At 56.3% G+C, this 55,719-nt stretch carries 61 protein-coding genes and 1 tRNA gene (2 of these 62 running past the window's edge); 28 read left to right on the top strand and 34 right to left on the bottom strand.

The window, feature by feature from the left end:
• The 8 genes from ACOSDM_RS16930 to htpX all read right to left on the bottom strand — a co-directional run.
• Positions 1-597 carry the 5' portion of a TIGR03862 family flavoprotein gene (locus ACOSDM_RS16930; RefSeq protein ID WP_420725737.1) on the bottom strand. Its footprint begins 612 nt before the window's first position, so only the first 597 of its 1,209 coding nucleotides appear in the window; the start codon lies at positions 595-597; its stop codon lies beyond the left edge, outside the window.
• Positions 594-1,220 (bottom strand): L-threonylcarbamoyladenylate synthase, encoded by a 627-nt coding sequence (locus ACOSDM_RS16925; RefSeq protein WP_420725736.1) that lies wholly within the window; start codon positions 1,218-1,220, stop codon positions 594-596. The genes ACOSDM_RS16930 and ACOSDM_RS16925 overlap by 4 nt, the downstream gene beginning before the upstream one ends.
• A gap of 2 nt (positions 1,221-1,222) precedes the next feature.
• On the bottom strand, positions 1,223-2,269 hold the full coding sequence (tsaD, locus tag ACOSDM_RS16920; RefSeq protein WP_420725735.1) for a tRNA (adenosine(37)-N6)-threonylcarbamoyltransferase complex transferase subunit TsaD: 1,047 nt from the start codon (positions 2,267-2,269) through the stop codon (positions 1,223-1,225).
• Positions 2,270-2,289: 20 nt separating this feature from the next.
• Complete coding sequence (locus ACOSDM_RS16915) at positions 2,290-2,907, bottom strand: hypothetical protein (RefSeq protein ID WP_420725734.1); 618 nt, start codon at positions 2,905-2,907, stop codon at positions 2,290-2,292.
• 16 nt (positions 2,908-2,923) lie between these two features.
• The gene (tsaE, locus tag ACOSDM_RS16910; protein ID WP_420725733.1) at positions 2,924-3,379 is read right to left on the bottom strand and encodes a tRNA (adenosine(37)-N6)-threonylcarbamoyltransferase complex ATPase subunit type 1 TsaE; all 456 of its coding nucleotides are present in this window, start codon (positions 3,377-3,379) and stop codon (positions 2,924-2,926) included.
• Between the two features lie 144 nt (positions 3,380-3,523).
• The gene (locus ACOSDM_RS16905; RefSeq protein ID WP_420725732.1) at positions 3,524-4,456 is read right to left on the bottom strand and encodes an electron transfer flavoprotein subunit alpha/FixB family protein; all 933 of its coding nucleotides are present in this window, start codon (positions 4,454-4,456) and stop codon (positions 3,524-3,526) included.
• A 23-nt stretch (positions 4,457-4,479) separates the two neighbouring features.
• On the bottom strand, positions 4,480-5,232 hold the full coding sequence (locus ACOSDM_RS16900; RefSeq protein ID WP_420725731.1) for an electron transfer flavoprotein subunit beta/FixA family protein: 753 nt from the start codon (positions 5,230-5,232) through the stop codon (positions 4,480-4,482).
• A 190-nt stretch (positions 5,233-5,422) separates the two neighbouring features.
• Positions 5,423-6,370 (bottom strand): zinc metalloprotease HtpX, encoded by a 948-nt coding sequence (gene htpX / locus ACOSDM_RS16895; RefSeq protein ID WP_420725730.1) that lies wholly within the window; start codon positions 6,368-6,370, stop codon positions 5,423-5,425.
• A gap of 128 nt (positions 6,371-6,498) precedes the next feature.
• On the opposite strand from htpX, the gene ACOSDM_RS16890 reads away from it, so the two are divergent.
• Positions 6,499-6,771 (top strand): DUF1674 domain-containing protein, encoded by a 273-nt coding sequence (locus ACOSDM_RS16890; protein ID WP_420725729.1) that lies wholly within the window; start codon positions 6,499-6,501, stop codon positions 6,769-6,771.
• Between the two features lie 7 nt (positions 6,772-6,778).
• On the opposite strand, the gene ACOSDM_RS16885 is transcribed toward ACOSDM_RS16890, so the two are convergent.
• Together ACOSDM_RS16885 and ACOSDM_RS16880 are read right to left on the bottom strand one after the other, a co-directional pair.
• Positions 6,779-7,432, bottom strand: a complete 654-nt coding sequence (locus tag ACOSDM_RS16885; RefSeq protein ID WP_420725728.1) for a pyridoxamine 5'-phosphate oxidase family protein — start codon at positions 7,430-7,432, stop codon at positions 6,779-6,781.
• Between the two features lie 12 nt (positions 7,433-7,444).
• Positions 7,445-7,894, bottom strand: a complete 450-nt coding sequence (locus ACOSDM_RS16880; RefSeq protein WP_420725727.1) for a GNAT family N-acetyltransferase — start codon at positions 7,892-7,894, stop codon at positions 7,445-7,447.
• Positions 7,895-8,010: 116 nt separating this feature from the next.
• On the opposite strand from ACOSDM_RS16880, the gene ACOSDM_RS16875 reads away from it, so the two are divergent.
• Both ACOSDM_RS16875 and ACOSDM_RS16870 read left to right on the top strand, forming a co-directional pair.
• Positions 8,011-9,504 carry a PLP-dependent aminotransferase family protein gene (locus tag ACOSDM_RS16875; protein ID WP_420725726.1) on the top strand — a complete coding sequence of 498 codons (1,494 nt, stop codon included), beginning with the start codon at positions 8,011-8,013 and terminating at the stop codon, positions 9,502-9,504.
• Positions 9,501-10,115 (top strand): exonuclease domain-containing protein, encoded by a 615-nt coding sequence (locus tag ACOSDM_RS16870; RefSeq protein ID WP_420725725.1) that lies wholly within the window; start codon positions 9,501-9,503, stop codon positions 10,113-10,115. Before ACOSDM_RS16875 ends, ACOSDM_RS16870 begins: the two co-directional genes overlap by 4 nt.
• Before the next feature lie 331 nt (positions 10,116-10,446).
• Here ACOSDM_RS16870 and ACOSDM_RS16865 read toward each other — a convergent pair whose 3' ends face one another.
• From ACOSDM_RS16865 to petA, 3 genes are read right to left on the bottom strand one after another with little or no spacing between them, the layout of a single operon-like run.
• Entirely contained in the window at positions 10,447-11,349 is a 903-nt protein-coding gene (locus tag ACOSDM_RS16865) for a cytochrome c1 (protein WP_420725724.1), read from the bottom strand.
• Positions 11,349-12,665: a cytochrome b gene (locus tag ACOSDM_RS16860; RefSeq protein WP_420725723.1), complete on the bottom strand. Its 1,317-nt coding sequence runs from the start codon at positions 12,663-12,665 to the stop codon at positions 11,349-11,351. Before ACOSDM_RS16860 ends, ACOSDM_RS16865 begins: the two co-directional genes overlap by 1 nt.
• 14 nt (positions 12,666-12,679) lie before the next feature.
• A complete protein-coding gene (gene petA, locus ACOSDM_RS16855) occupies positions 12,680-13,231 on the bottom strand; it encodes a ubiquinol-cytochrome c reductase iron-sulfur subunit (protein ID WP_420725722.1) in 552 nt (183 codons plus the stop codon).
• A 302-nt stretch (positions 13,232-13,533) separates the two neighbouring features.
• Here petA and ACOSDM_RS16850 point away from each other — a divergent pair, with 302 nt between their 5' ends.
• Positions 13,534-13,989: a tRNA (cytidine(34)-2'-O)-methyltransferase gene (locus tag ACOSDM_RS16850; RefSeq protein ID WP_420725721.1), complete on the top strand. Its 456-nt coding sequence runs from the start codon at positions 13,534-13,536 to the stop codon at positions 13,987-13,989.
• Positions 13,990-14,064: 75 nt separating this feature from the next.
• Positions 14,065-14,943, top strand: a complete 879-nt coding sequence (hemF, locus tag ACOSDM_RS16845) for an oxygen-dependent coproporphyrinogen oxidase (RefSeq protein WP_420725720.1) — start codon at positions 14,065-14,067, stop codon at positions 14,941-14,943.
• 25 nt (positions 14,944-14,968) lie between these two features.
• Here hemF and ACOSDM_RS16840 read toward each other — a convergent pair whose 3' ends face one another.
• Genes ACOSDM_RS16840 through ACOSDM_RS16830 form a run of 3 tightly spaced genes read right to left on the bottom strand, consistent with a single transcriptional unit; the run spans position 14,969 to position 17,258 of the window.
• On the bottom strand, positions 14,969-15,871 hold the full coding sequence (locus ACOSDM_RS16840; RefSeq protein ID WP_420725719.1) for a hypothetical protein: 903 nt from the start codon (positions 15,869-15,871) through the stop codon (positions 14,969-14,971).
• 8 nt (positions 15,872-15,879) lie between these two features.
• Positions 15,880-16,776 carry a fructosamine kinase family protein gene (locus tag ACOSDM_RS16835; RefSeq protein ID WP_420725718.1) on the bottom strand — a complete coding sequence of 299 codons (897 nt, stop codon included), beginning with the start codon at positions 16,774-16,776 and terminating at the stop codon, positions 15,880-15,882.
• On the bottom strand, positions 16,773-17,258 hold the full coding sequence (locus tag ACOSDM_RS16830; RefSeq protein ID WP_420725717.1) for a low molecular weight protein-tyrosine-phosphatase: 486 nt from the start codon (positions 17,256-17,258) through the stop codon (positions 16,773-16,775). The genes ACOSDM_RS16835 and ACOSDM_RS16830 overlap by 4 nt, the downstream gene beginning before the upstream one ends.
• 49 nt (positions 17,259-17,307) lie before the next feature.
• Here ACOSDM_RS16830 and ACOSDM_RS16825 point away from each other — a divergent pair, with 49 nt between their 5' ends.
• The 6 genes from ACOSDM_RS16825 (at position 17,308) to ACOSDM_RS16800 (ending at position 22,520) form a co-directional block, all read left to right on the top strand.
• Entirely contained in the window at positions 17,308-18,036 is a 729-nt protein-coding gene (locus tag ACOSDM_RS16825; protein WP_420725716.1) for an NAD-dependent deacylase, read from the top strand.
• Entirely contained in the window at positions 18,033-18,620 is a 588-nt protein-coding gene (locus ACOSDM_RS16820; RefSeq protein WP_420725715.1) for a uracil-DNA glycosylase family protein, read from the top strand. The genes ACOSDM_RS16825 and ACOSDM_RS16820 overlap by 4 nt, the downstream gene beginning before the upstream one ends.
• Positions 18,621-18,770: 150 nt before the next feature.
• Complete coding sequence (locus ACOSDM_RS16815; protein WP_420725714.1) at positions 18,771-19,973, top strand: aspartate aminotransferase family protein; 1,203 nt, start codon at positions 18,771-18,773, stop codon at positions 19,971-19,973.
• Positions 19,960-20,871, top strand: coding sequence for an ornithine carbamoyltransferase (gene argF / locus ACOSDM_RS16810; protein WP_420725809.1), 912 nt, complete (start codon positions 19,960-19,962; stop codon positions 20,869-20,871). The genes ACOSDM_RS16815 and argF overlap by 14 nt, the downstream gene beginning before the upstream one ends.
• A 39-nt stretch (positions 20,872-20,910) precedes the next feature.
• Positions 20,911-21,855, top strand: a complete 945-nt coding sequence (locus tag ACOSDM_RS16805) for an Hsp33 family molecular chaperone HslO (protein WP_420725713.1) — start codon at positions 20,911-20,913, stop codon at positions 21,853-21,855.
• A gap of 86 nt (positions 21,856-21,941) precedes the next feature.
• Positions 21,942-22,520, top strand: coding sequence for a hypothetical protein (locus ACOSDM_RS16800; RefSeq protein ID WP_420725712.1), 579 nt, complete (start codon positions 21,942-21,944; stop codon positions 22,518-22,520).
• A gap of 21 nt (positions 22,521-22,541) precedes the next feature.
• Here the strand turns inward: ACOSDM_RS16800 and aguB are convergent, their stop codons facing one another.
• Positions 22,542-23,420 (bottom strand): N-carbamoylputrescine amidase, encoded by an 879-nt coding sequence (aguB, locus tag ACOSDM_RS16795; protein WP_420725711.1) that lies wholly within the window; start codon positions 23,418-23,420, stop codon positions 22,542-22,544.
• Entirely contained in the window at positions 23,417-24,445 is a 1,029-nt protein-coding gene (locus ACOSDM_RS16790; RefSeq protein ID WP_420725710.1) for a histone deacetylase family protein, read from the bottom strand. The genes aguB and ACOSDM_RS16790 overlap by 4 nt, the downstream gene beginning before the upstream one ends.
• A gap of 115 nt (positions 24,446-24,560) precedes the next feature.
• On the opposite strand from ACOSDM_RS16790, the gene ACOSDM_RS16785 reads away from it, so the two are divergent.
• The 11 genes from ACOSDM_RS16785 to ACOSDM_RS16735 all read left to right on the top strand — a co-directional run bounded on the left by ACOSDM_RS16785 (position 24,561) and on the right by ACOSDM_RS16735 (position 33,732).
• Complete coding sequence (locus ACOSDM_RS16785) at positions 24,561-25,373, top strand: LuxR C-terminal-related transcriptional regulator (RefSeq protein WP_420725709.1); 813 nt, start codon at positions 24,561-24,563, stop codon at positions 25,371-25,373.
• 196 nt (positions 25,374-25,569) lie between these two features.
• The gene (locus ACOSDM_RS16780; RefSeq protein WP_420725708.1) at positions 25,570-26,697 is read left to right on the top strand and encodes an ABC transporter ATP-binding protein; all 1,128 of its coding nucleotides are present in this window, start codon (positions 25,570-25,572) and stop codon (positions 26,695-26,697) included.
• A complete protein-coding gene (locus ACOSDM_RS16775) occupies positions 26,697-27,659 on the top strand; it encodes an ABC transporter permease (protein ID WP_420725707.1) in 963 nt (320 codons plus the stop codon). Before ACOSDM_RS16780 ends, ACOSDM_RS16775 begins: the two co-directional genes overlap by 1 nt.
• Positions 27,652-28,479 (top strand): ABC transporter permease, encoded by an 828-nt coding sequence (locus ACOSDM_RS16770; RefSeq protein WP_420725706.1) that lies wholly within the window; start codon positions 27,652-27,654, stop codon positions 28,477-28,479. The genes ACOSDM_RS16775 and ACOSDM_RS16770 overlap by 8 nt, the downstream gene beginning before the upstream one ends.
• A gap of 50 nt (positions 28,480-28,529) precedes the next feature.
• Positions 28,530-29,564 carry an extracellular solute-binding protein gene (locus ACOSDM_RS16765; RefSeq protein WP_420725705.1) on the top strand — a complete coding sequence of 345 codons (1,035 nt, stop codon included), beginning with the start codon at positions 28,530-28,532 and terminating at the stop codon, positions 29,562-29,564.
• Between the two features lie 80 nt (positions 29,565-29,644).
• Positions 29,645-30,880 carry a serine hydrolase domain-containing protein gene (locus ACOSDM_RS16760; RefSeq protein ID WP_420725704.1) on the top strand — a complete coding sequence of 412 codons (1,236 nt, stop codon included), beginning with the start codon at positions 29,645-29,647 and terminating at the stop codon, positions 30,878-30,880.
• 29 nt (positions 30,881-30,909) lie between these two features.
• A complete protein-coding gene (locus tag ACOSDM_RS16755) occupies positions 30,910-31,854 on the top strand; it encodes a nitrilase-related carbon-nitrogen hydrolase (RefSeq protein WP_420725703.1) in 945 nt (314 codons plus the stop codon).
• An 85-nt stretch (positions 31,855-31,939) separates the two neighbouring features.
• Positions 31,940-32,146, top strand: a complete 207-nt coding sequence (locus tag ACOSDM_RS16750; RefSeq protein WP_420725702.1) for a twin transmembrane helix small protein — start codon at positions 31,940-31,942, stop codon at positions 32,144-32,146.
• Positions 32,147-32,152: 6 nt separating this feature from the next.
• On the top strand, positions 32,153-32,716 hold the full coding sequence (locus ACOSDM_RS16745) for a cob(I)yrinic acid a,c-diamide adenosyltransferase (protein ID WP_420725701.1): 564 nt from the start codon (positions 32,153-32,155) through the stop codon (positions 32,714-32,716).
• A 12-nt stretch (positions 32,717-32,728) separates the two neighbouring features.
• Positions 32,729-33,007 (top strand): hypothetical protein, encoded by a 279-nt coding sequence (locus tag ACOSDM_RS16740; protein WP_420725700.1) that lies wholly within the window; start codon positions 32,729-32,731, stop codon positions 33,005-33,007.
• The gene (locus tag ACOSDM_RS16735; RefSeq protein WP_420725699.1) at positions 32,992-33,732 is read left to right on the top strand and encodes a hypothetical protein; all 741 of its coding nucleotides are present in this window, start codon (positions 32,992-32,994) and stop codon (positions 33,730-33,732) included. Before ACOSDM_RS16740 ends, ACOSDM_RS16735 begins: the two co-directional genes overlap by 16 nt.
• Here ACOSDM_RS16735 and ACOSDM_RS16730 read toward each other — a convergent pair.
• The 5 genes from ACOSDM_RS16730 to ACOSDM_RS16710 all read right to left on the bottom strand — a co-directional run bounded on the left by ACOSDM_RS16730 (position 33,727) and on the right by ACOSDM_RS16710 (position 38,088).
• Positions 33,727-33,861: a hypothetical protein gene (locus tag ACOSDM_RS16730; RefSeq protein ID WP_420725698.1), complete on the bottom strand. Its 135-nt coding sequence runs from the start codon at positions 33,859-33,861 to the stop codon at positions 33,727-33,729. The two genes, ACOSDM_RS16735 and ACOSDM_RS16730, sit on opposite strands and share 6 nt — an antisense overlap.
• Positions 33,858-34,310: a TspO/MBR family protein gene (locus tag ACOSDM_RS16725; protein ID WP_420725808.1), complete on the bottom strand. Its 453-nt coding sequence runs from the start codon at positions 34,308-34,310 to the stop codon at positions 33,858-33,860. Before ACOSDM_RS16725 ends, ACOSDM_RS16730 begins: the two co-directional genes overlap by 4 nt.
• A gap of 45 nt (positions 34,311-34,355) precedes the next feature.
• Complete coding sequence (locus ACOSDM_RS16720; RefSeq protein WP_420725697.1) at positions 34,356-35,477, bottom strand: phytoene/squalene synthase family protein; 1,122 nt, start codon at positions 35,475-35,477, stop codon at positions 34,356-34,358.
• A complete protein-coding gene (locus tag ACOSDM_RS16715) occupies positions 35,458-36,999 on the bottom strand; it encodes a phytoene desaturase (protein WP_420725696.1) in 1,542 nt (513 codons plus the stop codon). The genes ACOSDM_RS16720 and ACOSDM_RS16715 overlap by 20 nt, the downstream gene beginning before the upstream one ends.
• Before the next feature lie 75 nt (positions 37,000-37,074).
• Entirely contained in the window at positions 37,075-38,088 is a 1,014-nt protein-coding gene (locus tag ACOSDM_RS16710; protein ID WP_420725695.1) for a zinc-dependent alcohol dehydrogenase family protein, read from the bottom strand.
• Positions 38,089-38,191: 103 nt separating this feature from the next.
• Here ACOSDM_RS16710 and ACOSDM_RS16705 point away from each other — a divergent pair, with 103 nt between their 5' ends.
• Positions 38,192-39,787, top strand: coding sequence for a GMC family oxidoreductase (locus ACOSDM_RS16705; RefSeq protein ID WP_420725694.1), 1,596 nt, complete (start codon positions 38,192-38,194; stop codon positions 39,785-39,787).
• Here the strand turns inward: ACOSDM_RS16705 and ACOSDM_RS16700 are convergent.
• From ACOSDM_RS16700 to crtA, 3 genes are read right to left on the bottom strand one after another with little or no spacing between them, the layout of a single operon-like run.
• Positions 39,784-40,185 carry an ACT domain-containing protein gene (locus ACOSDM_RS16700; RefSeq protein WP_420725693.1) on the bottom strand — a complete coding sequence of 134 codons (402 nt, stop codon included), beginning with the start codon at positions 40,183-40,185 and terminating at the stop codon, positions 39,784-39,786. The genes ACOSDM_RS16705 and ACOSDM_RS16700 overlap by 4 nt on opposite strands.
• A complete protein-coding gene (locus ACOSDM_RS16695) occupies positions 40,182-41,567 on the bottom strand; it encodes a cytochrome P450 (protein ID WP_420725692.1) in 1,386 nt (461 codons plus the stop codon). The genes ACOSDM_RS16700 and ACOSDM_RS16695 overlap by 4 nt, the downstream gene beginning before the upstream one ends.
• Positions 41,560-42,342: a spheroidene monooxygenase gene (gene crtA / locus ACOSDM_RS16690; protein ID WP_420725691.1), complete on the bottom strand. Its 783-nt coding sequence runs from the start codon at positions 42,340-42,342 to the stop codon at positions 41,560-41,562. Before crtA ends, ACOSDM_RS16695 begins: the two co-directional genes overlap by 8 nt.
• Before the next feature lie 118 nt (positions 42,343-42,460).
• Here crtA and bchI point away from each other — a divergent pair, with 118 nt between their 5' ends.
• Genes bchI through bchO form a run of 3 tightly spaced genes read left to right on the top strand, consistent with a single transcriptional unit; the run spans position 42,461 to position 46,213 of the window.
• Positions 42,461-43,483 carry a magnesium chelatase ATPase subunit I gene (gene bchI / locus ACOSDM_RS16685; RefSeq protein ID WP_420725690.1) on the top strand — a complete coding sequence of 341 codons (1,023 nt, stop codon included), beginning with the start codon at positions 42,461-42,463 and terminating at the stop codon, positions 43,481-43,483.
• Positions 43,480-45,321 carry a magnesium chelatase subunit D gene (locus ACOSDM_RS16680; protein WP_420725689.1) on the top strand — a complete coding sequence of 614 codons (1,842 nt, stop codon included), beginning with the start codon at positions 43,480-43,482 and terminating at the stop codon, positions 45,319-45,321. Before bchI ends, ACOSDM_RS16680 begins: the two co-directional genes overlap by 4 nt.
• Positions 45,314-46,213: an alpha/beta fold hydrolase BchO gene (gene bchO, locus ACOSDM_RS16675; RefSeq protein WP_420725688.1), complete on the top strand. Its 900-nt coding sequence runs from the start codon at positions 45,314-45,316 to the stop codon at positions 46,211-46,213. The genes ACOSDM_RS16680 and bchO overlap by 8 nt, the downstream gene beginning before the upstream one ends.
• Here the strand turns inward: bchO and ACOSDM_RS16670 are convergent.
• The gene (locus ACOSDM_RS16670; RefSeq protein ID WP_420725807.1) at positions 46,186-47,316 is read right to left on the bottom strand and encodes an NAD(P)/FAD-dependent oxidoreductase; all 1,131 of its coding nucleotides are present in this window, start codon (positions 47,314-47,316) and stop codon (positions 46,186-46,188) included. The two genes, bchO and ACOSDM_RS16670, sit on opposite strands and share 28 nt — an antisense overlap.
• A gap of 304 nt (positions 47,317-47,620) precedes the next feature.
• Here ACOSDM_RS16670 and ACOSDM_RS16665 point away from each other — a divergent pair, with 304 nt between their 5' ends.
• Entirely contained in the window at positions 47,621-47,851 is a 231-nt protein-coding gene (locus tag ACOSDM_RS16665) for a helix-turn-helix domain-containing protein (RefSeq protein ID WP_420725687.1), read from the top strand.
• The gene (locus ACOSDM_RS16660) at positions 47,848-49,158 is read left to right on the top strand and encodes a HipA domain-containing protein (protein WP_420725686.1); all 1,311 of its coding nucleotides are present in this window, start codon (positions 47,848-47,850) and stop codon (positions 49,156-49,158) included. Before ACOSDM_RS16665 ends, ACOSDM_RS16660 begins: the two co-directional genes overlap by 4 nt.
• A 173-nt stretch (positions 49,159-49,331) precedes the next feature.
• Here the strand turns inward: ACOSDM_RS16660 and ACOSDM_RS16655 are convergent.
• The 7 genes from ACOSDM_RS16655 to ACOSDM_RS16625 all read right to left on the bottom strand — a co-directional run.
• Positions 49,332-49,407: transfer RNA gene (locus ACOSDM_RS16655), tRNA-Lys, on the bottom strand.
• Between the two features lie 69 nt (positions 49,408-49,476).
• Positions 49,477-50,634, bottom strand: a complete 1,158-nt coding sequence (gene rodA / locus ACOSDM_RS16650) for a rod shape-determining protein RodA (protein WP_420725685.1) — start codon at positions 50,632-50,634, stop codon at positions 49,477-49,479.
• Positions 50,634-52,625: a penicillin-binding protein 2 gene (gene mrdA, locus ACOSDM_RS16645; RefSeq protein WP_420725684.1), complete on the bottom strand. Its 1,992-nt coding sequence runs from the start codon at positions 52,623-52,625 to the stop codon at positions 50,634-50,636. The genes rodA and mrdA overlap by 1 nt, the downstream gene beginning before the upstream one ends.
• A 13-nt stretch (positions 52,626-52,638) precedes the next feature.
• Entirely contained in the window at positions 52,639-53,163 is a 525-nt protein-coding gene (gene mreD, locus ACOSDM_RS16640) for a rod shape-determining protein MreD (RefSeq protein ID WP_420725683.1), read from the bottom strand.
• 121 nt (positions 53,164-53,284) lie between these two features.
• Positions 53,285-54,169 (bottom strand): rod shape-determining protein MreC, encoded by an 885-nt coding sequence (gene mreC / locus ACOSDM_RS16635; protein ID WP_420725682.1) that lies wholly within the window; start codon positions 54,167-54,169, stop codon positions 53,285-53,287.
• 74 nt (positions 54,170-54,243) lie between these two features.
• Complete coding sequence (locus ACOSDM_RS16630) at positions 54,244-55,287, bottom strand: rod shape-determining protein (protein WP_420725681.1); 1,044 nt, start codon at positions 55,285-55,287, stop codon at positions 54,244-54,246.
• A gap of 229 nt (positions 55,288-55,516) precedes the next feature.
• Positions 55,517-55,719: the end of a GNAT family N-acetyltransferase gene (locus tag ACOSDM_RS16625; protein WP_420725680.1), read on the bottom strand. It continues 343 nt past the right edge of the window; only the last 203 of its 546 coding nucleotides appear in the window; its start codon lies off the right edge, out of view; its stop codon occupies positions 55,517-55,519.

The following is a 55,719-nucleotide window of genomic DNA, read 5'->3' as shown; positions in this document are numbered from 1 at the left end:
AACATCAAAGCCAGAGTTTGACGGCCGGAAGGGCGCAACTTCGATTCCCATTTCCACCAACCAGGGGCGCCAGGCCCCATCGCTGCCCAATTGCGGCCAACTGGCCCCACCCAGCGCCAGAATGACGGCCTGTGATTCCTTAGTGATATACCCGTCAGGTGATTGAAACCTCAATGCGCCTGTTGCTGTCCACCCCAACCAGCGATGCCGTGTATGGGTTTTCAAGCCCGCAGCCCGCAGGCGCGACAGCCAGGCGCGCAGCAATGGCGCGGCTTTCATTTCCTTCGGAAATACACGACCGGACGATCCCACGAAGGTTTCCACCCCCAAACCCTGCGCCCAATCCCGCAAGGCCTGATTGTCAAAGGCCGTCAGGGCCGGAGTCAGAACAGCCGCTTTATCGCCAAGCCGCCCTAAGAATTGAGGCATCGATTCACTGTGCGTCAGGTTCAGGCCGCTTTTTCCCGCCATCAGGAATTTTCGACCCAGGGACGGCATCGCGTCATACAGATCCACGCCAATACCGTTGTTCAGAAGTATTTCGGCGGCCATTAAACCGGCTGGGCCGCCGCCAATGACAACGGCGGACTTGCTCATACTGCCAGGACCTCTGCTTCCGAGATTGGCCCAGGACGCAGCACTTTGGCTTCTGATCCGCTGGCATCAATGATCGTGCTGGGCATAGCGTATCGGGTCTTTTCCTCCAATACGCTAAACAACAGGTCCGGACCGATTTCCGCCGCCAAGGCCAGCGCAGCCTCTCCCGTAACAGCCTCTGATCCGCCACTTAGATTTGCACTGGTCGCCGTAAACGGACGTTCAAACGCAGCCGCCAACGCCAGACAAAAGGGATGATCCGGCACCCGGAATCCCAAAAGGTCCGATGTTGGCGCCAGTGATAAATATCTGTTCCCCTTGCGCCGTGCCAATAGGGTCACGGGTCCCGGCAATAGAGTCTCCGCCAGCCGAGACACCAAAGGAGATGCCTCAACTTCCAGAAGCGCGTGATCCGCAGAGGCGAAACAGACCGAAAGGGATTTTGCCTGTGATCGACGTTTTGCGGCGAATAAAGCATCGATTGCTGCGGGGTTCAGGGCATCAACGCCCAGGGCAAAGGTCGTGTCTGTTGGATACAGCAGGATCTTTCCCGCAGACAGGGCGTCAACGCTGCTTTCAACTGCATCCGTGATGGATAGCTCATTCAACCAGACGACACCCATGGTTAATATCGCTCCCGATACTCGCCCAATACGGCGCTGGGCGTTGCATCCCAATACCCTGTCTCTGCCCGATCCGCCCGCAGCAACAGCCCCGCCGCATAGGCAACCATGGCTGCGTTATCCCCGCAATAGGTTCGCGGGGCGGGCACAAAGCTGACGCCGATATCCGCGCACATTTCCGCCAGGGCATCACGCAATTCAGAATTCGCTGCAACACCGCCAGCGGCGGTTAACCGCTTGCGGCCCGTTTCAATCAGGGCCTGACGGGATTTCGCCACCAGAACATCAACAATAGCGCCCTGAAAGCTGGCGGCAAGGTCTGCCTGTTGGGCTTTTACCTCTTCCGGTTTCATTTTCTGGACCATAAAGCGCACTGCCGTTTTCAGACCGCTAAAGCTGAAATTCAGGCCTTTTTCATGGATCATCGGTCTGGGAAAGGCGAAGGCGTCGCGCCTGCCGGTCTTGCTCAGGGCATCAATGAGAGGGCCGCCCGGAAACCCCAGTCCCAATTCAATGGCAACCTTGTCAAACGCCTCCCCCGCACAATCATCCACCGTGCGCCCGATGATGCGATATTTTCCAAACGCTTCGATATCAACCAACAGGTTATGGCCCCCCGCGACCGCCAGGCACAGGCTGGGCTCTATCAGTGTATCGCTGCCGATTTCCGGCGACATCAAATGCGCCTCGACATGATGGACGGAAATCAGGGGTTTCCCCAGTCCAGCCGCCACCCCATTGGCGAAGGCGACACCGACAGAAACAGAGCGGATCAGCCCATGCTTGTTATTCACGGCGACATAGTCGATATCGTCCGGCGCGACCCCCGCCTCTTCCAGCACTTCCAGATACAGTCGGTCGATGAAGGCCAATTGTTGACGCGCCGCCAATTCCGGCACGATGCCGCCATATTTCTGATGCATCAGGCTTTCGGTCACGACCTTATGCGTAACGATTTCCGGCCCACGCGCTATTGCAATGGCGCAATCATCACAGGCGGTCTCTACGCCCAGGATGATCGGTTGCGACTTGGTGGATACATGGCTCATGAAACTATTCCCTCACCGCCTTATTGTTTCGGGGGATAGGATGGCATGAAGGGTGTTTTCAATCCGTCCGCGCCAACCGCGCCATCCGCCGTCGTCGCGATATCAAAGGCCCGCAGCATCAAGTCTGCCTGGAATGGTTCGTCCAACAGGGGTGCGTCCCGCCCCACATCAAAAAGCACATGGGTTTTGCGATCAAACTTGCCTTCAGTTACCTGCTGCAAGGTCCAACTGCCAATCTCAATCGGCTCGACTGCGGCAATACGCGCACCATTCCGATAGGTGGCATGCCAGGGTTCGCGCTCAGCCGCCCAGATCACCACCCGGCCCGATGCCCCCGGATCACGACCGGCCCAAACCAGATCATGGGTCGGAATCATCGTCACCGGACACTGGGTTGCCAGGGCCAGTCCCTTTGCCGTCGCAATGGTGATGCGTGCCCCGGTCCAGGATCCCGGCCCTACCAGAACCCCCAGCGCATCCACACCTCCCATGACATGTAATGCACGGGCGGTATGCCTTGCCATAAAGCTGGATGTCGTGCGGGCGGCGTTTTCCGCCTCCAGAAAGACGACCTGTTGATCCTGGATGGCGGCAACATAGACGCGGGACGAAATGGCAGAGATTAGAATTTTTCGCATAAGAATTCAGACACTTTTACAGATCAAAGGCGAACGGCTGGGCCGCACTGAGGGTGATGATGCGGTCCTCTTCACCGGAACCAAAGGCGATGGCAATGGTTAGGGCATCTTGCGGCATGACATCGGAAATCCGCTCTGGCCATTCGATGGCCTTTATCGTTTCAGCTTCGTTCAGATATCCCAGCAACCATTCGACATCTTCTGCACCGGGAACCGCAATGCGATATAAATCGATATGCACCAGTCGACACGGATCACCATGTTCATGCACCAGATCATAGGTCGGGCTGATCACATGGTCCTGTTCCGCCACCCCCAGTCCTTCGGCCAGCCCCTTGACGAAATGAGTCTTACCCGCACCCATTTCCCCCTGCAGACACATTACCGTACCCGCCGGAACAACCTGACCAAGCGCCCGCCCCAACGCCAGCGTTTCTGCGACGCCGTGGCAGTGTTTGACGATGCGATGCATGGGACAAGCCTTCTGATCTGATTGCACATTAGGGTAAATGCGCCGTTGCTGTAGCGTTTCAAGGTGAAAATTGTCAAGCACGCCAAAGAAAACGCCCCCTGCAGAGGGTCTGCAAGGGGCGCTTTGCACCATAGTGAACAGGGCTTAACCGAGTTCTTTTTCCAGGGCAGGCACGGCGTCGAACAGGTCCGCGACCAAGCCATAATCGGCAACCTGGAAGATCGGGGCTTCGTCATCCTTGTTGATCGCAACGATCACTTTGGAATCCTTCATACCCGCCAGATGCTGGATGGCACCAGAGATACCAACGGCGATATACAGGTCCGGTGCCACGACCTTACCGGTCTGACCGACCTGATAATCGTTTGGCACAAAGCCCGCATCAACAGCGGCACGGGACGCACCAACAGCGGCCCCCAGCTTGTCTGCGACCTTTTCCAGCATACCGAAGTTTTCGCCATTCTGCATGCCGCGCCCGCCAGAGATAACAATCTTGGCAGAGGTCAGTTCAGGACGGTCGCTGCTGACCACGGACTGACCGACGAAGCTGGACAGATCCTGTGCACCGGTGCCCGACACAGTTTCGATGCTGGCGGACCCGCCTTCTGCTTCTACTGGTTCAAACGATGTCATGCGGACGGTTATGATATCGGTCGCTTCCGCAGATTTGACCGTTGCGATGGCATTCCCGGCATAAATCGGGCGTTCAAAAGTCTTATCACCCAGGACTGCCGAAACTTCGGACAATTGCTGAATGTCCATCAGGGCAGCAACGCGGGGCATCACATTTTTACCGAACGTATTGGCCGGGGCGAAAACCGCGCTGTACCCATCGGCCAATTTCACAATCGCCGGGGCAACCGCTTCGGCCATCTGGTTTTCATATTCGGCGCTGTCAACCAACAGGACCTTGGTAACGCCTGCAATCTTTGCAGCGGCATCGGCAGCGGCCTGACAGCCTGACCCGATCACGGCGACATGAATGTCCCCGCCCGCAGCCTTGGCCGCAGCAATGGTGTTTAAGGTATGCGGTTTGATTTCCGCACCATCATGTTCGGCGATGACCAGATTGCTCATCTTCATTCTCCTTAAGGTGCGGGTTAGCTGATGACTTTTGCTTCGTTGCGCAGCTTCGAGACCAGTTCGGCCACATCAGCAACCTTCACACCAGCCTGGCGCGGGGGCGGTTCGACAACTTTGACCGTGGTCAGACGCGGGGTCGGGTCGACACCGAAATCCGCTGGGGTCTTCATGTCGATCGGCTTTTTCTTCGCCTTCATGATATTGGGCAGCGAGGCATAGCGCGGCTCGTTCAAGCGCAGATCGACCGAGCAGACGGTCGGAAGTCTGACCTTGATGGTTTCCAGACCGCCATCGACTTCACGGGTCGCGGTCGCTTCGCCATCGCCGATTTCCAGCTTGGACACGAAGGTTGCCTGGGACCAGCCCAACAGGGCTGAGAGCATCTGTGCGGTCTGATTGGCGTCATCATCAATCGCCTGCTTGCCGCACAACACAATGCCCGGGCCTTCCGCATCCACGATGGCCTTCAACAGCTTGGCAACGGCCAGCGGCTGCACTTCGCCATCATGCTGAACCAGGATGCCGCGATCTGCGCCCATGGCAAGCGCCGTGCGAATTGTCTCTTGGCTCTGTTGCGGGCCGATGGAGACAGCGATGATTTCATCAGCCTGACCGGCTTCTTTCATTCGCACAGCCTGTTCGACAGCAATCTCGTCGAACGGGTTCATCGACATTTTCACATTCGCCGTTTCGACACCCGTCTGGTCCGCTTTCACACGAATTTTGACGTTATAATCGACGACGCGTTTGACCGGCACCAAGACCTTCATACCCGCGTGCTCCTTTTTTGCAAATTACAGAGGGCTTCCCCCACAAAACTTAGCGGGAATGTGTAGGTCGCTCCATCCGGGTGGTCAAGCTTGGATGGGGCTAAAATCACCTGCTTTGCGACATCCATGTGGGATTTTCAGCAAAATGGATGCTTACAGTGACATGCCTGGCGGCACCATTATGCTGTTCTTACCGACCCCAGGGCCCGCGCTTTTCCGTCACGGGAATGCGGGATTTCCGCGTCGGCTGAACCCGGGGAGCGGAAGCGCGCTGGGATGGGGAGCCAACACCCATTTCCCGCGCCAATTCCTGCAGGGCGGCGATGCGGTTTTCCGTCGCGGGGTGGGTCGTAAACAGCCCATCCATGCGACGTGCATGCAAGGGATTGATGATAAACATATGTGCCGTGGCCGGATTGCGTTCCGCCGCCTCGTTGTCAATACGCGCCGCGCCGGTGTGTAATTTACCAAGCGCTGAGGCCAGCCAAAGCGGGTTGCCGCAGATTTCACCCCCCATGCGGTCCGCAGAATATTCGCGCGTCCGGGAGATTGCCATCTGGACCATGGCTGCTGCAATTGGCCCGACCAACATCACGATCAGCGCACCCAATCCACCCAGCGGGCTGTTGCGATTGCCGCCAAACAGGCTGCCAAACATGGCCATACTGCCCAGGGCGGAAACAGCACCGGCGATGGTTGCCGTCACCGTCATGGTCAGCGTGTCGCGATTCTTCACATGGGCCAGTTCGTGGGCCATGACGCCCGCCAGTTCTTCGGGGGACAGCAGGCGGATCAGACCACTGGTTGCCGCAACGGCCGCATTGTCCGGATTGCGCCCGGTCGCAAATGCATTGGGTTGTTCCGTATCGATAATATAGACCTTTGGCATGGGCAGGTCCGCACGCTGTGCCAGTTCCGCGACCGTATTATAGAGCTGGGGGGCAGAATGCTGATCGACCTGTTTCGCATTATGCATGCGCAGCACGATCTTATCAGCGTTCCAGAAGGCGATCATGTTGCTGATCCCGGCAAAGGCCAGCGCGAACAGCATCACGCCCTGCCCGCCGATCAGATAGCCGCACACACCCAGAAGGGCCGTCATCGCGGCCATCAACAGCGCCGTGCGCATCGTATTCATTGGTGTCTTTTCCTATCCTACAAAGTGTGGAAACCCTCTAAAGATGGGATGTTGTGGCGTCAGATCAAGATAGGTCGCGGGGCCGCAATCCCCTTGCCCTGCGCCGTTTTTCGCCTATATCTGGGGGTATGAGCAAACTATCCGGCCTATTCAAAACCTCAAAACCATCGGCGGCAAAGAAACCCGCCCCGGTGGACCTGCCAGAAGGCGTCACACAGGACGACCTGAAAGGCGTCGACGAACGTCGCCTGGCCGAATTGAAGGCGGAGGCCGCGGGCGAACGCTGGCGCAAAGAGGCCGAAGCCAAGGGCGACGTCGAAAAAGAAGTCGGCGGCCCAAAAGGCCTGGAACCCACCCGCTATGGCGATTGGGAAAAAGCTGGACGCTGTTTTGATTTCTAACTGGCACTTATTTCAGATAATCCGGCAGAGATATTCCCGACAATAATCGCGGATCATCTACTGGCGCATCCCAGATTTCTTGGCGCGGTAAAACCCCTGCCCAGACCCGTTCTGTTGCATAATCTTCCTCTGGATCGTCCGGTGGGCCGGTTCGGACCTTGGCGGCGGCATCGTCGATTGGCATTTCAACCACGATTGTCGCCTTCAACTCCTGATCTGTGCTGGCGCGCAAGTCAGCCCAGCGACCCGGAAACAATCCCTCCATCATGACCCGCAAGGCCTCTTCCTTCGCGTCCCTGTCCGTCATCGCCTTGGCGGTGCCGTACAGCATGGCGGTGCGGAAATTGGCGGTGTGTTCAAACGAAGTTCGGGCCAGCACGAACCCGTCGAAATGGGTGATTGTCACACAGGCCGGAAGCCCTTTCTTCGTTGGCTTCAACATCCGGCTGGCGGATGAACCGTGCCAATACAGAACATCGCCCACCCGCCAATGCAGCGTCGGTGTCACATAGGGCTGGCCGTCAATGCTGTAGCCGACATGGCACAGCGGCGTTGCGTCCACGATGGCATAGACGGTTTCCTTGTCATATCGCGCCTTTTCATGGGATCGGCGAATTCTGGACCGATCCGTTGGAATAAAAGCGTCCGAACTGTCCGTCATTTAGGGTCTTCCTCACTCAACAGTCATTTCATACAGATTCATCAGTGACTTTGCGCCGATCTGATCATACAGCGCCCGGGCACGGTAATTGTGATCCTGGGTCAGCCACCGCATCACTGTCCAGCCCCGATCCCGACAGATTTGTTTCAGATGCTCAAACATGATCAATCCGACACCCCCGCCCCGTGCGTCGGGAGCGATGAAAAGGTCATCCAGGAACCCCATCATCATGCCGTGCAGAGGCCTTGGCATTTCGCGATAATGGGCCAGCCCGATCAGGCGACCCTGCCGCTCTATCACCAGTCCCTCAACAACATGGTTGGGGTCCAGAATCCAATCAAACACGATGCGGCGCTTTTCCACACTGCTGGCGACTTTGTAAAATTCCGCGTAGCCGAGATACAGCGGGTCCCAGCCCTTATAGTCGTCAGCGGTGATCGGGCGGATGATCAGGTCGGTCATTGAGTAAATCCTTATCAGACTTCGAAACTGTCGCCTGTATGATCGATAAATGGCTTGCGAGTAAGGGCCGAATTGGAAGATTGTATGGGTCCACTTAACAATTCGGGCATCCGGCAATGGCGCGGCGTGTTTCAGATGGCACCGTCCTACCCCTATCATTGGACCGTCACGCGGCGGAGCCTATGCATCGTCAGCTCTATGACCAGATGCGGGCGCTGATCCTGGATGGGCGCCTGAAGGCCGGATCGCGCCTACCGTCCAGCCGGACCTTATCGCGCGAACTGGCGATTTCCCGAAACACAGTGACCGGTGCCTTCGACCAGCTTTTTGCCGAAGGGTATCTGGTGGGAAAGGTTGGGGCTGGATCCTTCGTTTCCGACGAACTGCCCGAAGACGCGCTATCCCTGCGCAAGGTGGATCAGAATCCAGGGGCGCGAAAGCCCCGCCGGCAGGGACTGTCCCAGCGGGGGGCGAGGCTGGCTGCGCTTCGCGGCGGGCGCAGCAATCGCGGTACACCTGCCTTTGCCATCGGCCTGCCGGATCTGGACAGCTTCCCGTTCGACGTCTGGTCCCGGTTGATGACCAAGGCCTGGCGACGGCCACCGCGTGCCCTGTTGGCCCAGGCGGAACCTGCGGGCTATCTGCCCCTGCGCCAAGCCATTGTGGATTATCTGGCAACCGCCAGAGGGGTGCGGTGCGAGGCGGAACAGGTGATCATCGTCGCTGGCGTTCAACAGGCAATCGGCCTGGCCTGTCATGTTCTGTTGGATGAAGGCGACGTCGCCCTGATGGAAGAACCTGGCTATCCAGGCGTGCGCGGGGCCTTGCTGGGGGCGGGGATCCGGCCCGCGACGGCACCGGTCGATCTGGAAGGCATCGATATCGATGCGGGCGAAGCCAAGGTTCCAGGCGCGCGCCTTGTCTGTGTCGCACCCTCCCATCAATATCCGTTAGGCGTCACCATGACCCTGGCGCGGCGGTTGAAGCTGTTGGACTGGGCGCAACGCACCGATGGCTGGGTGCTGGAAGACGACTATGACAGCGAATATCGCTATTCAGGTCGTCCGCTTTCTGCATTGCAGGGGCTGGATCGTGATGGACGCGTTGTTTATGCAGGCTCCTTCTCCAAGGTCATGTTTCCATCCTTGCGCATCGGCTACCTGGTGGTGCCGGCCGATTTGGCGGAACCCTTTCGGTTGGCCCGTGCCGCGCTGGACGATCATCCCTCCACCATCGCCCAGCCCGCCCTGGCCGCCTTTATCGAGGAAGGGCATTTCGCCGCCCATTTGCGGCGCATGCGGCGGCTGTATGCGGAACGCCGGGCCGCCCTGGATGCGATGCTGAAAGACCGCTTGGGGGACAGGATTATCATTGCCCCGTCAGAGGCGGGAATGCATCTGCTGGCGCGGTTCACACCCGATGTTGCCCCCGGTATCAGCGACCGTGAAATTCAGAGCCGCGCTGCCGAACTGGGGGTGGCTGTATCGGCGTTAAGCGCCTACTATGCCGACGAAACCACAGACCGGGGTCTACTGTTGGGATTTTCCGCAGTACCAATCGATGCGATGCCGGAAGCTGTTAACCGATTGATGCGTGCATTGGACCTATGAACGATACCACGACATACCCGCAAGACCCGTTCCATCCCGACAAAAAGGGGGGCGAGTTCGTCCTGTTCGACCTTGAATTCACAGCCTGGGAGGGAAGCCTGGAGCGGGGCTGGTCCGAACCCTGGGAGGCACGGGAAATCATACAGATCGGCGCCGTGCGGGTGAAGGACGATGCCAAACTGACGGAAGTCGGGCGTCTGGTCATGTTGGTGACGCCGGTCAAAAACCCCCAGCTATCAGACTATATCATCGCCCTGACGGGAATTGATCAGGATGCCATTGATACCGAAGGCTTCGATTTTGAAGAAGCTTTGGATGTGTTCATGGATTTCTGTGAGGGAGCCCGCGCCATCCTGTCCTATTCGGGCGACCCCGATGTTCTGGCAGAGAACTGCAAACTGCACGGTGTCAAACCGCCGAAATGGGCACGCTTTGCTGAGATTTCAGAGATTCTGGGGCGGCGTGCAGGCCCTGAATTTGCGACCAGCCATTCCAATCAATTACCCAAGCTGGTCGGCCTGGAACCGGACGGCAAAGCCCATGACGCAATGGATGATTCGCTGGCAATCCTGTCGACGCTTAGGGTCTTAAGAAGCCGCAGCGTTCTGTAATCCATGCCCTAGTGTGGTGCGCGGTTATTTGGGAACGACCAGGACGCTGTTTGCGGTGCTTCGGTTAGGAGCGTTTCGCGAAGCGATGCGGGGCATCGCGAGCGGAAGGCGACGCGGCCCGGAGCGCCGCAAACAGCGCCTTTGGTCCCTTTATCGACCTGTCGGACGGCGTCGAGAGCTCTTGACGATGAACCACATCGCCTGCGCGCCCTCTCCTAGCCGACAGGCCGATAAAGGGATCCTGGTGATTCCAAATGTCCGCGCACCACACTAATAAGAAAAGCCCGCGCCATGGCGCGGGCTTTCCCATCATTCATGATGAAACGCGATTTCAGTGTTTCACATTCCGCCAGACATTGCGTTTCACCGCAATCATCAGGCCCGTGAAGACCGCCAGGAACAACAGCACTTTGATGCCGGTTTCTTTGCGGGTTTCGAAAGCCGGCTCTGACGCCCAGGTCAGGAACACGGCGACATCATGGGCCATCTGTTCCTTGGTGGCGGGAGTGCCGTCTTCATATTCAATCGAGTCTTCATACAGCGGCTGGGGCATCTTGAGATAGCACCCGGCGAACCATTTGTTGAAATAGGTTCCAGGCGGGCCTTGATGCTCTTCGAGACGGGTTTTGTAGGCCTCGTCTGATTCACCCGCATTTTGCGGCATGCACAGCATTTTATCTTCCAAGGTAGGCTCTTCTACATAACCAGAACCAACCAAGTGAGAGACATAATCCGTGCCACTGGCATAGCCTTTGATTTGCAGCATCGCCAGGAAGTTCTGCCCAATGCCGCCATAACCTTGGGCGCGGCTTTTCACGATCAGCGACAGATCTGGCGGCACGACGCCCCCATTGCTGGCTGCCGCAATTTTCTCGTTGCCGAACGGGCTGATGAAAGCATCTGACGGTTCTGCGGGACGATCAAACATGTCGCCATCATCATTGGGCCCATCCGTGACCTGAAAAGTCGCCGCAAAGGATTTGATCTGGTCTTCGGAATATCCCAAATCCACCAGATCACGATAGTGAACCAAATCCATACCGTGACAGGCGGCACAGACCTGCTTGTAGACTTGCAATCCCCGCTGCAATTCCGCCCGTTCAAAAGAGCCGAAGAAGCCGGTGAAGCTATAATCCGTTGTTGGCGGATGTGCGCCGGTTGCGGCCGATGCCTGGCCGCTGACACCCAGTGTCAACAGCGCTGCGGCAGCAAGTGATAATCCGAATTTACGCATCAGGACTTCTCCATCTTCGCGGCAGAGGCACCTGCAAACTGGGCACCGCTTCCGGCTTTCAGAACAGGTTCAGAGATGCTGGCAGGCAGCGGCTTGGGGCGTTCAATCCATCCGATCAACGGGGTGAGGATCAGGAAGTGGAAGAAATAATACATTGTCGCGCCCTGAGCGATCGTCACATAGGGCTCTTCCGCCGGCTTACCGCCGACCCAGCCCAGAATGATGAAATCGATCAGGAACAGGATCACCGCCCATTTGTAAATCGGCCGATAGCGGCAGCTGCGCACCTTGGAAGTATCCAACCAAGGCAGAACAGCGACGATGATCAGCGAGCCAAACATGGCCAACACACCAGCCAGTTTCGCGGCAGCCCACCAGCCAAAGAAGATCTCATAGATCCACCACCCGTCCACAAACGACCGCAGGATGGCGTAATAGGGCAGGAAGTACCATTCCGGCACGATATGCGGCGGCGTGACCAGCGGGTTCGCCTCGATATAGTTATCGGGGTGCCCCATATAGTTTGGTGCGAAGAACACAAAGAAGGCAAAGACCAGCAGGAATACTGCCAGGCCCAGCGAGTCCTTGGCGGTGAAGTACGGATGGAAAGGCACCGTATCCTGGGGACCGCGCACCTCAACCCCATCCGGGTTGTTTGATTTCACGATATGCAGCGCGACAACGTGCAGCGCGACCACCGCGATGATGATAAAGGGCAGCAGATAGTGCAGCGCAAAGAAGCGGTTCAGTGTGGGATTGTCGACGGAGAAGCCGCCCCACAACCACTGCACAATCGACTCCCCAATCAACGGGAAGGCGGAAAACAGGTTGGTGATCACCGTCGCACCCCAGAAGCTCATCTGGCCCCAGGGAAGCACATAGCCCATGAAGGCAGTCGCCATCATCAGAACCAGGATCACAACACCCAAAATCCAGAGCAATTCCCGCGGATTCTTGTAAGATCCGTAATACATACCGCGGAAAATGTGGATATAGACGACGATGAAGAACATCGACGCGCCATTCATGTGGATATAGCGCAACAGCCAGCCTGAATTCACGTCGCGCATAATGCGTTCAACGGAATTAAAGGCCAGGTCGACATTGGGCGTGTATTGCATGGCCAGCATGATCCCGGTCAGGATCATCACCATCAGTACGACCATGGCAAGCGCACCGAAATTCCAGAAATAGTTCAGGTTCTTCGGCATCGGGAACACGCCATATTCGGCATGTACATAAGAAAACACGGGAAGGCGGGAATCGACCCACCGGATCACCGGGTTCTTGAAATTAGGGGCGGGATGATTGCTCATTTCAGAAGCCTCCGTTACCCGATTTTCACAGTGGAATCGGTGAGGAATGTATATGTCGGGACCACCAGATTCTTCGGCGCCGGCCCTTTGCGGATGCGGCCAGACGAATCATAATGCGACCCGTGACAAGGACAGAACCAGCCATCATATTCACCGCGAGGCTCCCCATCAGCGGTGCCAAGCGGAATACAGCCCAGATGCGTACAGACACCGACAACAATCAGCCATTGCACTTCTTTAACACGCTCCGCATCCGTTTCCGGATCAATCAGCGTGCTGATATCAACATCTTTGGCTTCTTCAATTTCCTTTTCGGTGCGGTGGCGGATGAACACAGGCTTGCCGCGCCATACAACCTTGATAGCGGAGCCTACATCAATCTGGCTCAGATCCACCTCAATAGAGGCCAATGCCAAGACATCTTTTGATGGGTTCATGCTGTTGATGACCGGCCAGGCAAAGGATGCCGCACCGACTGCGCCAACACCGATGGCCAGATAATTCAAAAAGTCCCGCCGTCCCGAATCTTCTTCGTGATCCGAATCCGGCTGCGTTGCTTCCGCCATTTCGATTCCCCTCGAAACCCTTAAGAGCCTTTGGGCGTCAAAAAAAACCTCGACGCCCAGTGTCAACCATAGAACCTTCACCAGGAATATCGAGCCTGTTTGCGACAACCTGCCGCAACACTAACCATAGAGGATTTCACGAAATTGGAAATCCACCTTGATTTTGCTGGCTCGAACCCCCAGCCATGGCTTCGTATACTGTATTGTTTCCCGGATTGAAAGTGTCGCATGGTCACAATTGACAGGCTCAGGCAAATGCAGTCCCTATTGAGCCCCGTCACATTATCCAGGTGCCAGAGTCCATGCCCTTGCGCGTCGCCTTGTTCCAACCCGATATTCCCCAGAATGCCGGGGCGATTTTAAGACTATGCGCCTGTTTCGGCGTGCCGTTGGAGGTGATAGAGCCATGTGGCTTTGTCTGGACGGACGCTAAACTGCGCCGTGCGGGAATGGACTATATTGCCAGTGCCCATCTGACACGCCACGCCAATTGGGATGCCTTTCGTGCGGCCCGACCGGAACGCCTGGTACTGGCCACGACGAAAGGGGCGGTATCAGCCTACCAATTCGAATATCACACCAACGACATATTGCTGTTTGGGTCAGAAGGGGCCGGGGTTCCCATAGATGTTCATAATGCCGCTGGTGCGCGCCTGCGCATTCCGATGCGACCAGAGGCAAGATCCCTGAATGTTGCAATGTCTGCCGGCATGATGGTGGCCGAAGCCTTGCGCGCAACCGATGGACTTCCCCAATAGGGCGCGACATTGTATGTAAAGTAATATTGACACAAAACACCCTGCTTAAATCAGGACATAATGGGAGAGCTGCGCATGACTGAGGCATTAGAGAGCCGGAAAACCAAGGCAACGGATTGGTTCCGCAGTCTTCGGGATCAAATCTGCGCCGCGTTCGAACAGATTGAAACGGAATTGCCCTCTGACCTGCCCCATGCCGACCTGCCTGCGAAAACCTTTGAACGCAAGGCATGGCAACGGCCTGATGAATCAGACTCCCAGGGCGGCGGTGGTGTCATGTCCGTGATGCGGAACGGCCGTGTCTTTGAAAAGGTGGGGGTCAATATTTCTGAAGTGCATGGCACTTTTTCCGAACAATTCCGCACCGAAATCCCAGGTGCTTTAGAAAGCAATGGGAAATTCTGGGCTGGCGGCATTTCCCTGGTGGCGCATATGCGCTCCCCCAAAGTGCCTGCGATCCATATGAATACGCGCATGATTGTCACGTCGAAAAACTGGTTCGGCGGTGGCACGGATTTGAACCCCATGGTCGAAATCCCACAGGATACAGCGGATTTTCATGCGGCCCTGAAAGCCACATGCGATGCCCATTCCTGTGCGAATTACCCGCGATACAAGGAATGGTGTGACGAATATTTCTATATCAAGCACCGGAATCAGGCGCGCGGTGTCGGCGGGATCTTCTTTGATTACCTGGATTCCGGCAACTGGGATGGTGATTTTGCCTTCGTACAGGATGTCGGAAAATGTTTTCTGGATATCTATCCGGCCCTGGTGCGCCGGCATTTGGGTGAACCCTGGACGGATGCGGATCGCGCCTGGCAGTTGGAAAAACGTGGCCTGTATGCCGAATTCAATCTGGTCTATGATCGCGGAACGCGATTCGGCCTGATGACAGGCGGCAATCCTGATGCGGTTTTGATGTCCCTGCCCCCTTTGGCGACCTGGCCGTAAACATCCTGCATTTCAGATCAAGAACCTACATCTGCGGAACTGCGGCGGGTAGCTGCGCGGCCAGATAATCCAATATCCGACGCTGCTGAAAATACCGGAAACAGTCTTTAAAGACCGTTGCATGGGGAACCTTGTTCTCGCAATCCATGCCATAGAGGGATCGACCAGATAGGGTGACATAGGTGACACCCGGAATCGCGCGCAACCACCCCATCACCTGGGGCGGCTCGAACCGATCCTGTTCGAACCCAAATACCAGCGCATTCAGTCGGGATGCCTGGGCGATATAGGCGGCCTGGCGGTCCCGCTCCTGCTGCCAGACGTCTTTGCGGCGTCCGGTATGCCCCGCGAATGCCGGGGCGAATGCGACCAGACCGGCGACTGGTGTCTGATCCCGTCGTTGCACCAGCAGACCGGCCCACCCCCCTGCCGATTGCCCCATGACAAAGGTGCGTTCGGGCGGAAACCCGATGCGTGCAATATAGGCCAGCAAGGCCTGAAGTTCATCAGCGCGGCGGATCACCTTGGGCACGCCATCGCCATCGGGCTGATTAAACCCCCCAATCTTGGTCGGGGTGCAAAAAGCATACAGCAGAATTTCATACCCCCCAATCCGCTGTCCCACCAAATCCGTCGCCGTCTTTGGAATATTGATGCCCGGCCTGCTGGTGTTACACGGATCAGGCTTGGATTCCGCGGTCGATCCATTGACATAAATAATCAGCACATATCGATCCGGATCCCGGAAGGCGAAGGGGTGTCCTGGCGTTATGCCAGCAGGTTGATGCACCATAAAACGGCTGCCTTCGCCCATCGGGGGCACAGTCGGATACAGGATCAAGGCAATGGCGATCATCAGGGCAGCAAACGCACTGCCCCCAATAGCGATAAGCCGGATCGATGGTTTTTTGAATTTAAATAAGGTCAAGCGCCTGCTTACCCCCCGTAATGCCGGACAATCTGATGGACGCGTGTGCCATAGCCGCCACCGAAAAACATAGCATGGGCCAGCAATGGCTCCAATTGATACAGCATTTGGCGCTCTTCAAAAAACAGGGGGTCGATGGGTCGATGCGCATGATATCGTTCAAAAAACGCAGCCCCGACGCCGCTGAACAAGGGCAGAAAGGCCAATTCAATCTCTGCATCGGCATAATAAGTGGCTGGATCGATCAGGGCTGCTAAACGCTGTTGTCGAAACAGGATGTTTCCAATCCAAAGATCGCCATGGATCAGGCTGGGCGGCCGGTTCATCGGTATCCATCGATCCAGCTGGGTGCAAAGCTTTTCAAGCCCCGCGAAGCAGCCATCGGGCAGACGCCCCGCCTGTTGTGCCAAATGCCCGAAAAACATCAATCGCTGATCGCGCAGGAATGACAGCCAATCCTCGCTCCAGGCATTGGGGCGTTGCACTGGACCAACTGGCGTTGGCCTGTCGAAGCCAAAACGCGCTGCCGTATGGATATGCAATGCCGCAAGGACATCGGCCAGCGCAGTCTGCCCCGTATTCGACAGGGCCTCCTGATCGCAGTCCACGAAGGTTAGAATCAGTAAATCCGGCGCCACATGAACGACATCTGGAACCGGGACCACACCCGTTTGGCGCAACCGGTCCAGCATAAAAGCCTCATCCTTCAGCGTCGCCTTGGGCAAAGTTCCGAAGGTAGGATGCGGCGATTGCCGTCGCGGCACCATATGCTTGACGACCAAATCCCGCCCATCATCGGTTGCAATACGGGTGGCCTGGGCTATGTTTCCGCCACTCAGGGGCTGACTGTGCCGGATTCTGGACCCCAGTGCGGCTTCCGCCCTGCGTCGTACATCAGGAGTCACGCAGTGCCTTGCAGGTGGCTTACCCAGCCACGGCATCCCATTTCAATCAGATCCAGCGCGTATTCATAATCAGTGATATCCCCATAGTAGGGATCGGGAACATCCACGCGACCAGCCTGGGGCGCCCGTTCCAGAAACATCTTTATCTTATGGTGCGCCGTGTTTGGACAGGCTTTCATCAAAATGGCGTGATGCCCCTCATCCATGGCCAAAATCAAATCGAATTCCTGATAATCTGTAGCCTGCAATGGTCTGGCCTTGACGCCGTTGAAATCATAGCCCCGCGCCTGACCCGCAACGACGGCTAGACGGCTGGGGGACTCACCAGTATGCCAGTCGGCAGTGCCGGCGCTGTCGACTGATATTCTATCGCCCAGGCCCGCATCCTCAGCCATATGGCGCAACACGACTTCCGCGCTGGGGGAACGACAGATATTTCCGGTACAAACCATAAGAACGCGATGGGGCTTTGTTTTTGTCATCGAATCGCCTCTCGTAAGACATACGAACCTTGGATATCATGACGTCACGATGACAGAAAGCAACAGCGCCTTTCCTATTGTGATACTGACCGGAGCTGGCATCTCGAAAGAATCCGGCCTGTCGACCTTTCGCGATGCAGACGGCATCTGGGCGACGGTTCGGATAGAAGATGTCGCCACGCCCGAAGCCTTTAAGACCGATCCGAACCGCGTGCATGAATTCTACAACGACCGACGACGCGGCCTGTTGGACCCCGCCATCAAACCGAATGCGGCCCATGAGGCCCTGGCAAGGCTGGAGCGGGAATGGCCCGCAGAGGTCTTGGTGGTCACCCAGAATATCGACGACCTGCATGAACGCGCCGGCAGCCGGAATCTGATCCATATGCATGGCGAATTACTGAAGGCCCGCTGCAGCAGCTGCAATGCCGTTTCTTTTTGGGATATGAATTTAACGGTCCAGACCAGTTGCGTTTCCTGTGGTCGCAAGGGCGGGATGCGCCCCCATGTCGTCTGGTTTGGCGAAATGCCTTTCATGATGGATACAATCGCGGAGGCGCTGGGGCGATGTGGCCTGTTTCTGTCCATCGGCACGTCTGGCAATGTCTATCCAGCGGCTGGATTTGTGCAAACCGTCCGCCAGGCCGGGACGGCGCAAACGGTCGAAATCAGCCTGGAACCATCGGAAGGGGCAAGCCTGTTTGATGATGGCGTCTATGGCCCCGCCACTGAAATGGTGCCCCAGGTCGTCGACCAGATATTGCGCTATACCGCATGAGCCTGAATACCCTGTTGAAAGAGGTACGCGCCTGTACCCTATGTGCCGACCATCTGCCATTAGGGCCGCGACCGGTTGTGCGTATGACACCATCCGCGCGGCTGATGATCATTGGACAGGCGCCGGGCACGAAGGTTCATGAAACCGGGATTCCCTGGAATGATCCATCGGGGGAGCGTCTGCGAGACTGGATGCAGATCAACCCGGACCATTTCTATGATGACCAAAAGGTCGCCATTATGCCGATGGGCTTTTGCTATCCGGGGCGCAATCCAAAGGGGGGCGATATGCCGCCCCGCCCGGAATGCGCGCCAACATGGCATGATCGGCTGCGCGCGCATCTGCCAAACCTGACCCTGACCCTGCTGGTTGGCAGCTATGCCCAACGGCGCTATCTGGGGTCAGGCCAGACCATGACACAGGCGGTTCGCAACTTTCAGCATCACCTGCAAGCAGGTATTCTGCCCTTACCCCACCCATCCTGGCGCACCGTCGCCTGGCAACGCAAAAACCCGTGGTTTGATACAGATGTGCTGCCCCTGTTGCGCGAAAAGGTTGCACAAACGCTGCACCTGGTTTCTTGAGCCCCCAACTTTACGGCCTGTAGCGGTTTTTCAGTAAGGTTTAATCTCTATCTCATTGACAGAAACTCCCTTGCCCGGCACTTTCCCGCCTTTGCTTCGTCGGGTATAGGTCCGCCGAAGTGTCCCTTAGCAGAAAGAGAGAACGAGGAGATGTCTGACTCGACCCAATCCGCAGTGATGAACACCTATGCCCGGTCGCCGATTGCGATGGAGCGTGGGGAGGGCGTCTATCTGTGGGATACGACGGGGCGACGATACCTCGATTTCTATGCCGGGATTGCCGTCAACAGTTTGGGCCATGCCCATCCGCATCTGGTGAAGGTCTTGCAGGATCAGGCGGCCAAGCTGTGGCATACATCGAACTTATACACGATTCCGGAAGGGGAGCGTTTGGCCAAGCGGCTGACGGAATCCTCCTTCGCCGATCGCGTCTTTTTCACCAATTCCGGCGTTGAAGCACTGGAAGGGCTGATCAAGCTGGCCCGCCGCTATCACTCTGTTTCGGGCCATCCGGAACGGTATCGCGTGATCACCGTGGATGGTGCGTTCCATGGGCGTTCTCTGGCGACGATTGCTGCGGCCAACAACAAGAAATATCTGGATGGGTTTGGGCCCAAAGTCGACGGATTCGATAATGTTCCGTTTGGAAATATGAACATGCTGCGCGATTCCATCACACCCGAAACTGGCGCGATCCTGCTGGAGCCGGTTCAGGGTGAAGGCGGCATTCGCCCGGCAACGCTGGATTATCTGAAACAATTGCGCCAGACAGCGGACGAATACGGTCTGTTGTTGATTCTGGACGAAGTGCAGTCCGGCAATGGTCGAACCGGCAAAATGTGGGCCCATGAATGGGCTGATATCAAACCCGACGCAATCGCTACAGCAAAAGGCATTGGCGGCGGCTTCCCGATGGGGGCCATTCTGTCGACAGAAGCAGCAGCCCAGGGTCTGACACCCGGAACCCATGGCACGACATTTGGCGGCAATCCGCTGGCAATGGCAGTTGGCAATGCGGTGATGGATGTCATCCAGGCCCCCGGATTCCTGGAGGGCGTTGAAAAGACGGGCCAATATTTCTGGTCCCGCCTGGAAGACCTGGTTGCCCGTCACCCCACAGTCTTTGCAGCCGCACGCGGTGCAGGTCTGATGCAGGGCCTGGTCTGTCAACCAGATGTCAGCAACCTGAAAGTCATCGACGCCTTACGGGATGCGGGACTGCTGACCGTTGGGGCTGGGGAAAATGTCATCCGCCTGCTGCCCCCGCTGATCGTGACTGAAGCACAGATTGATGAGGCTATTGCCCTGATCGATACAGTCGCCGGGGCCTGGAGTAATGATGATGCAGCCTAAACATTTTCTGGATCTGGACCACTTTGACGAAGCAACCTTGCGGGTCATGCTGGATGGCGGAAACGCCGTGCGCAATCCAGCCCCGTCCGCTGCCAAACCTTTGGCGGGGAAGGTCCTGGCCTGTATCTTTGAAAAGCCCTCGACCCGCACGCGGATCAGCTTTGACGTGGGCATGAAGCAATTGGGCGGCGATGTTGTCGTCATGACCCCAGCGGAAACGCAATTGGGCCGGGGGGAGACGATTGCCGATACCGCCCGCGTCCTGTCCCGCTATGTCGATGCCATCATGATCCGCACAACCGCCGAAGAAAAGCTGCTGGAACTGGCGGAATACGCGACGGTTCCAGTTATTAATGGCCTGACAGACCGCACCCATCCCTGTCAGTTGATGGCCGATGTCATGACCTATGAACAGCATCGCGGTCCGATCACGGGCAAGACTGTCGCCTGGGCGGGTGACGGCAATAATATGGCCACCAGTTGGATTCATGCCGCCGCCCGGTTCCGGTTCAAACTGCGCATCGCCTGCCCGGAGGAGCTTCAACCGCCCCGCGATGTGGTAGATTGGGCCATCGAACAAGGATGCGAGCTGGAAATCCTGCATAATGCCGATCATGCCGTCGCCGGTGCCGATTGTGTTGTGACGGATGTCTGGGTCTCCATGGGCGATACCGACGCACCTGTGCGCCACAATCAGCTTAAACCCTTTCAGGTGGACGAGGCCCTGATGGCCAAGGCCGCCCCCGATGCGATTTTCATGCATTGCCTGCCCGCCCACCGTGGTGAAGAGGCGACAGAGGGCGTCATTGACGGCCCGCAATCGGTGATCTGGGATGAAGCTGAAAATCGCCTGCATGCCCAAAAGGGCATCTTGCTGTGGTGCCTGAACAAGATCTGAGCACCAAACTCTTAAGCATAAGAAAGAAGGTAAGCCATCATGGCCGATCCTATACACATGACTGATCCAAACAGCCTGGATACCGGCGGGCCGACGGACGATTGTATCCAGCCCTATATGATCGATAAAACCGGGCTGCATGGGCGCATGGTCAAGCTGGGCCCATCGGTCGATGCGATCCTGTCGCGCCACGGCTATCCCGATGCCGTGCAGTATATGCTGGCGGAAATGCTGGCCTTATGTGCCGGTCTGGCCGCCGCCTTAAAGTTTGATGGCGTTTTTACCTTACAAACCAAGGGTGATGGACCGGTACCGATGATGGTCGCGGATGTGACCAGCGACGGAAAAATGCGGGGCTATGCCCAGATCAAGGGCGAGGTACCGCCCCTGCATGAAGCCATTGCCGCCCCGATCCCAAAATTGCTGGGGGCTGGCTATATGGCCTTTACCGTGGATCAGGGCGCTGACATGGAACGCTATCAGGGGATTGTTGCGCTGGAAGGGGCGACGGTTGCCGAATGCGTGCAACGCTATTTTGAACAATCCGACCAGTTCGCTTCGGCAGTGAACCTGTCTGCAGGGCGACGCCCGGATGGAACCATTGGGGCCGCCGCCTTACTGGTTCAGCGCCTGCCGGAAGAAGGGGGCGATAAAAGCATCGGCTATGCCGATCAGGATGCATGGCAACGCGCCATGGTGCTGTTGAAATCTGCCAAACCAGAGGAAATGATGGATCCGGACCTGATCCCCAACGAATTGCTGTTCCGCCTGTTCCATGAAGACGGGGTGCGGGTATTTCCTGCCCGTGCGATCACGGAAGAATGTCGCTGTTCACGCGAAAAGATCGAGAATGTGCTGAAATCCTTGGAACCGGGATCGATGGAAGACTTAAAAACAGACGATGGAACCTATGAGGTGACGTGTGAATTCTGTTCCCGCACCGAAGTCTTCACCGATGCGGATCTGGGACATACATCTGCCTAACTGTCGCCGCATTGATCCGGGATGATTGCGGCAATCATCAGAATCATGAGACCAAGACGGAACGCGGCAAACATAAGGAAATGGCAATGATACGGCGTGGCTTTTTGATTTTAATGGCAGGACTGTTGGCGGCATGCACAACGCCAGTTTCAGTACCGCGCTATGCGGACATCACCTTTGCCCATCTTCCAAAGATCAAGCTGGATGTCGCCAAAATCACAGTGGTTGAGGCCTATCAGAACCAAACCACGGCCCCGAATGTCGACGGCGAATTCCCCGTGCCCCCCATGCAAATGGCCGCACAATGGGCCAAAGACCGCCTAGAGCCTGTCGGCACTAGTGGTGAATTGATCTTCACCATCAAGGATGCCAGCGTTGTTGAAGTCCCCCTGAAAACGTCGACCGGGTTGACCGGTCTGGTGACGGTCGATCAGGCTCAGCGATATGACGCACATCTGGTCGTTGAGATGAGCGCCCAAAACCCGGATGCGGGGACAACGGCGGCTTCTGCCACAACAGTGGAACGCAAACGCTCTGTTGCCGAAGACATTACCCTGAACGAACGGGAAGGTGTCTGGTACAAGATGACGGAAGAAATGGCGGTCGACCTGAACAAACAGCTAGAAGGTGGCCTGAACCAGTTTTTTGGGGCATTCCTGCGCTAGACCATCATGCTAGCTATTGCTCTAGCGCGTTCCTGTTAGGGATTGTAACGGGCCATAAAGGTCTGTGCGCCGATCCCGGAACACACCCCAGGATGCCCGCATGGAGCGGATCGCATCCAAATCAAACGTTGCCGTGATGACACCCTGGTTTTCGCCGTCAGCTTCAGCGACCAGACCGCCCGTCTCATCGGCGATAAATGACCCGCCATAGAATGTCATATCCGCCGTCTCATGCTGTTCCGAACCAATCCGGTTGCTGGCCAGCAATGGCATGATATTGGCCGCAGCATGTCCCTGCATGGTCCGTTGCCAATGCGGTTTGGAACTATAATCGGGCGCAGAGGGTTCACTGCCAATCGCCGTTGGATACAGCAGCACCTCCGCCCCTTGCAGGGCCATGATCCGGGCGCATTCCGGGAACCACTGATCCCAGCAAATGCCGACCCCGATCCGCCCAACGGCGGTGTCCCACACTTTGAAACCGGTATCGCCAGGACTGAAATAGAATTTTTCCTGATAGCCCGGATTATTCGGGATATGGCTCTTGCGATACAGGCCCAGCACAATTCCATCCGCATCCGCAATTGCGATGGAATTGAAGAAAGTGTTGTGCCAACGCTCAAAAAAGCTGATGGGCAGCACCACCCCCAATTCCTTTGCCAAGGCCGAAAAACGCGCGATCAGGGGATTCCCCTCCATCGGCTGGGCCAATTCCAGATACTTGGCTTTCTGATCTGGACAAAAATACGGGGTTTCGAACAATTCCTGCAACAGGACCAGCCCCGCCCCTTTCGCAGCAGCCTGACGCACCAGCGCCTCTGCCTTGTTCAGGTTATCCTCAATATCCCAACTGCAGGCGAATTGAGTTGCGGCAACGGTCAGACTGCGGGTCTCACTCATCGGTCTTCATACCCCATCAAAACATTCACGGCGTTGATGCCGATTTCTTCGACGGCATAGCCGCCTTCCATGACAAACAGAGTTGGACGGTTCAGTCCGGCGATCATCCGGCCATAGGTTTTGTAATCATCGCTTTCCAGTTTAAAGAACGAAATCGGATCGTCCTTGAACGTATCCACGCCCAGCGAAATCACCACCGCATCCGGGCCATAATCGTGAATGCGTTTGATTGATGTCGCCAGGGCATCCCCCCAGGCATCAAAGGCCGTACCAGGCGGCAAGGGATAGTTTTCCGTGAACCCTTCCCCTGCAGAAGCGCCTTTCTCATCGGCATAACCCAGGAAATACGGGAAGGCATCCTCCGGCCTGCCATGCAGCGACTGAAAGAATACATCATCCCGACCATAGAAAATATCCTGCGTGCCATTTCCATGATGGAAATCCACATCCAGGATGGCAACGCGCGACGCACCCTGATCCAGGAAGGCCTGGGCGGCGACGGCGGCATTATTGATGAAACAATAGCCGCCGAACATATCCGCAGCAGCATGATGTCCCGGCGGGCGGCACAGGGCGAAGGCGGATTGTGCCCCTTTGGCAATCGCAGCCTGAGCCGTCAGGGCAACATTGGCACTGGCCTGCGCCGCCTCCCAGGTGCCATTGCTGATCGCGGTTTCAGACGCCAGGCAATAGTAACCGATCTTGCCATCGATGAAGCTTGGCGGCTTCACGCGCATACGCCGCGCCGGCCAAGAGGTCGCGATGGCTTCCCCTTCAAAGCCTGCTGCCTGCCATTCATCCCAGCATCCAGCCAGAAATGCCAGAAATTCCCCATCGTGAATGCGGCGAACCGGGTCCAGCCCAAAGTCATCCGGTTCTTGTACCGGCCCCAGATTCACCTGCTGCACACGGGTTAAGATTCGATCAACCCGGGCAGGGCATTCAAACGGAGGCACCAGCAATCCACCATGCAATTCTGTCTTTGCATCCCGCAATTTATGCTTATCGGTTTGAATAGTCAGCATTTCCGACAGACTCCCCTTCTCAGATCGGTATATTTTAGCGTAGCATGAGGCAATTACGCGTTGCGCGTAAATATCCCTTTAGGGATGGGATGATTAAAACAGGGAACGATATTGCGTGTATCATTTGGCTAGGCCAAAGACAGATACCGTGGAGGAAGCGCTGGCGGCGGCGATTTCATCCGTAGGGACGGCTGACTTCATACCAACGGGACTGGACTATCTGCGATACATCGCGCCGTTCAGAGGGTGCCTTCTGACGCTGTTGAACGGCACGCGGCGGCCTGTCCATTTGTATGACAATGTGCGCGTAGAGCGCCGCGCAGAGGTCGTGGATCGTTATCTGGACGGGGCCTATCTGTTGGATCCATTCTATGTCGCCTATCGGGACCATGCCCCGTGTGACGCGCTGCGGCTGAATGACGTTGCGCCCGATCGATTCCAGCAGTCGACCTATTTCAAACAATATTACCATTCGATTCGATTGCGCGACGAAATGGCGATCCTGATCGACCTGCCCGCGGGCAAACATTTGTTCTATTCCATCGGTCGATTGATAGACGAACCCAGATTTACCGCACGCGAAATCACCGAATTCCGGCGCGTTCTACCAATTTTCAGCGCATTAAACAGGCGCCATTTCGTGCATGAGACCTATAACTCTGGACCCTCTGAAGAAGGGGTGCCTGCCGAAGAGATTGATGCCGCTCTGGCCCGCTTTGGAACCGATCACCTGACCGAACGGGAACGGGAAATCGCCAGTTTGATTCTGAAAGGCCATTCATCAAAATCAATTGCGCGAATAATCTCGATCAGCCCAGGCACGGTTAAAATCCATCGCAAGAACATGTACAGGAAATTGCAGATATCGTCACAAAGCGAACTGTTTTCTTTGTTTTTAAGTGCCTTATCCGGCATCGAGAGGGTCTGAACATGGGCCGGTCAGCCTGCGACAGACTGCACATTCCCCCAGGATACTACCCCTAGGGGGATATTTACGGGACCGCATGGGGCGGCGTACCGTTTTAACGCTAGAGATGACTATCGCATATCTTGTTTAAACAAACATGACACGTCAGATCATGTGACAGATAGCAATAGAACAATTCTCAACAGGGGACTTTAAAATGAGCGAGACAAGCACTCTTTCCGACGCATCGAAACCGTCTGGGGAAAAGTCGGAGCGGCCTATGGTCACGGCGGAGAACGTGACCAAAAGCTTCGGCAGTGGCAGCTATGCTGTCACCGCCTTGGACAATGTATCAGTAACGATCCGCGAGAACGAGTTTTTCACCCTGTTGGGTCCATCGGGTTGTGGAAAAACAACCCTGTTGCGCCTGATCGCTGGTTTTGAATTGCCCACCAAGGGGTCTATTTTGCTGGATGGTCAGGAAATCGGCCACCTGCCGCCCTATAAGCGACCGGTCAATACCGTGTTTCAGAACTATGCCCTGTTTCCCCATATGACGGTGGCACAGAATATCGCCTTCGGCCTGGAAATGCTGAATAAGCCCAAGGCCGAAATCGACGACGCTGTGAAGAAGATGCTGGCCCTGGTGCAAATGGGCAAACTGGCCGACCGACGTACCGACCAACTGTCGGGTGGACAACAACAGCGCGTCGCGCTGGCCCGTGCGCTGGCCCCACACCCTAAGGTATTGCTGCTGGATGAACCCCTGTCCGCGCTGGATTTGAAGCTGCGCAAGGAAATGCAGATCGAATTGAAACGCCTGCAAAGCGAAACCGGGATCACCTTCGTTTTTGTCACCCATGACCAGGAAGAAGCCCTGACCATGTCGGACCGGATCGCGGTCATGGATACCGGTCATATTCTGCAGGTCGGCGGTCCAAAGGATATCTATAATCATCCGGCACGCCGTTTCGTGGCGGATTTCATTGGCGACATCAACATCATGAACGCCGAAATGCTCAGCGTATCGGATGGACATGGTACGATCCGACTGAGCAAAGGCAATGAGGTGAAGGCCCGCCTTTCATCGGACACGCTAAAGCCCGGTTCGGTCAGTGTCGCCATACGGCCGGAAAATGTCCGCCTGTGTGACAAAAGTGATTCAAACTGCACCGTTTCCGGTACGATTTCCAACGTCGTCTACTTCGGGTCGGGCACAAATACCCACATCACCCTGGAAGATGGGACCGACGTTATCGCGCGCAGCAGTTCCGGTGGCGGTAATCCCGGCGAGGCGATCGGCCTGATCTTTCCCGACGAACACTTACAGGTATTGATCGACTGATGGACGCGCCGGGATCAAACGCTTCGACACTGGATAACGCAGCGCAGCGTTTGGCCCATGCCAAAGCGGCCCATGAAGACCGCGCCCGCAAGACTCGCCGGTTCCTGTTGTCGCCCGCAGTCCTGGTCATCGGCATCGTCGGGCTGTTTCCCCTGACGATCACAATTCTGTATTCCGTTCTATCGCCCGACACCTATGGCGGTGTTGTCTGGAAACTGTCTGGCGAGGGGTATCTGCAATTCCTGTTCGAACGGGATATTTTCGACGATACGCTGACTTTCTCAACCTCCTATCTACAGATTTACGGTCGGTCGATCGCATTGGCCTTCTTCACCACGATCGGCGCGCTTTTGCTGGGATTTCCCACAGCCTATTTCATCGCCAGCAAGCCCCGGGAACAGCGCACGATCTGGCTGTTCCTGATAACCTTGCCGTTCTGGGTCAATCTGCTGATCCGCACCTACGCCATGTTGCTGATTTTGCGGGATGAGGGGATCATCAATATCAGCCTGATCAAAATCGGGCTGATCGATGATCCGATAAACATCCTCTATACCAGCACCGCCGTCTTCATTGGCTTGGTTTACAGCTATCTGCCTTTCATGGTGTTGCCGCTTTATGCATCCCTGGAAAAGCTGGACTTTAAATTGGTTGAAGCCGGATATGATCTGTATGCCACGCGTTTTCAGGTGTTGCGCAATATCATTCTGCCGCTGACCAAACCCGGCATTGTCGCGGGTTGCATTCTGGTCTTCATTCCGGGACTGGGTGCCTATATCACCCCGGAACTGCTGGGGGGTGGTAAGGAGCTGATGATCGGCAACCTGATCGCCCTGCAATTTGGCAGTTCCCGCAACTGGCCTTTTGGCTCAGCCGCGGCCCTGATCCTGATGGCCGTCGTGATGATCGCCCTGCTTGTCTATGTCCGATACAGCGGCAAGGAGGGGGCACGACATGGCTGAGACCGGCAAAGCGGCACCGCGCCGCCGCATGATGGATCTGCGCAAACAGCCCGGATTTGATCAGATCGCCTGGATTTGCATGTTCTTCCTGTATGCGCCGATCCTGGTGTTGATCACCTTCTCCTTCAATGACAATCGATCTGTTGTACTGTGGACCGAATTCAGCCTGCGCTGGTATGAATCGGCCCTGGCGAATGACGAAATTCGGCGCGCCACGATGATTTCCTTGCAGGTTGCACTGGTCGCAACCGTATTTGCCACCACATTTGCAACAATGGCTGCCCTGGCAACCACCAGAGTGCCGCCGTTCAAGGGCCAGACCCTGGTCTATGCCATCATCAACCAGCCCTTGATGATTCCCGAAATCGTCACCGCCGTATCCACCCTGGCATTTTTCTCTTTGATCAAGCAACTGACAGGCGTGACGGGCATTGGCTATCTGATGCTGGCCCATACCGTATTCTGTATCCCTTTTGCCTATATGCCGATCCGCGCGCGGCTGGAGGATATGAATCTGGTAATGGAAACCGCCGCAACCGACCTTTATGCGACCCCTTGGCAGGTTTTCCGGCGGGTCACGCTGCCCCTGATGATGCCGGGCATCGTTGCGGGCGGCATGCTGGCCTTTGTTGTGTCGCTGGATGACGTGATCATCACCCTGCTGGTTGCAGGTCCCGGTGAAACCACCTTGCCAATCTTTGTTCTGGGACAAATCCGGCGCGGTATCACGCCGGAAATCAACGCAGTGTCCACCTTGTTGCTGGGCCTGTCGGTGTTGTTTGTTGCGCTGTTTTTCATTCTGGGACGAAAGCGCAAGTAACGAGGGGTGCGGGGACCATCCCGTATCTTGATAACAGAGGAGGGTTAAAAATGAAGCGTACTCTTTTAGGCCTGGCCACGGCGACAGCCGTCAGTCTGGCAATGGCGAGCAGCGCCTATGCTGCTGGTAAATTGAACATCTATAACTGGGGGAACTACACCAACCCCAAGCTGATCGAAAAGTTTGAGAAAGCCTATGACGTCGAGGTGACGCTGGACGGCTACGATTCAAACGAAACCATGCTGGCCAAGGTTAAAGAAGGCAGCACGGGGTACGACATCGTTGTGCCGGGCGATTACATGATCAAGATCATGATCGGCGAAGGCCTGCTGGCCAAGGTAGAGCCCAACAAAATGGAAAACTTCAGCAATATGGACCCGAAATGGGTCGATGTCTGGTGGGATCCGGGCCGCAGCTATTCCGTGCCTTGGCAATGGGGCACGACATCCTTCACCGTTGATACCAAGGTCTACACCGGTGATATCAACACACTGAAGCTGCTGTTCGAACCACCGCCGGAACTGCAAGGCCGCATCAACATGCTGAACGACATGAATGATGTGATTAACGCCGCCCTGCGCTATCTGGGATATCCCCGCTGTAACGGCGACAAAGATCAACTGAGAGAAGCCACAGAACTGTTACTGAAGGCCAAGCCCTATTGGCGTACGATGGATTACAGCATCATCGAAAAACTGACCTCTAACGACGTCGATCTGTCGCAAAGCTGGAACGGGGCTGCCATGCGGGCCCGCGCACAGCGCCCCAGCCTGGCCTATGCCTATCCCAAGGAAGGTTTCACCGGCTGGATGGATAATGTTGCCGTCCTGTCGGATGCACCGAACATGGAAAATGCCAAGCTGTTCGTAAACTTCGTCATGGATCCGGAAAACGCGGCCCTGATTTCTGATTTCGCGAAATATGCGAATGGTATCTCCGGCAGCGACAAATTCATGGATCCGGAAATGCTGTCCGCCCCTGAAATCGTGATGCCGGCAGATGCGCCGACGCCTGATTTCGTGCAACCCTGCCCACAGGAAACGGTCGACCTGTATAACAAGATTTGGACCCGCCTGAAGCAGTAAAGCCTTTTCGAGATAGGAGGCGGGTCCTATAACCGGGCCTCGCCTCCTTCTTGAAAGTCAGAAAATTGGATATTCCCTTTATGCCTTCTGTCCCCCCATCGATGCCCAGCCAACGCCCCCACACTGCGCGGGAATTGGGGATCATGCAGGGGTTCCCGCCGCGTCCTGAAAAGCGACCGACATCCAGCAATTGGGATCTTCCCCCGTTCAATCGATGGTCTTTTCAGAATGTGCGCGCCTTATTGCCTACCGTTGATGTAGATCGCGGCACCGGACCGGTTCAGGACCTGCCCAGCGCCCATCAAGACGTATCGGGCGTCAAATTCACGGCCCTGGACGGCACGACCAAAACCATAAAACAGATGCTGACAGAAACCTATACCGACGGCTTCCTGATCATGCATCGCGGTCAGGTCATCACCGAACAATATTTCAATGATATGCATCCGCGCAGCCTGCATCTGGCGCAATCAGTATCTAAATCCCTGGTCGGCACGCTGGCAGGCGTGCTGCATGGCGAAGGGAAGCTGGATATGGACGCGCCACTGGCCGACCGCATCCCAGAACTGGCCTATTGCGGCTATGGCGATGCAACGCTGGGCCAGGTGCTGGACATGCAGACCGGCGTGCGCTTTGTCGAAGACTATGGCCTGCCCGATTCCGACATGACGCGGATCGATATCGCCAGCGGTTGGCGCCCCCCGCATCCGGGTGAGCCTGTTCCAGCGATCCGGGATGTCATTCAGACCTTGCAGAAAGAGCGCCCCCATGGGGAGCGTTTTGAATACCGCTCGATCGAAACCGACATGCTGGCCTGGGTTCTGGAACGTGAAACCGGCACCAGTCTTGCGAAGCTGATGTCTGATCGCATCTGGTCCAAAATCGGCGCTGATCGGGATGGCTATTTCACCGTCGATCATGCCGGAACAGCCCTGGCCGACGGCGGCTTCAATGCCACACTGAGAGATTTCACGCGATTTGGCCTGATGATGCTGCAAGGTGGCCGTGTTGGCGATAAACAGATCGTTCCCAAGGTGTGGGTCGAGTCCTGTCGCACGGGCGAAGCCGCCAAATTTAACGATCCCTATCTGGCGACATCCCCCAACGGGGCCTATCGTCGTCAATGGTGGGTGCACGACGTGGACCGCGGCGACTATATGGCCCGCGGCGTTTTCGGTCAGTTGATCTATATCGATCCTGAAGCGGATTTCCTGGCAGTCAAATTATCGACCTGGCCGGATTATTTGATCCACAGCTTCGGACTTGATAGCCTGAATGCGGTAATCGCGATCCGCGATGGATTAACCGCCACCTGATCGTGGCTTGTGAACGTAAGGTGAGGACGATGACCGATACGGTATCGATTACCCTTTGGGCAACCAATCTAGGGCAAACTTTGAACGGGCCTCAGGACTGGCTGGACGCATTGGACACCGTTGCGACCGAAGCCAAGGCCGCAGGCAGCGACCTGCTGGTCGCGCCGGAATATGTTTCCGAACAATGGCTGACCTATTGTGGGCCCGATATCGACGTCACCAAGGAACCAGCCGCAATGGCGGAAGCCGCCAAGGCGATTATTCCCGGCGTTCAGGCCCTGGCGAACAAGCATAAACTGGACATTATGGCTGGGTCCTGGCCGGTTGCTGATGGAAAGGGGGGTTACAATAACGGTGCGCATCTGTTCACCGTGGGCGGTACCACCCCCTTCGTTCAGCGCAAAATGTGCATGACCCCGCCAGAGAAAGCCCCTGATAGCTGGGGCATCGTGCCCGCCAAGCAGATGCAGGTATTTGAGTGGAACGGTCTGCGGTGCGCCATCATCATCTGTCTGGATATCGAATTGCCGATCCTGTCATCCATGTTGGCACAGGCCGCACCGGATCTGGACCTGATCATCTGCCCATCGATGACAGAGAAAATGTCTGGCTATTCCCGGGTGTTTAGCTGTGCAAAAGCGCGCGCAGTCGAATTGTTCACCACGGTTGCCGTGGTCGGCTGCATTGGTGCAACGCCGCTGGGGGAAGGACGCAAGAACGTCTCTGGTGCGGCTGTGTACCAGCCTTGTGAGGCGGAATTGGGCTTCACCGGCCGCTTTGCAGAGATCGGCCCCTTCCACGAGGCTGAAAAGGGGGATCCGCTGGGCCCGCGCCTGCATGCCATGGACATTCCCATCGACATCGTGCGCAAGCTGCGCGCGACCCAACCGGAAGTCTGGCCTGGCGCCTGGACAGGCGAGGGTGTGAGTATTTCTGTAACCGGCGCAAAGCCCGCGTTGAAGAAATCCGCATAGGCTTTGATCCCTTAGATAGAGACGTTTCGCCGCGTCCCCTGCTTTCAGTCTTTTCGAAGCGCATTCGGCACGTTACATAGGAATTATGACAACACTAGCAATCATAATGATGGTCGTCGCCATGCTGGTCACGGTGGGGATCTTGTTCGTCGGGATCATTGGCATGGCCCGGGGTGGCGAATTTAACCAGAAATGGGGCAATCGCCTAATGCGATACCGCATCGTCGCGCAATTCATCGCGCTGGTGATGTTTGGTATCTCGATCATGCTTCTGCGTGCTGGCGGCGGTTGATCCCCGATGGTGACGCTGTCAAAGATCTATACACGGGGCGGTGATTCTGGACAAACGTCGCTGGGTGATGGATCGCGGCGCGACAAGCACGACCTGCGGGTTGAGGCCTATGGCACCGTAGACGAGGCGAATGCGACCATCGGACTGGTCCGTCAGCATACGACAGGCCCGGTCGATGACTTGTTAAGCCGCGTTCAGAATGACCTGTTCGATCTGGGGGCGGATTTATGCACCCCGGAAGGCGAAGGACGCCGCCAAGGGGCCCTGCGCATCCAGGCCAGCCAGGTCAAGGCGCTGGAAGATGCCATCGACGCCTATAACGAGCCGCTGGAAACCCTGAAGAGCTTCATCCTGCCCGGCGGTACGCCTGCGGCTGCCTATTGCCATCTGGCCCGCACCGTGACGCGCCGCGCCGAACGTCTGGTCGTTGCCCTGGCGGGGGTAGAGGCCGTCAATGCCGAAGCGGTGAAATACCTGAACCGCCTGTCTGATCTTTTGTTTGTCCTGGGTCGACACGAGAATGACGGCGGCAAGGCCGACATTCTGTGGGTCCCCGGCGCGAACCGATAAGGACCGACCGGTATGGCGGCCGCCGATACATGGGTCTATTACTGTCAAATCCTGCTGATCATGCTGTTGACCCTGTGCTGTGTGGCCGGGTTTGTCCTGCAATTCTATGCGTGGCGTCATCTGAAACCGGGCATTCCGCGTTTCGGTCATAAGGATGCCATGTTCCGGAAAAAGGACCAGTATTATGAGCCAGAGGGACTGAAATACATCGATTGGCAGAAAAAGATCATGCATGTCATGTTCGTGCTTTTCGCTGGCCTGATCATCTTGATTGAATGGTCAGCCCCCTAAAAATGATCCTGGAAGCGCTGGAATATCTGACCACCCCCTGTCCAAAATGGGTGCGGGATATGGGCTATCTGCGCGAGGCTATTGCCATCCGGCACCGCGCGCGCCGCTGTCATGCGGACTGGGCGCAGCATCAGACCAATACGAAGGATGCCATTCTCTCCGCAGCCCGTGCCTATGGGCATTTGCCAGACATCACCATCCTTGGTGCCGGCCTGTGCCTGGACGTTCCCGTGCAGGATTTATCCCCCCTGACCGACCGGCTGACGCTGGTGGATGCGGTTCGGTTAAGAGGTGTCCGCCTGCCCCGGAATGCATGTTATCTGTGTCAGGATATCGAAGGCAGCGCCACCGCCCTATATGCTGGAAAAGCGCCCCCCGACAGGCCTCTGGCTGATTTTCAGGGGCCTGGTCTGCTTGTTTCGGTCAACCTGCTGTCCCAATTACCGTTGATCCCCACCCGGTGGAGCGATGATCCCCTGCTGGGCCACAGAATCCTGCAGCGTCATGTTCAGTCTCTGCGTGATCACACAGGCCCCGCCTTACTGATCGCCGATGCCATGCGATGGACCTTGGATTCAAAGGGGGCCGTACTATCGCAAGAGAACATCGCGCGGCAGGCCGGATTGCCGCCCCCGGATCAATCCTGGCGCTGGCCCATCATCCCGGCCCATGAAGCGGGAAAGGGCCCCCAAATTCATTCAGATGTTGGTGTCTGGCATCTATAACTCTTCAGAACGAGACTTGGTGCGTTTTTCTTTTTCACGCTTCAAATCCCGCATCTGCCAGAAATAGAAGGCAAGCGCGCCGCCGAAGACTAGGCCCCCTTCCAGCAGAACCATGGTCAGACCGTTCATTGCGTTACTCCCAGAAAATGAGAGGCCGGGTTCAGACGCTGCATTGTCATGTTCAGCACGAAAGCAAAACTGACCCAGGCCAGATAGGGCACCAACAGCCACCCTGCCAGGGGATCAATAGGCATATAGAGGACGATCATCGCAACGATGCTGAGCCATAAGGCGCCCATATCAACCAGCGCGAGGCCAAGGCGACGCATCCCGAAAAACAACGCAGACCATGCGGCATTCAGCACCATATTCAGCACAAACACGGCAACGGGCAGTGTTTCCGCACCAGGTTCTGCCGCCATCCAGGCCCGCCAGGCTGAAACAGCAATCATGATATACAATACCAGCCAAACCGGCCCGAACAGGTATCCGGGCGGTCGCCAGGATGGCTTCTTCAAATCCTGATACCAGGCACCGGCGCGGAAAATTCCGCCGCTGGCCGCCGCTGTGAAGCAGATTGCAATGAAAATCAGAATTGTCCAGTCGAGTGCGATGACGCCCTCCTAACCGGCCTTTCCCACATCCATCATTGCCGATGTCTGCAGGCGCTGGGCCGGATTGTTTGCGGAACGTGCCTGGCGGTCACGCTGTTCCATTTCCAGGAACAACTGCAATATATGCCCCGCTGGCGCATCCAGTACATCCGCCATACGTTGCCTGCGGCGAATTGGCAACCGTCCCGCCTCTGCCTCTGTTGCGGCACGCACAAGATATTCGGTTTGCACAAGCGCCGGATCGTGGAAACCTCTGGCCAACAGCGGTGCCTCTAATGTCGCGCTTAGCACCAATCCCAGTTTACGCCGTGTCGTAACAACGGCCCGATCACTGACAGAGTCATGATTGTTGCGCGCCACAACACGCCCTATTGCAGCATAGAGTTTGCGGGCCGCATTGATCGCGGGACGACAGGCCAGCGGCAATTCTGCAACCCCAGTTCCAGACCGCTGGTACAGGGTCTCCGCTGCGGCCAGGAGCCTTGCAATGACCTGGCCCAATTCCGGGCTGTGTCGGGGATCCGCCAGGAAGGCATCCGGGTCTAACCCAACCTCTCTCAACCAGGATTGGGGCAAATACAGTCGCCCTTCCCGCGCATCCTCCCCCACATCGCGGGCGATATTGGTCAATTGCATCGCGACCCCCAGATCACAGGCTCTCGCCAAAGTGTCTGCCGCGCGGTTGCCCATCAACAGGGTCATAATTGCCCCAACCGCCCCCGCGACCCGCGCGCCATAGCCATAGAGATCATCCAGTGTCTCATAGCGACGGCCTTCGACATCCCACTGGAAACCATCCAGCAGAGCCTCAAACAGGTCCTTGGGCACGCCATAATCCCGCACCGTATCCGCCAAGGCCCGATCCGCCGCAATACCTTCTGGATAACCGCCATAGACGGCATCCAGCCGCTGACGCAGACGCTGCAAGCCTCTGGCAGGATTGGTTTCCAGATCAACTTCGTCATCTGCCAATCGACAGAAAGCATACACTGCATAGGACGGCACCCGCATTGCCTGGGGCAACAACAGCGACGCCGCATAAAAGGATTTTGATCCCGTCTTGATCAGGGCACGACATGCGGCCTGATCTGCTGAGTCGGAGAACCGACGGTTAGACGCGGGCATCGGCATGGGGCACCACCTGATCCAACACACGGGCAGACGTCAAAACGCCGGGAATGCCAGCGCCCGGATGGGTGCTGGCCCCGACGAGATACAGCCCGTCTATTTGTTCACTGATATTGTTCGGACGGAACCAGGCGCTCTGCCAGATAACCGGTTCCATGCCAAATCCTGCACCACGATAGGAGAGTAACCGCGTTTGGAAATCCAGCGGCGTCATCATACGCGACGAGATGATGTGATCGCCCAGCCCCGGCAATACCGTTTGGGACAGATGCGCCTCAATAGCCTGGCGATAAGGTTCTGCTGTTTCAGTCCAATCGATATCTGCCTGCAAATGCGGCACGGGGGACAGGACATAGAATGTGTCACAGCCATCCGGGGCCAGGCTGGGGTCCGTCGCCGTGGGGCGGTGCAGATACAAACTGAAATCCTTCGCCAGGACTTTCCGCCCGAAGATATCCTTCAACAGACCTTCGTAGCGCGGCCCCAGCAACATCATATGATGGGGCACATCTTCATACCGCTTGTTGGTTCCGAAATACCAGACGAACAGGCCATTGGAATAGCGCGCCCGTTCCAGCTTGCGGTCGGACCAGCGGTCGCGCCGCCCATTGGGCAACAGATGCTTGTAGGTCCAGGCACTGTCCGCATTTGAGACCACAATATCAGCCGAAATCCGCTCCCCCGTTTGCAGGCGCACGCCGGTGGCGCGATCTTGTTCGACGATGATTTCTGCAACATCAGCGTTGCATCGGATGTTGTTGCCTTGTCCTTCGATCAGATCGACCAGACCTTTCACCAGGCTGCCTGTACCGCCCATTGCGAAATGAACACCATATTGTCGTTCCAGATGATTGATCAGGATATAGATCGCCGTAACCGTCGTCGGATTGGCCCCAATCAACAGGGGATGCAGGCTGAACACCATACGTAGTTTCGGGTCTTTGATATAGCTGGAAACCAGCCCGAAGACTGTTCGGTGACCCTTCAGCGTCAACATCTTCGGCACGACCTTGATCATGTCCAGGATTGAAGCAAAGTGCTTCATTCCCAGCTTTTCAAAACCAAATTCATAGACCTGCTTGCTGACCGCCATAAAGCGGCGATAGCCCTCTACATCGGTGGGATTAAAGCGCGCGACCTCTGCCTCCATCGCCGCGGCATCGCCGCTGTAATGGAACACGCTGCCGTCATCGAAGCGGATGTCGTAGAAAGGATTCATCGGACGCAGATCGATATGGTCGGAAAACGTCTTACCGCAGAGGTCCCAGAGTTCCTCTAGCAGAAACGGGGCGGTAATGATCGTTGGGCCCGCATCAAACCGAAACCCGTCCTGTTCAAAGACATAGGCACGGCCGCCCGGCTTATCCAATCGGTCCAGAACCGTCACTTTGTAACCCCGGGCCCCCAGCCGCACTGCTGCGGCCAAACCTCCAAAGCCACTGCCAATTACAACCGCGTGCGGTCGCTTATCGTCACGACCATCAGGGGCACTTCCAGCACTGGGAGAGTACGGCTCTGTTCTCATTAGTTGACACTATACAATGTCAATAAATTCCGCAACGGTACAAAAAGTAAGCCTATTCCAACCTGGGAAGGAACCTCAGAAAGCACAGACAATCTTGCCAATATGCTCGCCTTTGGTCAGCCGTTTCAACGCATTGGCCAGATCGCCAAATTCAAAGGTCTGATCATCCAAAACAGGTTTTGTCTTATGCAGGGCCATTGCGGTCACCATTTCCTGCAACATGTGATGACTGCCAACCGTAACGCCCTGAAGCCGGATATTCTGGGTCACCACACGCCCCAACGGGAGGGATGCATCCGACCCTCCCAGAACACCAATCAGGCTGATTGAGCCACTGATGCGAATCGCCGACAGTGCCTTTTCCAGTGTCCCCGCGCCGCCGATATCGACGATATGATCCAGGCCGCGCCCATTGGTGATTTCCCGTGTCACACGATGCCATTCGGGGGTCTGTCGATAGTTGATCGTATGGTCTGCGCCCAGATGCGCGACCCGCTCCAGTTTCTCATCACTGGAAGAGGTCAGAATAACCTCCGCCCCCTGCATCTTGGCAAATTGCAGTGCGAACAGGGAGACGGCACCCGTGCCTTGAATCAAAACCTTATCCCCTGCCTTGACACCGCCCTGGCCGACAACCGCGCTCCAGGCTGTAAGCGCCGCACAGGGCAGGGTCGCGGCCTCTTGCACGGACATATGGGGCGGGGCTCTCACAATGGCACTGGCCGGGACCGGCATTAACTCACGCATGGTGCCATCCAAGGGTCCGCCATGGGCGCCGGTATAGGTCTCTTCTGCGGGACTGCCATGCAGCCAATTGCGGCTGAATGCCGGGATGACGAAATCGCCGACGGTGAAATTCGTTACATTGGTCCCCACGGCGGCAATCACGCCCGCACCATCGCACAAGGGAATCAGCGGCGGCGTGCCCCCTTTGCGGCCATAGCCTCCTTGCATCAGAATGCCATCACGCGGATTGATGGACACAGCCCCGATCCGGATCAAAACCTCATCCGGGGTCGGTTCTGGATCCGACAGGGTGACCTGTTTCAGGTTTTCCAGTCCCCAGTCCTCAAGACGCATGGCTTTCATAAATCCCATTCCTTCCTGTATGCGGTTCCAGATTGACACCGTAGCGAAAATGCGGCGAATTCCCAACCACATACAAAACATACAATCCGTGGGGAGATAGGATATGGAGTTCGATTACGTCATCGTCGGTGGCGGCTCCGCAGGATGTGTTCTGGCCAATCGTTTAAGTGCGGACCCCAAGGTCACTGTGTGCCTGTTGGAGGCCGGGGGCGAAGATCGCAATCCGTGGATTCATATCCCCGCTGGTTACATCAAGACGATGGTCAATCCTTCGCTGAATTGGCTGTTTGAGACCCAACCTCACCCCAAGACCGGCAATCGCCCGATCCCGGTGCCACGCGGCAAAGTGCTGGGTGGGTCCAGCGCCATCAATGCCATGTTATATGTGCGCGGCCAGGCTCAGGACTATGATACCTGGGCCCAGATGGGCTGTCGCGGCTGGAGTTTTGAGGACGTCTTGCCCTATTTCAAACGTGCCGAACATCGTGAGCAAGGCGCTGATGCCTATCACGGTCAGGGCGGCCCACTGAATGTGACGCTGCCAACCCAACGCTATGATATCTTAGACAAGGTGATCGCAGCCGGGGGCGCCCTGGGCTATCCAATGGACCAGGACTACAATGGGGCCGATCAGTCCGGTTTCCACTATTTTCAGGTCACCCAGAAGAACGGCACGCGATTCAGCGTCAAATCCGCCTATCTGAACCCGATCCGCAGCCAGCGGAAGAATCTGCATGTGGAAACCCATGCCTTCGCCAAATCCGTTCTGTTCGATCAGGGGCGGGCGATAGGCGTTGCCTATGAAAAGGCCAACCACGAACATGAAGTCCATGCCAGACGGGAGGTCATCCTGTGTGCCGGTGGCATCCAGTCACCACAACTGCTGGAATTGTCCGGAATTGGGCAGGGTGCGCGGTTGCAGGCGCTTGGCATCCCGGTCACCCATGATCTGCCGGGCGTCGGGGAAAACTTACAGGATCACTATATCTCGCGCCTGTCCTGGCGATTGAAAGATGCCGACAGCCTGAACCGCCTGACACGAGGCCTGCCATTGATGGGCGAACTGGCTCGGTTTCTGTTACAGCGAAAAGGGGCCCTGACCATGCCCGCCGGAATTATAGTGGGCTTTGCCAAAAGCAATCCCGATCTGGACCTGCCGGATATTCAGTACCACATCGCCCATGCCACCTTTGCGGACCCAAAGAAGCGCACTTTTGATAAATTCCCCGGATTGACCATAGGCCCGTGCCAATTGCGCCCGGAAAGTTATGGACATGTCCACGCGGTTTCCCCCGATCATCGCATGGCGCCTGAAATCCAGCCAAACTTCCTGACCAGCGAAACCGATTGTGCGGTCCATGTGGCTGGATTGAAACTGGCCCGTGACCTGGTCAAAACCGATCCGATCCGGGATAACATCGACGCCGAAATCTCCCCCGGTCCCAATCTGCAAAGTGATGAAGAGCTTTTGACCCATGCCCGCAATACCGGTGCAACGCTGTATCACCCCACCTGCACCTGCCGCATGGGAACCGATCAGAAGGCGGTGGTTGATCCCAGCCTGCGCGTGCGGGGCGTAACAGCCCTGCGGGTTGTCGATGCGTCCATCATGCCCCGCCTGATCAGCGGCAACACAAATGCCCCAACAATCATGATCGCAGAAAAAGCCGCCGATATGATCATCGAAGCCAATCGCTAACCTTCTGATTTCCGGGACAAGGCTTGCAATGCCTGAAGGGCGCGATCTGCATCCGCCTGTGGCACGAAGATATGATCATGGTAATATCCGGCAACGACATTGGCCGATATGCCATGATCGGTCAGGCAGGCGGAAAAGGCCGCAGTCAGCCCCACAGCCTCCAATGCAGAATGCACAGAAAGAGTAATTCGCTGAAAACCCGCCCCACTCACCCCCTCTTGTTCCGCTTCCCTTTGGGACAGGATCAGGGTATCCCCCTCGACCTCCCGAAAGCGCATCAAGGGCGGGACCGTTGTCTGGTATTCATGGGGAACGGTCACAATGCTATACACTATTGGATCCAGAACAGGATTCATATCCGCCAACAAAAGCGCCAGGTTGCGTTCACCGCTCATCATTTGCCCTCCCTACGCCGAACCACATGCATTTCAATTTCCCCCGCCGGACGGGTTGCCAAATGGCTGATCGGCCGGACCTTCTGTGGATTGGATGTTTCGAAGTCGTACCGCCGGATCAGGCGGCTCAGTATCAGCACCGCCTCCACCGTGGCAAACGCCGCCCCGATACAAATGCGCGGTCCCAGACCAAAGGGTATATAGGCTCCGGGCGGTTGCGTCTGCTCACGATCTGGCATGAACCGGTCCGGGTCAAACCGATCTGCGGCCTCCCACAACCCTTCGTGACGATGAATGATCCAGGGCGAAATCATCACCATCGCACCGCGCGGTGTCGGCACACCCTGAATCACTGTGTCATACAGACTGACGCGCGGGATAAATCCCAATGGTGGGTAAAGACGTAAACTCTCCCGAAAGACATTGCGCGCCGTGGCCAATTTCTTTGTCACCGCAAAGCTGATTTCCCCCGATCCAGCGACATTCTGAACGTCGTCGCGCAAGCGCTGTACCATTTCCGGCTGCTGCGACAGGATAAAGAAGGCCCAGGTCAGGGCGCTGGCGGTTGTTTCATGTCCGGCCAGGAAGAAAACACCAACCTGATCAATAATTTCCTCCCGATCAAAACCTGTCCCTGTGACGGGGTCACGGGCGGCAATCAAATCGCCCACGATATCCGCCCGCTTCGGGGCCCCCGGCTCCATTCGCTGATCTACCAGATGCCCCAAATGGGATCGGATCACCATTGCCGCCTCTTGCGCCAGGGGTGGTTGTACCATTGACGTCCATGCTTTTCCCAAAATCAGATTTTTTAAATCGATGGTCGCGACAGAGTCCTGAAAACTGGCCCAAGCGTCAAAAAATTCAAACGCAACTGAGTTTTCCAATTTTTGTGAAAAGATTGTCCTGGTAATGATATCCGCGGTCAGGTGGCTCATTTCCCGTTCCAGTGACAGGGGTTTTCCCTTGTCAGACAGGATATCCCATCGGGCTTCAATATCGGCAACCGCCCCGACCATAGCGTCGAAGGCGCGATTGACCCGCATGTGACTGAAAGCCGGGTCGACCATGGCACGCTGTCGGCTCCATGTCGCCCCAGCTGATACAAACAGGCCGTCATTGATCAGGGGGGAGAGAGACCCCACCATCAGATCACTTTTCGGGAAATTCTCAACCTCTTCGATCATCACGCGACGAATGGCGGCAGGATCATTGACCAGGATTATCTTGCGCCTGGAAAATCCCAAGGGCGCAACGGTGGTGTGATAGGCCTGTTTGGGGATCAGGGCCAACAGATCCCGATCCCCCGCAACCAGGCTGCGCATCAAGGCCATGACAGGCCCGATTGGGGTTGGTGCCGGCGGTCGGTATAAATCCTTAGTCATCTTTTACAATTTTCGTGCAGTTTGTTAGAGGATAAACTCCCTCCCATTTCCCATCTATCTGGAGTACGCGAAAGCGCGCGAACAATTCCTCACTGAACCAGCCCCCGGCGCGAACCGCCTGTACCGCTTCCCCATGCCATTGGCGATAGGCAAAGGCATCCATGGCGGCTTTGTTCTCCCAAATCGTGAAAGTCACCTGATGCAGCCAGGGCACTTCCCCCAAACCAATTTTGAATTGCAATTGATCCTGACTGCGGATCGCTGCACTGATATTGGGAACCTGACGCCAAAAATTGAGAATGTGGCGGGGTTTGATTGTTGCCCGTGTCAAAACAGCAACGGATTGGTTTTCCGCCTCGATAGGCTCCTCCCCGACATCAAAGGGCCGTATGCCAGCCCACTGCCCCCGGCAGCGCACTGCAGATAAATATACCGTACAGGTTTCCACTGCATGGCGGCGATACCGTTGAAACACTGGGGCTGACGCAATCTGGGTCTGCGCGTCTTCCTGCGTGGCCCACGTTGCCAGAATTCCATACACGCCAAAGTTCGGATAAGGATGAAATCCCTCCCGCGTGCCAGACCCTAAAAGTTTGTGAAACCCGATCCCCGGTACGGACTTCAGCGGATAGCGAGCAGCCAGCATCTGCGAAAAGGCCCACAGTTTGTTGGAAACCCCCTTAAACCTGAAAAAAGAAAGGGTTATTACCTGCATCGCCTCGCCGGATATGGTTGTTTCCAGGATCGTCGCACCCTTTGCAAAACCGTGCAACATGTGGCGAAATCATCTTACAGTATTGGTGTAAGGGTTCGAAGTTTGAAAGATTCCCTCATAAGGGGACGACACTTCGCATTTTATGCCCGTAATAAGAACTGATTTTGGGGAGTTTTCTGTGGCAATACCGTTTCCGTTTTCCGCCCTGGTTGGGCAGGACGAAATTAAGCTGGCGTTATTGATCGCCGCAGTAGACCCCTCAATCGGGGGCGTTTTGATCTTTGGTGACCGGGGAACTGGAAAATCCACCGCTATTCGCGGGTTGGCCGCCCTGCTGCCAAAAATGCAGGCAGTCGCCGGATGTCGCTATTCCTGTAGCCCGGATGCCCCGTCTGACCTGTGCCCGGACTGTTCTGGGGAAAAGAAGAAAGCCTCTAAAACTGTTGAGATTTCTGTTCCAGTTGTCGACCTGCCCCTGGGTGCGACGGAGGATCGTGTGGTCGGCGCCCTGGACCTGGAACGTGCCCTGACCCAGGGCGAGAAGGCCTTTGAACCAGGGCTGCTGGCAAAGGCCAATCGCGGATTCTTGTATATCGATGAGGTGAACCTGCTGGAGGATCACCTGGTTGACCTTTTGCTGGACGTTGCTGCATCAGGGGAGAACCTTGTCGAGCGTGAAGGACTGAGCATCCGCCATCCCGCCCGCTTTGTCTTGATTGGCAGTGGCAATCCAGAAGAGGGTGAATTGCGCCCACAACTGCTGGACCGGTTCGGATTGTCTGTGGATGTGACAACCCCAGGCGATGTCAAAACCCGTGTTGAGGTTATAAGGCGACGCGATGACTTTGAGCGGGACCCGGCCGCCTTTCGCGATAAATGGATGAAAGAAGAAGACAAAACCCGCAAAAGCCTGATGCGGGCAAAGAAGTTACTGAAAGAGATTTCCGTGCCCGACACGGTATATGAGAGAGCCGCAGAACTCTGTCTTGCCCTGGGCACCGATGGTCTGCGCGGTGAGCTGACCTTGATCCGGGCCGCGCGCGCACATGCCGCCCTGCATGGAAAAAAGACTGTAACCATCCAGGATTTGCGCAATGTGGCCCCCCTGGCCCTGCGCCACCGCCTGCGCCGCGACCCCCTGGACGAAGCAGGATCCGGCACACGGGTACAACGCGCCATTGACGATGTTTTCGCCCCATGACGGGTCTGGCGCTGGATATTGCCTTTCGCGCACCAGCATTGCCGGATGATGCCTGCCGGGCTGCCCTGCTATTTGCAATAGACCCATTCGGTCTGGGGGGCGTGTGCCTAACCTCTCGTGCAGGGCCTCAGCGGGAGGCCTGGCTGACTTTTCTGCGTGCCCGATTGCCCCCGGACATGCCGGAACGCCGCCTGCCCAACGCCATTGCTGATGACCGATTATTGGGAGGGCTGGATCTGACGGCCACCCTGTCGTCCGGTAAGCCAATCGTTCAGCGGGGCCTTTTAGCCGATGTGGATGGTGGCCTGTTGATCATTCCAATGGCCGAACGCCTGGACCAGGGCACAGCCGCGAAACTATGTGCAACCCTGGACCAGGGGGAAGTGCGACTGGAACGGGACGGCCTGACTGCCAATCACCCAACCCGATTTGGGACAATCCTGCTGGATGAACGCACAGAAGATGAAGAACCCCCGCCAACCGGGCTGTGTGACCGTCTTGCCTTCCTTGTGGCATTGGACCCGACACAACAGGGTGATCCCACAATGTTCGAAGCTGCAGACCGGGATGCGATCCTTCTGGCGAGGGAGTTTCTGCCAGGCGTTGAAATCGCACCGGAATATCTGGATGCGATCTGCGGAACGACCCTGGCCTATGGTGTTGCCTCCGCCCGGGCAGCCCTCCTAACTCTGCGGGCCGCCCGCGCTGCTGCGGCTCTGGAGGGGCGCAGTCAGGTCACGCAAGACGATGTGGCCCTGGCCGCCAGATTGGTCATCGGCCCCCGCGCGACGCAAATGCCCGCCCCACCAGAAGAGCCAGAGGCCGAGCCTGAAGAGTCCGAGCCGCCAGAACCACAACCGGAGCCGCCACCACAAGACCTGCCGGAAGACCCGCAGGATGAACCCGATGCCCAGCAAGATCCGCAAGAACCCCTAGATCCCAGCGCGCTGCAGGAAATGATGATTGAGGCAACTAGAGCCTCTCTTCCTGCCAATCTTTTGGCATCCCTGGCCTCAGAATTGGGCCGTGGCAAATCCGGACAGGGCGGGCGCAACGGCCAAACCCAAATGGGAGATCGCAGAGGACGCCCCATTGGCACACGACGCGGCATCCCAAAGCCAGGCCAGCGGCTGAATGTGTTGGAAACCCTGCGCGCCGCCGCCCCTTGGCAGCCCCTGCGCCGACACCAAAGGGCCAATGATGCAAAATCCGGCACGGCGCCGCGTATGGAAATCCGTCGGGATGATTTTCGTATCACCCGCTATAAACAGAATGCCGAAACCGTCACAATCTTTGTCGTCGACGCTTCCGGCTCTGCTGCGGTGAACCGACTGGCAGAGGCCAAAGGGGCGGTCGAATTGCTGTTGGCGGATTGTTATATTCGCCGCGACAGCGTTGCCCTGATCACCTTTTCAGGCCGATTGACAGAGGTCGCCCTGCCGCCCACACGCTCCCTTGTAATGGCGAAACGCCGGCTGACTGGACTGCCGGGCGGGGGCGGCACGCCAATGGCAGCCGCCATTGATATGGCCGCCGACCTGGCACTGGCTATTCGCCGCAAGGGGCAAACGCCAACGCTGGTATTCATGACCGATGGCAAGGCGAATTTAACCCGCGAGGGCAAGGGAGATCGGGCACAAGCGGGTCAGGAGGCAATGACCGCCGCCCGTCAGTTGGCTGCTTCTGGCATCGGTACGCTGATGGTGGATATCAGCCCCCGCCCAAGCACGCCTGCCAGAGAATTGGCTGCTGCGATGCGGGCGAAATACCTGCCTCTGCCCTTTGCGGACCCCGCGAAACTGTCAAATGCCGTGAAGGGAGCGACGGACCATGTTTGAGCGGGATCGCCTGTCGCTGGACATTCATGGAAAGGACTGGCCCCTGCGCCAGCACAGCCGAACCGTCACAGCGGGGGGATTATCCTGGCATGTGCAGATCATGGGAACCGGTCCGGTTTTATTGATGCTGCATGGGACCGGGGCGTCGACACATACCTGGCGCGCGCTGATGCCCGAACTGGCGCAGCATTATACCATCGTCGCACCGGATCTTCCTGGGCATGGATTTACCGGAGCCCCCACACGGCAGGATTTAACAGTCGGGGGCATGGCCCGTGCCGTTTCCGCCCTGCTGAAGGTCTTGAACCTGACACCAGACCTGGCTGTTGGTCACTCCGCAGGGGCGGCTGTCTTGATTTGGGCAACATTGGAGGGTTTGATCCATCCCAAGGCGCTGATCGCCATCAACGGGGCGCTGCTGCCATTCAAAGGGGCCAGCGGTTGGATATTCCCGACCATGGCGCGATTGCTTTTCGTTAATCCCTTTACCCCCCGTCTGTTTGCCCGTCAGGCCAGCGCGGAAGGGGTCGCCCGCCTGATACGCCAGACCGGATCAACATTGGATGAAGGCGGGATTGATTATTATCGCCGCCTGATGCGCAGCCCCGCCCATTGCGCCGCCGCCCTGGGCATGATGGCAAATTGGGATCTGCGCCCGATGGGCCGCCTGTTTCCCAGATTACAGACACCCCTGCACCTGATTGTGGGGGAAGAGGACGAGGCGGTAGATCCAGATGATATTGAAATTGTTCTGAACAAGGTCCCCAAAGGTACGGGACACCGCCTGCCGGGGTTAGGGCATTTGGCCCATGAGGAAGACCCGCACCAGATTATCGCCTTGATTCGGAAAATTGATCGGGACCTTCAGGGCACCGACTCCCCGGCGGCATGACCGCTGGACCAGGCCCATTGGAAATTGTAACCGCCCAGCCAGCCAGTGACATCCACAGCCTCCCCGATCACATACAGGCCCGGAACCGTTTTTGCTTCCATCGTGCGCGATGACAGGGCATTGGTGTCCACCCCGCCCAATGTCACCTCTGCCTTTGCATAGCCTTCTGTTCCCGATGGCGTGACACGCCAGGCATTCAGGCGGTCCCCCAGGGCAACCAGGTCTTTATCAGCGATTTCGCCAATTGGGCGCTTTGGCAGGTGATCGGCTGCAAAGGCGGATGCCAGACGCGCCGGGAGAAGTTCCGACAGCGCCGTTTGTGGCTCAATCCTCGCCCGTCCGCGCTTACGCTGACACAAATAATCCGCCGCCGATTGATCGGGAACCACATTCAGCGTGATCTCCTCCCCTTCGCGCCAATAGGAGGAAATTTGCAGGATCGCCGGGCCTGACAGACCACGATGCGTCAACAGCATTGCTTCGCGAAAGCTGCGATTGCCACACTGGGCAATACAGTCCAAGGCAAGCCCGCTCAACGGCTGCATCAGCGCCAGGTCCTGTGCCGCCACGGTCAGGGGGACCAGGCCAGGGCGCAAATTATGCAGCGGCAATCCGAATTTCTGCGCAATATCATGGGCAAAACCGGTCGCCCCCATCTTTGGGATCGACAGGCCACCGGTTGCCAGAACCAGAGCGGGCGCTTTAAACGCACCGTGGTGGGTGGAAACCGTAAAGCCATCAGAATAGCTGACATCTGTGACGCTATGGCTGGTCCTGATATCGACCCCGACGGCCTGACATTCCGCCAGCAACATCGCCACGACGGCGCGCGCAGAGCCATCGCAGAACAATTGCCCCAGGGTCTTTTCATGCCAGGCGATCTTGTGCTTTTCGATCAGGTCCAGAAAATCAAACTGGGTATAACGCGCCAGGGCGGATTTGCAGAAATGCGGATTGCCAGACAGAAAGTTTTCCGCAGAACAGCCGATATTGGTGAAGTTGCAGCGCCCGCCGCCTGAGATCAGAATTTTTTTCCCAACCTGATCGGCGTGATCCAACACCAGAACCCGCCGCCCCCGCGCACCCGCCGTCATGGCACACATCAGACCAGCTGCCCCAGCGCCGATGACAATCGTATCGAAATGCAGTGTCTGCACCAGGATTTACCACCAATTTTAGGAAGAATGGTTAAGGACAAAACCGATAAATTAAACGCGATACTGATCACCTGTATAACAAGGAACATGCCTGTAAAAGATTAAAATCTGGAACAATATTCTATATATTTTTTGCTATAAATTTAACTTAAAGGAATCATTTTCGCATTTTTATAGCGAAATCAATATTAAAATAGTATAACCTGCACCAAAATGTTATTTTATAGTGAAAACGCTATCAAGGCATACTATGATTAAGAGTCCCGACCAAAGAATATCGACGCCGGCTGAAATGGGAACCGTGATCCATCGGCGGAGACGTGCGCTTAAACTCAGCCAAGCCACACTATCCTCCATAAGTGGTGTGGCGCAACCGAACCTGTCTAACATCGAGCGGGGAAAGAGCTCTGCCACACTCGACACATATCTACGCCTGCTCACCGCCCTTGGCATCGACCTGTATGGAATTCCGCGATCATGAAACTGGATGTCTGGCTTGAAGGCAAAATGACTCCTGTGGGGACGCTAGAGAGGCTGGCCGACAAGACGCTGCGATTCACGTATTCCAACGATGCGGCCCTTCCAATTTCCGCATCAATGATCGTCAGACAAGCATCCTATGGCGATGCAGCCTGCGTCGCATACTTTGGGAACCTTCTGTTCGAAGGCCAGGCATTGGAACACGTTGTTGCAACTCATGGCCTTGATCGCGATGACATCGGAAGCCTTCTATATCACCTTGGTACCGATTGCGCTGGTGCAATATCAATTACGCCAGAAGGAACGGGACCGGGCAAATACCCAGGTCGATTCCCTCATGACTATGAAGAAATTGACCACAATCGGATGCGGACAATCATCACCTCGCTGCATCGGCATGGTCGGTTACCGGATGGCGAACGAGACCCATCCCCCGTGGCTGGCATCCAACCGAAGCTGGCGGTTGTCTATCATGACCAGAAATTCTACCAACCCAAAATTGGCAGTAAGGCGCCAACAACGCATATCCTGAAAGTATCCCCAAGATCCGATCTGGCAATCGCAAAATATGAGGCTGCCCTGTTGGGATTCGCTGCAACAATTGACATCGTTTCTGCTGAAACCCAATTCCTGGAGTTTATAGGAGACGACGGCGAAGAAATTGGGGCTGTGTTGTCCACCAGGTTTGATAGACGTGTCGATGACAGCTGTATCTCCCGTCTGCATTGCGAAGACTTCTGCCAGGCGCTAGGCCTTTCCAAAGTTTTAAAATATGAACGAAACGCCCAGCGCGACGATCTCCGTTTCTCAGCAAAAGCCATAGGACAGATCGCTTCTCAAACTGCCGTCCCAGCAAATTTTCAAATCGATTTCTTTAAGCAGACATTGTTCAATCTTGCGGTCGGTAATACCGATAATCACGCAAAAAACGGAACCATTCTGTATCGTGGGAATTATGGAGTGTTGGCACCGCTTTATGACGTTGTCCCGATCACGATAAACCCGCACTTTACGCACCAACTTGCTTTCAGAATCGGTGATGCCAAATGGACCGAAGACGTCACAGTCGATAACATCGAAAAATTCATGGGGGATATTGGTTTTCGACGAAAAAAGTTTGAAAAGAGATGGCTAGACATTCTGTCTCACATCGCGAAAGAAAGCGTGCCATATTTTGCGGCACAGGGGGGAAAACCGCTCGCAGATGGAATTGCAGCACAATTGACCGTCCTTCAGGAAGCCCTCAAACTCAACTTGAACATTCCTGAGCGGGACTATTTTCCGAGACCAATTCGGGATCAAGGGTGACATATCGAATTGTTAGATAAGGCGGTGTCCGAAAAGGACTGCAGTTTCGCAGAACGCGATTTTCTAGCCACCAACAATATCAGATTCCAGCAAGACACTGGTGAAGGTTCGAGATGAAACATACAGTCGCGCGCCGCGGCCGGATTAACCGGCCGCGGCGCGCGACGAAAGAATGGTGGGCCATGTAAGATTCGAACTTACGACCTGCCGATTAAGAGTCGGATGCTCTACCAACTGAGCTAATGGCCCGTACCGATTTTGTCGAACGGTGGCGCGGTATAGCGTCTGTGGACGGGCTTGTCGAGACCGAAGATGACCTTAAAGGCCATTGCTTTCGCCCTGTCGACCAATACGAAGGTCGCGATGGACATAGACATTCATAATCAACGCGAATCCGAACATCACCGCCAGCAGGGCAGACCCGCCATAACTGACCAGGGGAAGGGGCAAGCCGACCACGGGAATAACGCCCATCACCATGGCGATGTTAATGAAGACATAGAAAGAAAATGTCACGATACAGCCCATGGCCAGCAAACGGCCAAACTGGTTACGGGACCGCAAGGCGATGCCAAAGCCATATACCATCAAAACCAGATACAGCGACATCAGCGCCAGGCACCCGATCAGGCCGAATTCTTCCGCAAGCATCGTGAATATGAAGTCAGTCTGTTTCTCTGGCAGGAAATTCAAATGACTTTGAGACCCTTTGGTAAAGCCGCGCCCGACAAGACCCCCCGCCCCCATTGCAATTTTAGACTGCAGGATATGATACCCACTGCCCAGCGGATCAGATTCAGGGTTCAGCAACACCAGGACGCGGCGTTTCTGATAGGGGTGCATCATGCTCCAAATCAAAGGACTGGCCGCCAGACCGGCAATCCCGACGACAGCGAATTTCCACCAGCGAACCCCAGCCAGCAGGAACATCACCACGCCGCCGCCGCATAAAACAATGGCAGTTCCCAAATCAGGCTGGCGCAACACCAACAATGTCGGGGCGGCGATAAACAGGGCGGGAACGATCAAAACGCTGAAACGACCGACATCCTCGTAGGACAATTTATGAAAGTAGCGGGCAAGTGCCAGCACCAGCGTGAATTTCATTAATTCTGATGGCTGGAATGTCCCGATAAAGGGGATCGCGATCCATCGCGTAGCGCCACCCCCGACAGCGCCCTTGATTTCCACGATAACCAACAGCAGAAAACTAAGCATATAAATAAGATAGGCATAACGCATGATGATGCGGATATCGACCAGGGCCAGCACCAGCATCCCGACAGAAAACGCCAGATACTTTGTCAATTGACTATGTGCCCAGGGGTCCCAGGACCCATTGGCCGCCGAATATTGCATCGCCAGCCCAACCCCGACACACAGGCCAATCAAAAGAAACATGATCCAATTGATCTGCCAGATCTTTTGACCCAGGGTCATTTCCGGTTGGCGCAACTCTCCATGGCGAATCGCCATCAGCCTGCCCCCTCGGATCCGGTTTCATTGGTTTTGGCGTCCGCCGTTGCAAATCCCTGCAGGCGCAGAACCTCTTCTAAAACATCGCGCGCGACAGGCGCAGCGGCACGTGATCCCCCCTCTGCATGTTCAACGACAACCGATACGGCATATCGGGGATTGTGAACCGGTGCAAAACCGACAAACAGAGCATGATCCCGCAAGCGCCAGGCAATATCATCGCCGGACCGAATGCCGGCATCGCGCTCTGCCTGGGAAATTCGACGAACCTGACTGGTTCCCGTTTTGCCGCCCATCGTCAAGTCGGCAAAGCGAAGGGCTGATTTTCGTGCCGTCCCATGAACCCCATTGACCACCGCATCCATACCGCGAAGAACGATTTCCAAATGATCCGGATGAAATCCGGTATCTTGAAAATCTGGGCGGGTGGCATCCGGCGGCGGGTTAATGGACCCGGCAGCTTCCGTTGCAGCCGCCAGCTTCTGTTCCGGCGACATCTCTTTGGAGGGAATATTTTGGGCATCATCCGACAGGGGTTTCCCATCCAGACCAAACCCTGGCACAGGAAAGGTCATACGCGGACGCACGGCCTTGCCGCCATTCACAATACGCGCCGTCATGACTGCTAGTTGCAGGGGAGTCGTTAACACGAAGCCCTGACCAATACCGACGACCAGGGTCTCCCCCATATGCCAGGGCTGTCCGCGTTCTTCACGTTTCCACTTGCGGGTTGGAATCAGTCCTGATCGTTCGCCCAGCAGCTCAATTTCAGTAGGAATGCCCAGCCCCAATCGGGCACAGACCTCTGCAATCCGGTCCACACCAACCCGTCTTGCGACATCATAGAACCAAACGTCGCAGGATTGTTCCAGGGCCGAAACCATGTCCATGGAGCCATGGCCATAATGCTTCCAGCAATGGAACCGGCGATCCCCCAGTTCCATAAAACCGGGGCAATAAACGGAATGATCAGCAGCAATACCATTTTCCAGTGCCGCTAGGGCCACGGCGACCTTAAACGTGGAACCAGGTGAATACTGCCCGGCAATCGCCTTATTGGTCAGGGGACCATAGGGATTCTTCACCAGTTTCTGCCATTCGGTGGCTCCGATCCCTTCACTGAATGCGTTAGGATCGTATGACGGCACGGAAACCAATGCCAGGACATCGCCATTATGCACATCCATCACAACGACGGAGGCCGCCTTTTCATCCTTCAGACGATTTGCGGTGAATTCCTGTAACCGCATATCCAGTGTCAGGCGAATTTCACGGCCGGGTTGACCTTCCTGGCGGTCGATTTCCCGGATCACACGTCCCAGCGCATTCACCTCAACCTTGCTGGTGCCAGACGTTCCGCGCAAAGCAAGGTCATAATGCTTCTCAATGCCATTCTTCCCGACACGGAAGCCTGGCAATTCCAGCAAAGGGTCGCCGGTTAAGTCCTTTTCCGATACAGCCGCCACATAGCCCACGACATGCGCCATATTCTCCCCATAGGGATAGTGTCGTATCTGTCCGACATCAATACTGACCCCGGGAAGGTCGGGTTGATTGACCCCGATCCGGCTGACATCTCTCCAACTGAGATTCTCTGCAACAGTGATTGGGACGAAGGCCAGGCGGCTTTGCGCCTCTTTCAGCACCCGCGCGATGGTATGGTCCTTTAAGTCAATCAGCGTTGCCAGCTTGTTAAGCACCGCCTCTATGCCGCCAGCCGCCTGAGCCTGTTCCCGGACCAACACGACACGATAGTTCTGAACATTGATCGCCAGGTAGTCACCAGCACGATCCACGATAAACCCTCTGGGCGGTCCAATCAGGCGAAAATTGATGCGGTTCTCTTCCGCCAGCATGGCATAGCGTTCACTCTCCAGCACTTGAAGGTAATAGAGACGTGCGCCAAGCCCGCCCATGACCAGGGTCTGTCCGCCCATAAACAGGGCGGCCCGGCGGGTAAATACTTTGGCCTTGGTCTTATCCGGATTCATTGTGTGCTAGATCCTATGCATCCGAGTCTCGTGCAGGCACCGCTTTATGGGCTTGTGATAACAAGGCAGCCAGTGGTGGATACAACATAATCGTTAACAGCAAACCAAAGGTCGCCCCCAGTGGATCAATGAACTGACCGGCCAACATGACATGGATCATCCATGTCACCATTGCGCCGCCAAATGCGATCAGCATAAAGCCCCACCATACGACACCAAAACTCTTGCCATGAAAGAAACGGCGTTGAGATACAACGACCAGATAGGTCAACAACAGGATAAAGGACGTGATGCCAATTGGCGCCCCGGTCAACATATCCTGCAGGGCGCCCAGCAACAGGATGTAAAACGTGTTCAACAGGTCCGGTCGATAAATCGTCCAATAGTAAACCGCGATCAAAGATAAAGCCGGGGCGATAAGGGGTAACATCGGCAAACGGGTCGGCACCGCGCTGACGACAACGATGACCAATGTGCACAGCAGGGGCAGTAAGCCGCGCGCAAAGTGATCCATTTTGTTAAAAAGTCCGGTTCTCATCGCCGTCCCATTCGTGATCCGGCGCCTGTGCCGTTCACCGATGCACTTTGGTCAGATTCTTAGAGCATCATGCGCTCGCATGAGCTCATACATGATGCTCTAGCCCAATGCAGAAATCGTCTTAGTCACTTTGTGACGTTTGGCCAGACCTGATCATGCCGTCCCCTAAAATGCCATCCAGCCCGAATTCCATCAACCGGACCAGCTCCGGGCGCTCAGACGTGGCATAAGGCATGACCCGAACGCCATTCTCATCCACGCTTGAAATAACGCCAACCGGCAGGCCCGGCGGAAAGGCCGCTGCATCACCCGACGTCACAACCCGTTGGCCCAGTTTCAATTCAGAATTGGCGGCCCCGTAAATCAATCGTGGAACGGCCGTGTTATCCCCGGCCAGAATTGCCCGCGCACGCGAACTTTCGATGACAACAGGAATGCGGCTATTCAAATCCGTGATCAACAGAACCCGCGAAGAGCGGCGACCAACTTCTGCGACGCGCCCGATCAGCCCGGCACCGGTCACGGCAACCTGTCCCTTTCGAACGCCATCCTGAGACCCGACATTCAACAACAGGGCCCGAACGAATATTCCCCCTGTACCGATGACGCGACCGGTTACAAATCGTTCTACATCCTGGCGCTGAAATGCCAGAAGGTCACGCATCTGGGTATTTTCAATTTCAAGATTTCGGGCAACGGCCTGCCATTGCTGCAGGCGCGCAACCTCTTGGCGCAGACGCGCATTGTCCTGATACATATTGGCAAATGCATCAATGCGATCAACCAAGAGATTGGCAGCATCGATCGGGCGCGCCAGGGTATCTAGGATTGGGGCAGCAACATCGGTGACCTGCGTGCGCGCCCGTTCAAATGCAGCAGGATCGGTTCGCCCAATGATCATCAAGGCGACGGCCGACCCCAGGAACAAGAGAAACAGAATCCTTTGCGCTGCCGTACGAAGCGGCTGCGCCGTTCTGATTTCCGGCCCTTTCGCGCGTTTCGCCAAGGTGGCCCCCGCCCTTTCAGATTCTATAAAACCAAACGACTCGCCAGAGAGTCGACCTTTTGAAAGGCAACCAGTTAATTATACATACTAATCAAGACGTTCTTCAAGGTTCGCATCTCTTCCAGACACCGTCCCGTCCCCAAAGCGACGCAGCTTAATGCTTCGTCAGCGATCGAAACAGGAAGACCCGTGGCATGACGCAGAACATAGTCCAGGTTGCGCAGCATCCCGCCGCCGCCAGTCAGAACAATCCCTTTATCGACAATATCAGCAGCCAGTTCCGGCGGCGTCTGTTCCAATGCGACTTTCACCGCCTCGATGATCGCGCCAACCGGTTCAGCCAGGCTTTCAGCAATTTGGCGTTCTGAGATGTTCAATTCCTTTGGCACACCATTCATCAGGTCGCGCCCTTTGATTTCCATCATTTCGCCATCGCCCTCTTCCGGAGGACAGGCGGACCCGATCTTCTTCTTGATGCGCTCTGCAGAACCTTCCCCGACCAGCAGATTATGATTGCGGCGAATATAGGCGATAATCGCCTCATCCATCTTATCACCACCGACACGCACGGATCGGGAATATACGATCCCGCCCAGGGACAGAACCGCGACTTCCGTCGTGCCCCCGCCGATATCAACGACCATGGAGCCCGTTGGCTCGGTTACCGGCAGATTGGCCCCAATTGCTGCTGCCATAGGTTCTTCGATCAGGAAAACGCGGCGTGCGCCGGCGCTTTCTGCAGATTCCTGAATGGCGCGGCGCTCGACCGCGGTGGATCCGGACGGAACACAGACAATGACCTGCGGGCTGGCAAAGCTGCGGCGGTTATGGACCTTGCGAATGAAATGCTTGATCATTTCTTCGGCGACTTCGAAGTCGGCGATCACACCATCGCGCAATGGGCGAATGGCCTGGATGTTTCCAGGGGTTCGGCCCAGCATCATCTTCGCCTCGTCCCCAACAGCCAAGACCTGCTTTTTGCCCTTCACATCTGCGATTGCAACCACGGACGGTTCATTCAGGACAATACCGCGCCCTTTCACGTAGACAAGAGTATTGGCCGTGCCGAGGTCGATTGCCATATCGGCGGACAGAAAACCAAGTAACCGAGAAAACATAGTGGGTGCCTTTAGCCTCTAACGCTGTGTGATCCTATTTATCAGGATCTGACAGTGGGATTGTTTCATGCTCTGGTTAAGGGATCTGATGTGGTTTATAAAATTGGACCGCCTATTCCAAGCTAGGTCTTCTGGATGTACGCTGATTCATGCGACGCGGCAATTCTTTTCTCCGCAGAAAATCAGGCAAAAGTAAGGCATTTAACCAAGATTGAAACCGTTGCTGTTGCTACTGTCTTTCTATAACCGGGACGGCGGGGCGGTCGTCTGTGCGCAAGATGCCAAAGGTGTCATGATCCTGCCATCGGCCATTTATGCATAGAAACTTGCGCGCGCGCCCTTCCAACTGGAATCCGGACTTTAGCAACAACTGGCGGCTGGCCTCATTATCAATCAGACATGCCGCCTCCACCCGGTGCAAATTGAGCTTGC

It is taken from the genome of Hwanghaeella sp. LZ110, from assembly GCF_048892525.1.
Classification (GTDB): Bacteria; Pseudomonadota; Alphaproteobacteria; order UBA8366; family Aestuariispiraceae; genus Pacificispira.
Note: the sequence above shows the minus strand (reverse complement) of the source record. Positions and strands in the feature narration are given on the sequence as shown.

Coding starts and splice junctions, on each gene's coding strand:
- ACOSDM_RS16715 (WP_420725696.1), bottom strand. CDS start 36,999: ATGAGAACAGAGCCGTACTCTCCCAGTGCTGGAAGTGCCCCTGATGGT.
- ACOSDM_RS16880 (WP_420725727.1), bottom strand. CDS start 7,894: ATGACCGACCTGATCATCCGCCCGATCACCGCTGACGACTATAAGGGC.
- ACOSDM_RS16670 (WP_420725807.1), bottom strand. CDS start 47,316: ATGTGTGCCATGACGGCGGGTGCGCGGGGGCGGCGGGTTCTGGTGTTG.
- ACOSDM_RS16875 (WP_420725726.1), top strand. CDS start 8,011: ATGGCGCGGCGTGTTTCAGATGGCACCGTCCTACCCCTATCATTGGAC.
- ACOSDM_RS16900 (WP_420725731.1), bottom strand. CDS start 5,232: ATGAAGGTCTTGGTGCCGGTCAAACGCGTCGTCGATTATAACGTCAAA.
- ACOSDM_RS16660 (WP_420725686.1), top strand. CDS start 47,848: ATGAAACTGGATGTCTGGCTTGAAGGCAAAATGACTCCTGTGGGGACG.
- aguB (WP_420725711.1), bottom strand. CDS start 23,420: ATGAGTGAGACCCGCAGTCTGACCGTTGCCGCAACTCAATTCGCCTGC.
- ACOSDM_RS16885 (WP_420725728.1), bottom strand. CDS start 7,432: ATGACGGACAGTTCGGACGCTTTTATTCCAACGGATCGGTCCAGAATT.
- ACOSDM_RS16925 (WP_420725736.1), bottom strand. CDS start 1,220: ATGGGTGTCGTCTGGTTGAATGAGCTATCCATCACGGATGCAGTTGAA.
- ACOSDM_RS16630 (WP_420725681.1), bottom strand. CDS start 55,287: ATGTTTTCTCGGTTACTTGGTTTTCTGTCCGCCGATATGGCAATCGAC.
- htpX (WP_420725730.1), bottom strand. CDS start 6,370: ATGAATACGATGCGCACGGCGCTGTTGATGGCCGCGATGACGGCCCTT.
- mreD (WP_420725683.1), bottom strand. CDS start 53,163: ATGAGAACCGGACTTTTTAACAAAATGGATCACTTTGCGCGCGGCTTA.
- ACOSDM_RS16820 (WP_420725715.1), top strand. CDS start 18,033: ATGAGCCTGAATACCCTGTTGAAAGAGGTACGCGCCTGTACCCTATGT.
- ACOSDM_RS16905 (WP_420725732.1), bottom strand. CDS start 4,456: ATGAGCAATCTGGTCATCGCCGAACATGATGGTGCGGAAATCAAACCG.
- ACOSDM_RS16760 (WP_420725704.1), top strand. CDS start 29,645: ATGCCTTCTGTCCCCCCATCGATGCCCAGCCAACGCCCCCACACTGCG.
- argF (WP_420725809.1), top strand. CDS start 19,960: ATGATGCAGCCTAAACATTTTCTGGATCTGGACCACTTTGACGAAGCA.
- tsaD (WP_420725735.1), bottom strand. CDS start 2,269: ATGAGCCATGTATCCACCAAGTCGCAACCGATCATCCTGGGCGTAGAG.
- ACOSDM_RS16710 (WP_420725695.1), bottom strand. CDS start 38,088: ATGAAAGCCATGCGTCTTGAGGACTGGGGACTGGAAAACCTGAAACAG.
- ACOSDM_RS16765 (WP_420725705.1), top strand. CDS start 28,530: ATGAAGCGTACTCTTTTAGGCCTGGCCACGGCGACAGCCGTCAGTCTG.
- ACOSDM_RS16680 (WP_420725689.1), top strand. CDS start 43,480: ATGACGGGTCTGGCGCTGGATATTGCCTTTCGCGCACCAGCATTGCCG.
- ACOSDM_RS16735 (WP_420725699.1), top strand. CDS start 32,992: ATGGTCAGCCCCCTAAAAATGATCCTGGAAGCGCTGGAATATCTGACC.
- ACOSDM_RS16915 (WP_420725734.1), bottom strand. CDS start 2,907: ATGCGAAAAATTCTAATCTCTGCCATTTCGTCCCGCGTCTATGTTGCC.
- ACOSDM_RS16800 (WP_420725712.1), top strand. CDS start 21,942: ATGATACGGCGTGGCTTTTTGATTTTAATGGCAGGACTGTTGGCGGCA.
- ACOSDM_RS16720 (WP_420725697.1), bottom strand. CDS start 35,477: ATGCCGATGCCCGCGTCTAACCGTCGGTTCTCCGACTCAGCAGATCAG.
- ACOSDM_RS16665 (WP_420725687.1), top strand. CDS start 47,621: ATGATTAAGAGTCCCGACCAAAGAATATCGACGCCGGCTGAAATGGGA.
- ACOSDM_RS16705 (WP_420725694.1), top strand. CDS start 38,192: ATGGAGTTCGATTACGTCATCGTCGGTGGCGGCTCCGCAGGATGTGTT.
- ACOSDM_RS16780 (WP_420725708.1), top strand. CDS start 25,570: ATGAGCGAGACAAGCACTCTTTCCGACGCATCGAAACCGTCTGGGGAA.
- mrdA (WP_420725684.1), bottom strand. CDS start 52,625: ATGAATCCGGATAAGACCAAGGCCAAAGTATTTACCCGCCGGGCCGCC.
- hemF (WP_420725720.1), top strand. CDS start 14,065: ATGACTGAGGCATTAGAGAGCCGGAAAACCAAGGCAACGGATTGGTTC.
- crtA (WP_420725691.1), bottom strand. CDS start 42,342: ATGTTGCACGGTTTTGCAAAGGGTGCGACGATCCTGGAAACAACCATA.
- ACOSDM_RS16865 (WP_420725724.1), bottom strand. CDS start 11,349: ATGCGTAAATTCGGATTATCACTTGCTGCCGCAGCGCTGTTGACACTG.
- ACOSDM_RS16805 (WP_420725713.1), top strand. CDS start 20,911: ATGGCCGATCCTATACACATGACTGATCCAAACAGCCTGGATACCGGC.
- ACOSDM_RS16815 (WP_420725714.1), top strand. CDS start 18,771: ATGTCTGACTCGACCCAATCCGCAGTGATGAACACCTATGCCCGGTCG.
- ACOSDM_RS16860 (WP_420725723.1), bottom strand. CDS start 12,665: ATGAGCAATCATCCCGCCCCTAATTTCAAGAACCCGGTGATCCGGTGG.
- bchO (WP_420725688.1), top strand. CDS start 45,314: ATGTTTGAGCGGGATCGCCTGTCGCTGGACATTCATGGAAAGGACTGG.
- ACOSDM_RS16770 (WP_420725706.1), top strand. CDS start 27,652: ATGGCTGAGACCGGCAAAGCGGCACCGCGCCGCCGCATGATGGATCTG.
- ACOSDM_RS16775 (WP_420725707.1), top strand. CDS start 26,697: ATGGACGCGCCGGGATCAAACGCTTCGACACTGGATAACGCAGCGCAG.
- ACOSDM_RS16695 (WP_420725692.1), bottom strand. CDS start 41,567: ATGACTAAGGATTTATACCGACCGCCGGCACCAACCCCAATCGGGCCT.
- ACOSDM_RS16745 (WP_420725701.1), top strand. CDS start 32,153: ATGGTGACGCTGTCAAAGATCTATACACGGGGCGGTGATTCTGGACAA.
- ACOSDM_RS16730 (WP_420725698.1), bottom strand. CDS start 33,861: ATGAACGGTCTGACCATGGTTCTGCTGGAAGGGGGCCTAGTCTTCGGC.
- ACOSDM_RS16740 (WP_420725700.1), top strand. CDS start 32,729: ATGGCGGCCGCCGATACATGGGTCTATTACTGTCAAATCCTGCTGATC.
- petA (WP_420725722.1), bottom strand. CDS start 13,231: ATGGCGGAAGCAACGCAGCCGGATTCGGATCACGAAGAAGATTCGGGA.
- ACOSDM_RS16870 (WP_420725725.1), top strand. CDS start 9,501: ATGAACGATACCACGACATACCCGCAAGACCCGTTCCATCCCGACAAA.
- ACOSDM_RS16790 (WP_420725710.1), bottom strand. CDS start 24,445: ATGCTGACTATTCAAACCGATAAGCATAAATTGCGGGATGCAAAGACA.
- ACOSDM_RS16755 (WP_420725703.1), top strand. CDS start 30,910: ATGACCGATACGGTATCGATTACCCTTTGGGCAACCAATCTAGGGCAA.
- ACOSDM_RS16750 (WP_420725702.1), top strand. CDS start 31,940: ATGACAACACTAGCAATCATAATGATGGTCGTCGCCATGCTGGTCACG.
- rodA (WP_420725685.1), bottom strand. CDS start 50,634: ATGGCGATTCGCCATGGAGAGTTGCGCCAACCGGAAATGACCCTGGGT.
- ACOSDM_RS16850 (WP_420725721.1), top strand. CDS start 13,534: ATGCCCTTGCGCGTCGCCTTGTTCCAACCCGATATTCCCCAGAATGCC.
- ACOSDM_RS16825 (WP_420725716.1), top strand. CDS start 17,308: ATGACAGAAAGCAACAGCGCCTTTCCTATTGTGATACTGACCGGAGCT.
- ACOSDM_RS16890 (WP_420725729.1), top strand. CDS start 6,499: ATGAGCAAACTATCCGGCCTATTCAAAACCTCAAAACCATCGGCGGCA.
- ACOSDM_RS16700 (WP_420725693.1), bottom strand. CDS start 40,185: ATGATGAGCGGTGAACGCAACCTGGCGCTTTTGTTGGCGGATATGAAT.
- tsaE (WP_420725733.1), bottom strand. CDS start 3,379: ATGCATCGCATCGTCAAACACTGCCACGGCGTCGCAGAAACGCTGGCG.
- ACOSDM_RS16830 (WP_420725717.1), bottom strand. CDS start 17,258: ATGACAAAAACAAAGCCCCATCGCGTTCTTATGGTTTGTACCGGAAAT.